Source organism: Chitinophaga sp. 10T418, assembly GCF_056394125.1.
In genome coordinates, this window is the sequence record NZ_JBFTHG010000005.1 from 634,384 (window position 1) to 692,054 (window position 57,671).

The 57,671-nt window shown below is 45.8% G+C and carries 24 protein-coding genes (2 of these 24 only partly in view); all 24 read right to left on the reverse strand.

Features of this window, described 5'->3' with window-relative positions:
• A protein-coding gene (locus AC1DCV_RS17890; RefSeq protein WP_477024427.1) for a DUF6734 family protein crosses the window boundary here: on the reverse strand, nucleotides 1-353 show its beginning. 544 nt of this gene lie to the left of the window's left edge; the window shows 353 of its 897 coding nt (coding positions 1-353); it begins with the start codon at nucleotides 351-353; the stop codon falls past the left edge of the window.
• The gene (locus AC1DCV_RS17895) at nucleotides 325-1,143 is read right to left on the reverse strand and encodes an aspartate/glutamate racemase family protein (protein ID WP_477024428.1); all 819 of its coding nucleotides are present in this window, start codon (nucleotides 1,141-1,143) and stop codon (nucleotides 325-327) included. Before AC1DCV_RS17895 ends, AC1DCV_RS17890 begins: the two co-directional genes overlap by 29 nt.
• A gap of 18 nt (nucleotides 1,144-1,161) precedes the next feature.
• Complete coding sequence (locus tag AC1DCV_RS17900) at nucleotides 1,162-2,577, reverse strand: condensation domain-containing protein (protein ID WP_477024429.1); 1,416 nt, start codon at nucleotides 2,575-2,577, stop codon at nucleotides 1,162-1,164.
• 36 nt (nucleotides 2,578-2,613) lie between these two features.
• Nucleotides 2,614-3,423, reverse strand: a complete 810-nt coding sequence (locus AC1DCV_RS17905) for a PIG-L family deacetylase (RefSeq protein ID WP_477024430.1) — start codon at nucleotides 3,421-3,423, stop codon at nucleotides 2,614-2,616.
• A 36-nt stretch (nucleotides 3,424-3,459) separates the two neighbouring features.
• Nucleotides 3,460-7,929 carry an SDR family NAD(P)-dependent oxidoreductase gene (locus AC1DCV_RS17910; RefSeq protein ID WP_477024431.1) on the reverse strand — a complete coding sequence of 1,490 codons (4,470 nt, stop codon included), beginning with the start codon at nucleotides 7,927-7,929 and terminating at the stop codon, nucleotides 3,460-3,462.
• Between the two features lie 20 nt (nucleotides 7,930-7,949).
• Nucleotides 7,950-11,312 carry a non-ribosomal peptide synthetase gene (locus AC1DCV_RS17915; protein WP_477024432.1) on the reverse strand — a complete coding sequence of 1,121 codons (3,363 nt, stop codon included), beginning with the start codon at nucleotides 11,310-11,312 and terminating at the stop codon, nucleotides 7,950-7,952.
• Between the two features lie 3 nt (nucleotides 11,313-11,315).
• Entirely contained in the window at nucleotides 11,316-14,645 is a 3,330-nt protein-coding gene (locus AC1DCV_RS17920; protein ID WP_477024433.1) for a non-ribosomal peptide synthetase, read from the reverse strand.
• A gap of 16 nt (nucleotides 14,646-14,661) precedes the next feature.
• Nucleotides 14,662-16,332 carry a B12-binding domain-containing radical SAM protein gene (locus AC1DCV_RS17925; RefSeq protein ID WP_477024434.1) on the reverse strand — a complete coding sequence of 557 codons (1,671 nt, stop codon included), beginning with the start codon at nucleotides 16,330-16,332 and terminating at the stop codon, nucleotides 14,662-14,664.
• A gap of 90 nt (nucleotides 16,333-16,422) precedes the next feature.
• Nucleotides 16,423-20,910: an SDR family NAD(P)-dependent oxidoreductase gene (locus AC1DCV_RS17930; protein ID WP_477024435.1), complete on the reverse strand. Its 4,488-nt coding sequence runs from the start codon at nucleotides 20,908-20,910 to the stop codon at nucleotides 16,423-16,425.
• A 5-nt stretch (nucleotides 20,911-20,915) separates the two neighbouring features.
• Complete coding sequence (locus AC1DCV_RS17935; RefSeq protein WP_477024436.1) at nucleotides 20,916-23,555, reverse strand: non-ribosomal peptide synthetase; 2,640 nt, start codon at nucleotides 23,553-23,555, stop codon at nucleotides 20,916-20,918.
• A 13-nt stretch (nucleotides 23,556-23,568) separates the two neighbouring features.
• Nucleotides 23,569-23,868 (reverse strand): hypothetical protein, encoded by a 300-nt coding sequence (locus AC1DCV_RS17940; protein ID WP_477024437.1) that lies wholly within the window; start codon nucleotides 23,866-23,868, stop codon nucleotides 23,569-23,571.
• A 17-nt stretch (nucleotides 23,869-23,885) separates the two neighbouring features.
• Nucleotides 23,886-24,308: a hypothetical protein gene (locus tag AC1DCV_RS17945; protein WP_477024438.1), complete on the reverse strand. Its 423-nt coding sequence runs from the start codon at nucleotides 24,306-24,308 to the stop codon at nucleotides 23,886-23,888.
• Between the two features lie 24 nt (nucleotides 24,309-24,332).
• Nucleotides 24,333-25,325: a TauD/TfdA family dioxygenase gene (locus AC1DCV_RS17950; protein WP_477024439.1), complete on the reverse strand. Its 993-nt coding sequence runs from the start codon at nucleotides 25,323-25,325 to the stop codon at nucleotides 24,333-24,335.
• 96 nt (nucleotides 25,326-25,421) lie between these two features.
• Nucleotides 25,422-26,255 carry a phytanoyl-CoA dioxygenase family protein gene (locus AC1DCV_RS17955; protein WP_477024440.1) on the reverse strand — a complete coding sequence of 278 codons (834 nt, stop codon included), beginning with the start codon at nucleotides 26,253-26,255 and terminating at the stop codon, nucleotides 25,422-25,424.
• Between the two features lie 41 nt (nucleotides 26,256-26,296).
• On the reverse strand, nucleotides 26,297-27,943 hold the full coding sequence (locus AC1DCV_RS17960; RefSeq protein WP_477024441.1) for a cyclic peptide export ABC transporter: 1,647 nt from the start codon (nucleotides 27,941-27,943) through the stop codon (nucleotides 26,297-26,299).
• Between the two features lie 46 nt (nucleotides 27,944-27,989).
• Nucleotides 27,990-31,193, reverse strand: coding sequence for an amino acid adenylation domain-containing protein (locus tag AC1DCV_RS17965; RefSeq protein ID WP_477024442.1), 3,204 nt, complete (start codon nucleotides 31,191-31,193; stop codon nucleotides 27,990-27,992).
• Nucleotides 31,194-31,293: 100 nt separating this feature from the next.
• Entirely contained in the window at nucleotides 31,294-32,247 is a 954-nt protein-coding gene (gene nadE, locus AC1DCV_RS17970) for an NAD(+) synthase (protein WP_477024443.1), read from the reverse strand.
• 33 nt (nucleotides 32,248-32,280) lie between these two features.
• A complete protein-coding gene (locus AC1DCV_RS17975; RefSeq protein ID WP_477024444.1) occupies nucleotides 32,281-35,538 on the reverse strand; it encodes a condensation domain-containing protein in 3,258 nt (1,085 codons plus the stop codon).
• A 47-nt stretch (nucleotides 35,539-35,585) separates the two neighbouring features.
• Nucleotides 35,586-37,493: an asparagine synthase (glutamine-hydrolyzing) gene (gene asnB, locus AC1DCV_RS17980; RefSeq protein ID WP_477024469.1), complete on the reverse strand. Its 1,908-nt coding sequence runs from the start codon at nucleotides 37,491-37,493 to the stop codon at nucleotides 35,586-35,588.
• Nucleotides 37,484-39,535, reverse strand: coding sequence for a MupA/Atu3671 family FMN-dependent luciferase-like monooxygenase (locus AC1DCV_RS17985; protein WP_477024445.1), 2,052 nt, complete (start codon nucleotides 39,533-39,535; stop codon nucleotides 37,484-37,486). Before AC1DCV_RS17985 ends, asnB begins: the two co-directional genes overlap by 10 nt.
• Before the next feature lie 532 nt (nucleotides 39,536-40,067).
• Complete coding sequence (locus tag AC1DCV_RS17990) at nucleotides 40,068-43,556, reverse strand: condensation domain-containing protein (protein WP_477024446.1); 3,489 nt, start codon at nucleotides 43,554-43,556, stop codon at nucleotides 40,068-40,070.
• Between the two features lie 11 nt (nucleotides 43,557-43,567).
• Nucleotides 43,568-52,198, reverse strand: coding sequence for an amino acid adenylation domain-containing protein (locus AC1DCV_RS17995; RefSeq protein WP_477024447.1), 8,631 nt, complete (start codon nucleotides 52,196-52,198; stop codon nucleotides 43,568-43,570).
• Between the two features lie 46 nt (nucleotides 52,199-52,244).
• Complete coding sequence (locus AC1DCV_RS18000) at nucleotides 52,245-55,541, reverse strand: amino acid adenylation domain-containing protein (protein WP_477024448.1); 3,297 nt, start codon at nucleotides 55,539-55,541, stop codon at nucleotides 52,245-52,247.
• Between the two features lie 39 nt (nucleotides 55,542-55,580).
• A protein-coding gene (locus AC1DCV_RS18005; protein ID WP_477024449.1) for an amino acid adenylation domain-containing protein crosses the window boundary here: on the reverse strand, nucleotides 55,581-57,671 show its final stretch. 7,590 nt of this gene lie beyond the right edge of the window; 2,091 of the gene's 9,681 nt are visible here — the last part of the coding sequence; its start codon lies off the right edge, out of view — the gene reads right to left on this strand; the stop codon is at nucleotides 55,581-55,583.

A 57,671-nucleotide genomic window follows, 5' to 3' on the forward strand; every position in this document is an offset into this window, starting at 1 on the left:
AACGGTTTCCAGATAAACACGTCACTGTCCACATGTATGAATGGCTCCTGTTGTAAACCATAGGCATATACTTTCCCCATTGTCCACAGGCCGGCATCGAATCTGTTTAGCTCATCGAGGGCTACTGTTACCTTTGTATAGGGAAGATTCAGTTTGTCGATCAGTATTTCTTTACCCCATTCGTCGGTTACCAGCTCCACACTATCATAATATTTCCGCAATTGCAGGCAGCTAAGCGCCCAGCTGTAGTAATTCAGGCTGCGATGGAGCCAGCCGCCATTAAACCGTGCATCTACCAACTGGGAGTTGGATTGCCGGGAAGGTTTAGACCAGAAACTTTGAACTATTTTCATTGAGATTAGAAGTTGATTCAGGTATTTTATTTGCTGTTTTCTCCGCGGTTGCCTCCCGGATGAGCGCCAGGGCCAGGGATTTCGAGGAATCAATAACCGGTATATTTTCCAGCTCCTCTTCCTGAAGGATCAGCGAAAGCTCTGTACATCCCAGGATGATGGCATCAACTGCCTGCCTCCTGAAAAATTGCAATGCCTTTTTCAATAATGCATTTACTTTCGGGCTGATCTTCACGGAATGAGCTTTAATGCCGAAATCGGGGTCATATATCATCCTGTGAATAACAGTATGCTGAAAGGCAGGATCCGGCATTATTGCTTCAAGACCACATTTCTGCAGCAACTCCTGGTACACGCCTGACTTATATGTGCCGTCTGTAGCCATCACCCCAATCCTTCGCGCACCCGGATAATGTTCTTCAATCCGCCTGCATACTTCAGAGATCATGTTCACAAGTTTTATGGGGCTATTCGTTTTCTGCAATTCGTCAAGTATAACATCATAAATTCTTGAGCAGTGCGCGGTATTGCAGGCTATTCCTATCACACCGGCGCCGGCCATTTCCAGCCGGTTGATGACCTTTGCTATAGTGAAAGCGGGATTTACCGGTTCATGTCCTTCCAGGAAAGATGTTCTATCTACAATATGGGAAGGAAACGACATCAGTATAGTTGACAGATGCTGCTGATCACTCAACGCTTGGGTATGGTACAGAATACGCTCAAATAAAGCCACACCAGCCTGTGGCCCCATCCCTCCTACTATTCCGATTACATTGTTTTCTTTCATGTTTCCCATGGCAGATTTTTATAGAATTTCTCTGAGCAGATGACGAAGGCAGGCCTCTTGTTCCCACATAAATTTTTCCACGATGCCCGCGGGAATAATAGCGTTGTTATACATCATTTTCAGCCGGCAGGCATCTGTATAAACATCCAGGAATACGGCCATCTCCTCGTAAACGGCCGATCCTTCTGTATCGTGGCTCACGATACCGGATCCGCCCCCGGGGCCAATGGCACGTGATGTTTCAGAAACAGTGAAGAAAACGGGTACTGCCCCGCCAAGAGGAATAGCGGATTCGTAGTCCAATATCTCAAAAGGGTATACACAATGTTTGGCCAGATGCGACAATTGCCTGTCTATATATTGCAGCCATGCAGCAGGGCTTTTATTCTCCAGTATGTCAAAATAACAAACCCCTCCGGCTGCCAGCCAGCCAATCACGCTTTTAAATACTCCATCTGTTCGCCTGTATGCGGGGATATCAAAAACAAATTTTTCCTGGCCACATAGCTTATGGAAGGCGAGAATAAAACCTGCCAGGAAAACAGAATGCAGATTGCTGTTCCGATTGTTTTTGTATTCAAATACCTGTTTGATAGTTTCCCTGGAATAATCAAAACAGATAGCACCTGCCTGATTAAAACTATATCTCCTGACCACGCTACCCAGAAAACGCCGATCGTAAAAAGGCAAGCTGAAGATCCTGCGTTTCACCTCCTGGACCTTTCTCAATTGTCGATCCTGGTATGCTTTCCATGCATGTGCATCAATAAAACGGAACCGGGGAAATGCTTCCTTCAACTGCAGCGACCAATAATGCCGGTGAGCATCGCCCAGGGCAGAGTTCAGCAGCTTCTGTTCAAATGCAACATAGGTTCTGTATTGAGGCTGTTCAGTATCCGAAAGTGCGCTTTCTCCGTACATCAGCTGCCCCCATATACGTACGGCATCCGCCTTGAATATCTGAACAGAAATGTTATCAAAAATCAGGTGATGAAATACAAAAACGATGTCAAATTTCTCCCTCCCTGTTTTGAATACAGCGATCCGTAACATCGGTCCGAATTCAAAATTGAAAGGCATATAAGACAGCAACAGCATCTTATTACCGGTAAACAATTCCTTTTCTGCAGGGCTACTGCTGGATAGATCGTAGTAGTTGAAGCCAACATGGAATTTTTCCGGATCATGTATTATTTGTTTCAGGCTGCCTCCGATCACCTGAAGGGTGGTCCTGAAAATTTCGTGGCGCTGTACCAACAAGTCTATGGTCTTCTGGAAAACATCACGATCAAAACTGTCCAGCGAAAAATCGACAATTATATTCAATGGATAATGATCTTCTCTGATCTTATACAGCATCCATTCCCGTTTTTGTACAAAACCGGTTTCCAGTATCTCCGTTTTTATTCCTGTTTCCATAAGGTGATTCAGCATTGCTTCAGATATTGAGTTATTGATATGCTGCAGTTGCTACAGAATATCCCTGCAGATGATATTTTTTCTTGACCAAATGCAGTACTGATGTGTTTCGCCAATAGTGGAATGGCCATGTAAATCCAGTACTGTCTGATGGTATACGCTGAACATACCTACTTTCCAGAACAGTTCTGTTCCGTCCAGATCCGGTGCCACGTGCTGAATATGATAATGAACAAAAGCGCGCTTTCCTGCAGTGGCATATACTTTCATCGACATCAACAACAGCGCTGTATTCAGGTGATCGTTATGATCGTCCGGATTAATGTTATTATCATACTCCGGAAAATTCAGCACAATAGGAGTATCGTCTTTCATCAGCCCTGCCTGTAGTTCCCTGTTAATGATATTGTCAAGCAGCCGGCCTATTTCAGAAAAACTGCTAAAGCAATTGAGCCCATCTACGGAATGAATTTGTCCGATACTATTCCTGCGCAATTTCGAGAGACTTTGAAAACCATACCTGGCAAAGCCTTCTCCATACGGACCGCCATCGGGTAGTCGCAGGAAATAGATACTGCAATGCGCCGCCTGTGTCCGGAAAATCTTCTTTTTATTCACCTTTATATATCCACTGAGCAGCTGCTTGCCTGTGTCATGGCTTATTCTGAATTTCAGTGAATTGACAGCCCCCGCTTCACGGGCACGCCAGTACTTTCTGCCATCTCCTGCATCTCCGGCTGTTGTATGTATAATTAATGTCCTGCAACCGGGGGCGTTGATATCATTGCTGATAAGTGGGTCCATAAACAATTGCCAGTCGTCCTGATGGGCAACGACGTATACAGCCATCCTGTTGTACATGGTGGAATGATTAACAAAAAAAAGTAGTGGTTACATTCAGCCGATGACGATCTGCTGCTTTTCAGATAAATAAGCAGAGAGCATTTCGATAGTAGGATATTGATATAAATATTTCAACGGCACTGTTATTCCGAATGCTTCATTCAACTCTGACAGCAACACCGGAGCGATCAGCGAGTTGCCCCCCAGTTCAAAGAAACTGCTGGTAGTACTGATTTTCTCCTTTTCTATACTTAACACGGTGGACCAGATTCCGGTGAGTTTTTCTTCCAGTGTTGTGGCAGGAGCGGTATACGTTTCTGTGGTCACTATCTCCGGTTCTGTGGCCACCTCCTGCCGGTATACCCACTTCTTCAGCCTTTCCTGTAAGTCAGTAGCAGATACCGCAATTCTGGACATCTCTTTTAATTTCAATACAATATTCAACGCTTCCCACAATTCACTGCTGTCGATGACGTTAGTGGTTGTGCCATCAAAATTCAGACCGTCGAGATCAACGCATACCCAGTTTAAAAGGCGTCCTTTTCTTCTGTAGGCATCGATGTAATAGTCCATGAAAATATTAGCCGGGGCATAGGCACCAAAACCAAGCCCACCTAAAACGGCAGCCAGTGAAGAGATGATGATACAGAAATCCGGATTTCTGCTTTCCATCAATTCCCTCAGTACCTGTAAACCTGTTATCTTGGGTAAAAACTGTTCATAGAAATCATTTCTCTGCAGCTCGGTGAGCGACTGCACAGCATTGCCTCCCACTAATCCGGCGGCATGAATCACGCCATTAACAGGGCCGAACCTTTTTTCCGCCCGGGTCACCGCATTGCGCATCGCAACGGCATCAGCCACATCACAGGACAGGTACAATACTTCGCCACCTTCCTGTTGCAACGCCTGCAATTGTTTTACTTTCTTCCTGATTTCTGCGTTGAAGCCATCATCATGCAATATTCCCTCCCACAATTCAGCCGGTGGTATTTCCGTTCGGCCTAACAGGATCACTTTTGCGCGCAGGTTTCTCAGCAGATACCCGGAGATGGTGACACCCAGATTCCCGAGGCCACCTGTAATCAGGTAAACACCTTCTTCCCTGAATCCTCTTCCGGGCATTTCCGGTTCCGCCATCACCGGTTCATAAATCTGTTCCCATCTTTGCCCCTGCCGCAGGCTAATCACCTTACCGGTATTTCCGGTGCATACTTCCTGATAAAGTTGCTGTACATAAGCCACATTCATCTCCTCCATGCAAATATCTATATGACCGGTTTCTATAAACGGGAACTCCTGCGCAATAATCCGCAACAACCCCAACGACATAGATTTAACGCCGGATGTTTTGTTACTGCCCAATACAGGATGCAGGTCGCTGGTCAGCACAATGATCTTCTTCCGGTCAATTCCTCTCTGCGCATGGTATTGACGGGCTATTTCCAGCAAACCGAAAAAGAAGATGTTGCCTGCAGGAATGGAAAATTCATTCACTTGTTTCCTGGTGATTCCCCAGCAATAGATGATACGATGAGGCAGCAATCCGTAATCAGATAAACTGGAGAATAACTGTCTGTATCCTTCTTCATCATTCGGATTCAGCTCATATAAATGAGAAGATTCTTCCTGGTAGCTGTCGGCCATTCGAACGTAAACAACTTCTCCTTTATCTTCTTTTATTTTTTTGATCAACCGGTGACTGATTCCGCAGGAGTCGGCAAATATCAGCGTGCATCCACTGCTTCTATGTGCGGTATTTACAGCAGGCAGCGGCAGCAATTTCCAGGTAGGCGTATAAAACCACCGGGCAATGTCCTGCTTCTTCTGCACATAACTCTTTTGCATCATTCCCGACAACACCTTAAACACATCTACATTGGCCAGATGCTCCGTTTTATCAAAAGAATAGGCAGGCAATGAGATTTTTCTGCAGTTATTATCGGGGTTCAGGGCCTCCCAGTTGAGCTCAATGCCATGCAGCCACGACTCTCCAACAGCCTGCAGCAGGTAGCTTACATCGTTTACAGCTTCCTGTGGCGTGCGTACCAGGTTAATGACCTTATGTCCTTTCTTCTTGCCGATATGCGACCGTACAAATGTACTCAGCACTTTTCCGGGCCCCACTTCTATGCATATCATATTTTTTTCTTTCAGGAGGGTATCAAGGCCGCGGGAAAACTGAACCGTATTGCGCAGGTGTTTACTCCAGTACGCTGCATCTGTAATTTCCTTATCCTTTAAAACTCTCCCGGAAAGATTTGAAATAATGGGAATAGTACTAGGCCGTAATGTGATTTTTCTTACTTCATTTTCAAATTCTTCCAGCATTTCATCCATCATGGAGGAGTGAAATGCGTGAGAAGTCCGGATGCTCCTTACAGGATGTCCCTCTTCCTTCATACAGGTGGCAAATTCACTGATCGCTTGTTCCGGTCCTGATACCACACATAATTCCGAGCTGTTCACAGCGGCGAGGGAAATGCCTTTGTGGCTTCTAAGAAATGGCTTGAGATCAGCCTCCGATAAAGAGATTCCCAACATCGCCCCCCGATCCATCTGCTGCATTAACTGTCCTCTTCTGATGACCAGCTTCAATGCTTCCGCCAGTGAAAAAACGCCTCCTATGCAGGCGGCTACATATTCACCCAGGCTATGCCCTATCATCAGATCGGGGACAATTCCCCATGACATGATCAGTCTGGCAAGTGCGTACTCTATAACGAACAAGGCTGGCTGCGTATACTGTGTATCATCTATATCGCTCACCGTGGAATCATCAGGGCATGAAAACAGGATGTGATGCAAATCCTTTTCAAGCTCACTGCTGCATATTTCAAGGCAACGCATTACTTCCGCTCTGAATATGGGCTCATCTTCGTAAAGATCCCGGCACATATCCCTGTATTGGGCGCCCTGTCCGGGAAACATAAATGCTACCGGAGACTTTAGATCCGCAGCAGTGGTATCTGTCAGCGGTTCCGTTTTGATTCCATCCAGCAGCCCCACTGCCTCCGGGATATCTTTGCATACCAGCATTTTCCGGTATCTGAAAGCAGCCCTTCCCGTTTGAAGCGTGTAGGCGGTATCCGTGAGCGATGTATCTTTATTGGTTGCCAGGAACTGCCCCAGCTTCCTGATATTTCCTTCCAGCGCGGAAGGACTTTTTGCAGAAAACGGCAATAGGCAGAAACGGCTTTTTTCCGCTTGCGCAGGCGCTGCAACCGGCGCTTCCTCTATGACCATGTGGACATTGGTTCCACCAATACCAAATGAGCTTATTCCCGCCCGTAATGGCCCTGCTTCATTACTCCATTCTTTCAGCACTGTGTTTACATAAAAAGGGCCATTATTGAAATTGATCTGTGGATTAGGTGTTTTAAAATGGAGACTGGGCGGAAGCTGTTTATGCTGTAATGATAATACTACTTTTATCAGGCCGGCTACTCCTGCCGCCACATCAAGGTGTCCGATATTTGTTTTGACGGACCCGATAGCACAATATTTTTCATCACTTTTTCCAAATACATTATTCAGGGCTTCCACCTCCACCGGATCGCCCAGCCGGGTACCGGTACCATGGGTTTCCAGGTAAGTGATTGTTTCTAAAGGTACTCGGGCCATTTTGGTGGCCATTACAATGGCTCCTACCTGTCCGTCAATTCCGGGAGCAGTATATCCCACTTTACCGGCGCCGTCATTATTGATACCTGTGCCTTTAATGACGGCCAGTATATTGTCTTTATCTTCCAATGCGCTTTTCAGTCTTTTGAGGACTACGATACCAACGCCTTCTCCACCGACCGTACCACTTGCCTCCGCATCAAAAGCACGGCAGTGGCCATCTGCAGAAAGAATCATGCCTTCGCGGTGAATATATCCCCGTTTGGAAAAGTTCCTGATGGATACGCCGCCCGCCAGCGCCATTGAACATTCGCCCAGTAATAAACTATTGCAGGCCTGGTGAACGGCTACCAGCGAAGTAGAACAGGCCGTATTGAGAAAAACGGAGGGACCGCGCAGGTTGAACTGATAAGATATTTTCGAACTGGTATATTGCACATTTGTCAGGAACTCGCTGAAGTATTGGTCAGACAGAAAACGGTTGTTGGTCAGGGTGGAATAGTTTTGCCAGTTGACATCAGAAGTGGCGCCGGCAAAAAGTGCTACCCGGCCCTTGTAATTATTGATATTGTATCCGGCATCCTCTATGGCCGCCCATACACACTGATGCAATACCCGCATCTGCGGATCCATCATGTTTGCTTCATCTGGCCGGTAATCAAAAAATGCTGCATCAAACTGCCCCTTGCTTTTCAAATATGCATTGGCCCGAACATAGTCCGGACGATCAATCAGTGTCGTGTCAATTTCTTCTTCCAGAAGTTCCTCCCGGGTAAAATGACTGATAGATTCGACGCCGTTTTTCAGGTTCTCCCAGAATGCCTGTAGATCTTCTGCACCGGGGAATTGGCCGGCCATACCGATTATGGCAATTTCATACCCCGTATATTTATTATCCATACCTGGCTGATTTTGGTATTTTATCTGCTTAATAAATTCAGAAAGTCCCCACGATCTTCAAATTCCTTTTCCATCTCCGACGTTTTTTTATCACCGTTTACAATGAAGTCTGCCATTAAAGAAATATTAGATAGCCGGAAGGTGTTTGCCACAGAGATATTAACATTCATCGCCTCATTCACCAGCCTGTTTAACTGAATTATTTTTAGTGAATGACCACCCAGATCAAAGAAGTTAGCATAGATGCTGATTTTGTCACTGTTGATATTCAGCACCCGGGACCAGATTTCTACCAGCTTTGACTGTATGTTGGTTTCAGGCTTCGCATAACTGTCTGTGATTTCTACGTCTGGTTCCGGCAGGGCTTTTTTGTCCAGCTTACCATTCGGATTCAGTGGCAGACTCTTTAAATGAACATAATATGCGGGCACCATATGCCCGGGTAGTTTGGCCGTCAGGAAGCTTCTCAGTACGGTTAATGGTATATCCTCTTCTGCTGTATAGTAGGCCGAGAGATATTCATTACCGTATTTCTTTACCGGTAATACTACCGCATCCTTCACCATAGGGTGACTTGTTAGGTTGTTGGTTATTTCGGACAGCTCAATCCGGAAGCCGCGTATCTTCACCTGATCATCATTTCTGCCGGTGAATACGATATTGCCTTCCGGTAGCCATTTTCCCAGGTCACCTGTACGATAAATCAACCGCTGCTCATCGAAAGGATTCTTTACAAACTTCTCTGCTGTCAATTGACTATTGTTCAGGTATCCATTTCCCACGCATACCCCGCCGATATAGACATCTCCTATTACTCCCACTGGCACTGGTTTCAGATCCTGGTCCAGTATATAGAGCTGTGTATTATTTAGCGCTTTCCCGATCGGGATACTTTTAGCGTTTTCGAGTTCGTAGTCAGATAGTTCATGCCAGGACACCACATCCGTGCACTCAGTGGGGCCATACGAATTAATAATGCTGGCATTATAATAGGCCGATTTACGCCAGCCGTCCAGTTCCCTGGTATGGATAGGTTCTCCGCCCAGCACAACTTTCCTGAGCGGCTGCAGATTCCGGAAGTGGGAATATTCTTCTTCTTCCAATAGCGGATAAAATGCGCTGGGTGCAAGATTTACTATTGTTACGCCTTCTCTTTTGACTGTTTCGGCAATGGCATTATACTMCAGATGCAATTTTTCAGACAGACATAAAGGCGCGCCAACCGCCAGTGGGGAGAAAATATTTTTTTGTGCCAGGTCAAAACTTACCGGCGCAAGCAACAACATAACATCTGCAGGGCTCAGGTTCAGCATATCACGATACCATTCTATCAGATTGGTAAATGAATGATGTCTGATCATAGCTCCTTTGGGGACGCCGGTAGAACCAGATGTATAGATCACATAAATCAGGTCATCGGGACCTGTTATTTTCTCCGGATTAGTATCCGGCTGTCCGGCGATAAAATTTTTCTCTGCAATGATAGAAACCAGCGGCACTCCGGTATCCCGGCCATTACTTGTCTGTAAGCCTATGATGGCCTTCAATCCGCTGTTGGTCGTTATGAGCTGTATACGTTCCTCGGGATAGTTTGGGTCGATAGGCACATAAGCCGCACCCGCTTTCAGTATCGCCAGGATACTGACAATAAGACTTTCTGTCCTGGGCAGCATCACCCCGATAAGATCGTTTGGTTTTATATCGAGTTTCTCCCTCAGATAATGCGCCAGTTTATTGACCGTGGTGTTTAATGCCTGATAGGAAATCCGGATTTCTTCACAGATAATAGCTGTATTGGTGGGTGTGCGCAATACCTGTTCCTCAAACAGGTCAATCACGGTTTTGTCTGCAGCATAACTTACTTTCGTATTGTTGAATCCATGCAGCACTTGTTCTCTTTCGGCTTCAGATAATATGTCAATATCAGCGATGTTTACAAACGGATTAGCCAATACAGCATTAATAATACGATGAAAACAAGCCATAAATTTCTCGATCGTTCCGGCTTTGAAAATGGAAGTCGCATACTCGAGGCTCAGCTTCATGGTATCCGTTTGCTCAGTTACCGTTAAGGTAAGATCAAACTTGGCAACACCAGGTTCAAAGCTGCAGGGCTGCAGGGTAAGACCCGGCATCTCCAGGTAGGCCGGTTCAAAATTATTATAGGCAAACAATACATCGAACAGCGGATTCCGGCTGGTATCTCTTTCTACTCTCAGTTGCTCCACCAGCTCTTCATAAGGATAATACTGATGTGAAAAACACTGTAGTGCACGTGTTTTCACAACAGCCAGCAATTCTTTGAAGCTAAGCGCTCCTTTCACTTCATTTCTCAGCACGAGGGTGTTGGCAAACATACCAAACATATTGGCGAGATCTGGATGCTGACGTCCGGCAGTAACCGATCCGATAACAATATCCTGTTGATTGGAGAGTTTACTGAGCAATACATTGAAGAGCGACAACATCACCATGAACATGGTGGCGCCGTCCTGTTCTGCGATGGCTCTCAATCCCTCAGTTGTTGCTGCATCTATTTCAACCGTCACGGAGCTGCCGCTATATTCCTTAATGAGCGGACGTGGAAAATCAGCAGGTAATTCAAGGCGGCCGGGCACTTCCATGAACTCATCAACCCAGTATTGTTTATGGGCGGCCATGAATTGCTGTTGTGCCGGAGATTGTTGCCACTCCGCAAAATCCTTGTATTGTAAAGGCAATGGTGCCAACACTTCCTCATTATAAATAGCCATAAAGTCCCTTATCAGTATCCCTGCCGATACCCCATCAGATGCGATATGATGCATGTCCACCACGAGCACATGTTCATCTGGCCCAACGCTGATCAATCCCGCCCTGAACAAAGGAGGTTTATGCAAATCAAAGGGTCTTATAAATTGATGTATTATTGTCTTCACGTCACCATTATCTGCATGAAATTCTTCCAGATCAAAATCCTGTGGCGGTAATACCTGCTGCATCGGCAGATCATTTACCATTTCGAAAGCGGTGCGGAATATTTCATGACGGTCCAGTAAGACAGTGAAGGCATTCTTTATCCTTGCCTTGTCCGGTTTTCCGGTCAGGGTTACTGCCTGTGGAATATTATAGGCCAGTGATGTTTTGTCGAATTCATACTGGAAGTACAGCCGCCGCTGTGCTGCGGACAGGTGATAGTATTTTTTTTCTGCTGTCCGGGGAATCGGAATATACTTATCGCCTGTAATGCCTTGCAGGAGGTGCAGCAGGGCCTCTTTATTATCTTTCAGCGCGTTCAGTAAGTCATCGGTGAGGGCATTAGCCGGGTCATAGATGTCCAGTTGTTCCCCTTGGGCCACCAGCGAAATTCCCAGTTCCTCCACTTTTCTGAGTAGTTCTTCCATTCGTTAAATACTTACTTTGTTATAGTTGTTGTTTGCTTTCTGCGATAATCTCGCTACAAGAATATTCGTTTGTAATTCTTTGATGGTAGGCTTCTCAAAGAAAGTGAGCAGCGGAATCCTGACATCAAATTCTTTTTCAATTCTGTGTAATAAGTTGTAGGTACGCAGTGAATGCCCTCCCAATACAAAGAAATTTGCGTTGACATCTATTTTGCTGCTGTCAATCCTCAGGATCTCAGACCATATCATTACCAGGCGTTCTTCTGTTTCATTCGAAGCAGCAGTGCCCTGATCTGATTCCCCGGTCTGTGGCGCCGGCAGCGCGTTTATATCTGTTTTTCCGTTGGGCGTCAGTGGTAAACTTTCCAGCCTGATAATATAGGCCGGCACCATATAGTCCGGTAATCGCTGCTGCAGATACTGCAGCAATAGCTTTTCATCGATAATGTTAAGTGCTACATAATAGGCAACAAGATATTTTTCGCCATCCTTGTTTTTGGCTATCACCACACTTTCTTTAATGTCGTCATGCCCGGTTAAACAGCTTTCGATTTCTCCTGTTTCTATCCTGTATCCGTTGATTTTTACCTGGCTATCCCTTCTCCCCACAAACTCTATATCACCACCTGGCAACCATTTTCCCAGATCTCCGGTTTTATACATCCGCTCTCCGGGGATATGTGGATTCTCCGGGAAACGCTCTTTTGTAAGAGATATGTTGTGGAGATATCCTTCAGCAAGACCAGCGCCTGCTATGAATATTTCACCGACCACTCCTTCCGGAACAGGGTGCAGATATTTGTCCAGCAGATAAATCCGCGTATTGGCAGCCGGCTTTCCTATGGGTACTGTTCTTCCAGTATCCCGATCGATATTGAAACGGTGTATCATGCAGCCCACAGTGGCTTCTGTAGGCCCATACTCATTGTATATCTCTATTGCTCCGTTGAATAACTGATGTATTTCTTTGGTCAGCTGCGTTGTCAGTTCTTCCCCTCCCACGATCAACCGTTTGATTTTACTTTTATAATCCATGTTGTGGAAAAAAGAAGATTCTTTTAACAGTTTCAGATGAGAAGGCGTCAGTTTTACTATGCCTGACTGATTATCTGACAACACCTGATCAACCGGAAAATGATGGTCGCTCTCCGGATAAATATGTATGGTGCACCCGGTAATCAAGGGTACAAAAATAGAGGTGATGGTCAGGTCGAAGGCAACGGAAGTAAACAATGGAAACGATAGTTTTTCCTGTTGCAGGTATGCGCCGGCGGCCCAGCTGATATAGTTGTTCATGGCCGCATGTTGTATGCAGACACCTTTGGGCTTACCTGTGGATCCGGATGTGTATATGACATACGCCGGGTCTGTTCCGGCAATATCAACCGCAATCGGATTTTGATGCACCTGATCTGTTATGCCTGTTGTCTTGTCTATATTTACAAGGCGGGTACCGGCGGGCAGATCGGAATAGTCTCCCTTCGTTATCAGCACTTTCAATCCTGCATCCTGTATGATGGCGTTGATCCTGTCTGCCGGATGATGTGGGTCCAGCGGTACATATACCGCTCCCGCCTTTAGTACAGCAAGTATTGCAGGGATCATCAAATCTCCACGCTCCAGCAGGATACCGGCTAAATCACCTTTTCCTAGCTGGTACTCCTGCTGCAGCCGGATGGCTATTTTATCCATTTGGTACTTCAGTGCTTCGAAGGTGGTGGTGTTACCGTTGCATACCGTTGCTATCTGATGCGGGTGTTCCAATGCCTGCCTTTCAAACTGATCAATTACCGTTTCTTTTGCCTGGTAATCCAGTGGCAGGGCATTAAATTTATTTATGTCTCCAATTTTTCCACCTGGATTGCGGAGTACAATATCCGCCAGTTTCTTATCCGGGTCCTCGGTGACGGCTATTAAGATCTGTTTATAGAAATCAGTGAAACGGTCAATTGTTTCCGGCTTAAACAATGCAGTAGAGAATTCAACTTCAAAGTTAACATGGTGCTCACTTTCGATGCTTGTAAGCATCAGGTCAAACTTGGATACCTTACTGCTATAAGGATAATACGTCAGTGTAAGACCGGGGAATTCCATTTCCGGGTTTTTAAATCCATGATGAACATACATGATGTCTATCAGTGGGTAGCTACCTGGATTACGGTCAATTTTCAGTGCATCAATCAGTTCTTCATACTGAAAGTCCTGGTGATCGATACAGGCAAGTGTATTTGTTTTCAGCTCCGCCAAAAATTGTCTGAAGCTTATTCCTCCTTCGGGCCGGTTACGCAGTGGCAGGATATTCACAAACATACCCAGGATATTTTCCATGTCTGAATGAGAACGTCCTGTTACGGGAGTGCCAACCACCACATCTTCCTGGCCGCTTAATTTGCTTAACAGCACATTATAAGCGGCCAGCAATGTCATAAACAAGGTAGCGCTTTCCGTCCTGGTGAAAGCCCGCAGTACGGCTGTCTGCCCGGGACTCAGCGAAAAATGTATTCTGTCACCCCGATAGTCTTTAATAGCCGGTCTGCTGAAATCAACCGGCAGATCAAATCCGTTGCTATTATCCGCAAATCTGTCCAGCCAGAATTTTCTTTGCTTTGCTTTGATGTGTTCCTGTTCACTATTATGCAACCATTCAGCATAATCTTTATACTGTAATACCACATCGGGCAGTTGATTGCCATGATAGAGCTGTATGAAGTCATTGAGCAGCAGCACATGTGACACACCATCCGTTACGATATGATGCGTATCCACGATGAGTATGCATTCACGGTCGCTGAGCGCTATAAGTCCTACCCTCATCAGTGGGGCAATTGCGAGGTCAAAGGGCCTCACAAATTTGCGTATAATATCGTCTGCTTCCGCTTCGGTCGCCTTGTAATGTTCTATTCGAAAATCCACTTCCTGGGATATCACCTGTACAGGATCACCGTTCATCAGGCGGAAGCTGGTACGCAGGTTTTCATGCCTGGCAATCAGCTTTTCGAATACATCCTGCAATCGTTCCACGGCTATCTCTCCTTCTATTTTATTGGTGTGTGGCAGGTTGTAAGCCAGGGAAGACTGGTACAATTCATGTAAAAAGTATTGCCTCTTCTGCGCGGGAGATGTGGCGTAGTATTCTTTAATGGCAGCAGGATAGATACGGTTATTCTGCCTGGCATTAATATACCTGATGATCTCCTGTTTGTTTTCCTTTATCAGGTCAGCAATATCGGGTGTCATTTTCTCCTTACTGAGCATCACTTTGAGCTTATCATCCGATACCTCAAATTTTGCTCCCCTGGAAATTAATTCCTGTATGATCTCACCTGTTGTCATAGCCTGTTGTTCAGCTTTAAAAGATAAAATCTACTTCTGCAGAAAGATTATCGGATTGCGTTCCGTCCGTAACACCTGAGAAGTCGTTAATGATTATTTCCTTGTTCCGGAATTCAACCAATGCAGGAACCGCATTGGCATGCAGTCTTTTCCATCTGACGTCTGCATCGTAAATTTCTTTTTCGGAATAGGGATTAGGGATACCGAGTTTATAACAATGTTCAACAAATCTGTTTACCCTGCGGTAAATTTCTTCCCGAACGGGTTCACATCCCTGCATTTCCCAGGTTTGTACCTGTAGCATTTCCGTATACTCCTCAGAGAAAATAGTTTGTCTTTTATAGGCAGACATCCATTTATCGGAATTAACCTGTCCCGTCAGATAGTAGCCGAAAGGATTAGGCTCGGCTTCCCAGATGAAATCTGCCATTTCTTCAATTACATCCAGCGTCATCTGGAAGTCCTCTTCAGTTTCGCCGGGATGACCTACGATCCAGTAGGTTGTTGTTTTTATGCCTGCAACAGCCAGTGCACGCAGCGACTCTTTGATCTGATCCACACTGATTTTTTTGTTCATGATCTCCAGCACTCCAGGCGAGCCGCTTTCAACACCAAGACGAGCCCTGTATAACCCACCCTTGCGCCAGAGAAGGGTATTTTCGATTTTGCAAACGGGAGGATCCGCTCTTAAATAACCATCAAAATAGAGGGCCGTGTTCTGCCGGATCATTTCGTGAGCCAATTGATCTATAACAGGGTTCAGGAGAGAATCACCCATCATAAAAATCTGGCTGCCATATTTTCCACTGAGCAGGGTCATATCATCCACCATCTTTTCAGCACCTTTCTTTCTGTACTTTCCCCAGTAGATCGTTTCAGAACAGAAACTACATTGAAACGGACAGCTTCTGGCAGTCCAGTAGCCGATCTGGGGATATTTATCAATGTCCAGATCACTAAAATCAGGAACCGGTATATCTGTTACCTGAAGATTCTTTCCCGGCAAATCAGCGAGTTGGTATATTTTTTTATTGACGTCCAGCATGCCCTGAAAATACCTGAGCACCAGCAGATCACCTTCACCAACAAAAAACTTGTCGATATTTTGTCCTTCTTTCGCCAGCAGTCTTTCAAAATTTGGATTGTTGATAGCCAGCTCCATAGAGAAGGTGCCACCTCCCATAATAGTTTCTATATCAGGATTTATTTTCTTGATTTCCCTGAAGCAGAACACCGAAGATGCCAGGTTACCACTGAAGACAGAAAGGCCAATGGTAGTAGGTTGATAATCGGCTATCTGCTCCGTTATAAAATTTTTTAGCTGCACAAAACACTCGTCCAGGATTGCTATCAGCTGATCAATACTGTTGTCATCAATATCACAGTAATAGTGAAGGCGGATAATCTCCTTTATCAGGCTGGAATAATGTTGCCGGTCAGTATAGTTGATGTGTGCCAGCATTTGATTTCTCATCACATCCATACCGATGTTAAAGAAATTACCCTGGTTATAGGCCGGCACCACCGATTTTATTACGGAAAAATAATCTCCGTAAATTTCCCGGAACGCAAAATCCATGTTCGCATCATGCGTACGTACGTCAAAGCCGTTTTCCTGCAACAGGGATTTCAACAGGGAAATACCCAGCGGCGGTATAGATGGAGTCCAGAAGGGCAGTGACAACAAAAGTATCCTTTTGTTAGCCGTGCAGTTTTCCGGGGCTGATAACATGCTATCATTTATCATAACAATGATTTCAAGATGGTAACTGGAAAATTAAAAGATGAACTGTTCCTGGTCGTGTAATTGTTGCCTGTGCTGTTCTACTTCTTCCTGGCTCTTAAGGTCCGCTATATGCGCCGCCAGTTGTTGTATGGAGGATAACCTGAAGAAGCTGGTTACTGATAATTCTATATTGAATTCTTTTTTGATGCGCGCAATCATTGTCAGGGCCTTCAGCGAGTCGCCTCCTATGTCGAAAAAATCGTCTCCGGCCCCGATGTCAGATTTTCCGAAAAACATTTTCCATAAGTGCATCAGTCTGACGCCGATGCTGTCTACCGTTGTATACGTATATTCGTTACCGTTACGAACGGCCGTATCCTGAATAATACTTCTGGACTCCTCTTTTCCGGCTACCTCATTTTTCATGCTGACCCAGTTTTCGATCCTTTTGCTCAGATCACTGGCGGCCACCACTATCTGCGAATGATGCCCGTTCCTCAATGCATGGCCGGTAGCGCTAATCAGCTCTCCGGTAGTAATCGCTTTTCCGGAAGGTTCATCAAAACTCAGGGCATCAAAGTCCACCGTCATCCAACCTTTCAGCCTTCCTTTGTTACGTTGTGAACGGATATAAAGATCCATGAAAGTATTGGCCGCCGCATAGGCTGAAAAACCAAGACCTCCCAATACAACAGATAGAGAAGAAATCAGCAGACAGAAATCGAGCTGCCTGTCTGCAAACACCGCCTCCAGCGCGCGTACTCCCGTAACCTTGGCTGCAAACTGTTCTTCGAAATCAGCTTTTGTCAGTTCACTTAAAGCACTGATGGATTTTCCACGGATGATACCTGCCGCATGTACAACGCCATTCACCTGCCCAAACCTGCTTTCTGCAGCACGCATCGCTGCCGAGAGTGCAGTGATATCAGCGATATCACAATCTATGTACATGACTGCTCCGGGCTCCTCCTGTAGCGCAGTGTAGCGATCCAGCATTTTCTGCTCTCCTGCATGGCGGCTTTCTCCACCTGGCAGCGGGCTACGACCCAGCAGCAGAATATTGGCATTGAACGTTTGCAGCAAATATTTTGAAATATGGAAACCAAATGCTCCCAGTCCACCTGTAACCACGTAAACCCCTTCCTGCTTGCACGGCCACCCGGCCTCACCGGGAGTTATCCGCATTTTGTCATACAGTTGTTCCCACTTCCTTCCTCCACGTAAACAAATTACTTTGCCGGTATCATTCGTGCTGATCTCGCCGAGCAGCATACCGGAATAATCACTTACTTCTTCAGTAAGACTGATATCCAGGTGGCAGGTGTGTATACCGGGATATTCCTGTCCCACTACTTTCAGCAATCCGGCCGACAGTGCCTGTATACCAGGATCTGCATCCTTTTCAAGTACATCGAATACGTTGTTTGTCAGCAACACCAATTGTTTATTCAGCGTGCTCCCCTCTGAGAAACATGTTTTTATCAATTCAATAAAACCATAGAAACATTGCGTATATCTTTCATCAGAAAAAGCATCCGTTGTATTCCCGGTAATGCTCCATCCATTGATAATCCGCTCCGGTAACAGGTTATTGCCGGACAACCATGCGAATAATTCCACGAAACTTTTTGTATCACCCGGGTTGACTTCACAGGCTGCAGGCGACAGCTCCCGAAAGGCGGTCCCTCTCTTCACCAAAACGACAGGTGCTCCCTGCTCCCGAAGCTTATCCTGCAAATTGTCAACAACACCATCATCATCCGCCAGCAATAATACCGGTCCGCTGATGGTGTAGGCTGTGAAAGGGGAAGGCTCACACAGCTTCCATACCGGTGTATAAAACCAATTGAGGAGGTCGGGATCTTTACCTGTCTTTTCTGTTACTGTTCTTTCCTGGATCATTTTATAGGCATCCACGATTACCGGGTATGCCGTTTTTTCAAACGAATAAACAGGAACCGATACTCTTTTCCGTTGTTCATCCCGGTAGAAGGCATTCCAGTCGGGGTTAATACCGTGCAACCAGCACTCTCCGATTCCTTTCAGCAGGTGTCGCTGATTATTGCCGGTATCATGTGCGTGTTTTAACAGCGGAACAACTTTATGATTTTTGGTACGAAGTGTATTTGAACGTACAAAAGTACTCAACGTGTTTCCGGGACCGACCTCAATAAAACAACAGTTGTTGTTTTCCAGCAAAATTTCCAGGCCTTGTCTGAACATCACGGTATTGCGCAGGTGGTCTACCCAGTATTTCGGATGAATCACGGTAGCCCAGTCACCAGTAAGATTTGATATAAAAGGAATCTTCCCTGCTCTTATACTCACTTTTCCTACTTCTTCTGCAAAGGCATCCAGTATTTCATCCATCATATAGGAATGAAATGCGTGCGATGTATGCAATATCCGGCTGTTGTATCCCAGGCCGTCCAGCTTTTCCCTGAAGTGCAGTATCTCCTCTTTCACTCCGGACACTACACATAAGGAAGGGCTATTGACGGCTGCAAGTGATATATGGCTATGGCCATTCATCAGTGAACGCAACTCACTTTCCGCCATAGAAATTCCCAGCATGGCGCCAGGCATTGCCTGCTGCATGAGTTCTCCTCTCCTGACTACCAGCGCAAGAGAATCTTCCAGAGAAAATACGCCGCTAACGCAGGCAGCTACATATTCTCCGATGCTGTGTCCTATCATGGCATCGGGATGTATTCCCCAGGCCATCAGCAACTGCGACAACGCATATTCCATAATGAACAATGCAGGTTGTGCGATGGCAGTATCATTTATTCCGGTATCATTTAATGAATCAGATATTAGCGCCGGCCGCAGATCTTTTCCACATTTGTCTAATACAACAGCCAGGCATTCATCTACTGCTTCTCTAAAAATGCGTTCTCCCTCATACAGGTCATTGAACATGCCGGCATACTGAGCACCCTGACCGGGGAACATAAAAATTACGGCAGGCTTGTTTTTATTTTCAACAGATATGGGGTTGGCAGGCGGATTGTCTGCTAACTGCACCAACGTATCTTCTTTGCCTGCACTGACGATCATCCGGCGGTATTCAAGGGGAGTACGGCCGCTTTGCAGCGTGTAGGCGATATCTTCCAACCGGGTGGCGCTGTCTTCTTCCAAAAAATTACTGAATCGGGTAATATTTCGTTCCAGCGCTGCACTGGTTTTTCCAGACAGCATAATCAACTGAAAGGGACGACTGTCATGCAATTTTTCTTCTACGGGAGGCTCTTCGAGAATAACATGCGCATTGGTTCCACCAATTCCGAATGAACTAACCCCTGCCCTTAAAGGGTATTTTTCATTATGCCATTCGCTGCACTGATGATTTACATAAAATGGGGTGTCCGTGAAATTTATCCTTGGATTAGGACTTTTAAAATACAGGCTCGCAGGTATTTTCCTGTATTTCATCGCCAGCACGGTTTTTATAAATCCGGCTACGCCGGCTGCCGCATCGAGGTGACCAATATTACTTTTTACAGAACCGAGCGCGCAATGTTTTTCTGCCGCGGCGCCAAAGCTTTTATTAAGTGCTTCCACTTCAATGGGGTCGCCCAGCTCCGTGCCGGTGCCATGTGCTTCAATGTAGCTGATACTTTCGGGCGGCACGCCTGCCATATTGAGTGCTTTTACAATTGCCGCGTATTGCCCTTCCACGCTGGGCGCAGCAAATGACATTTTCCTGTTACCGTCATTATTGACAGCATATCCACGGACAACGGCATATATATGATCCCTGTCTTTTATCGCATCTGTGAGTCTTTTCAGTACCACCACTCCTCCTCCTTCACCGGCAACGGTACCTGCGGCATCTGCGTCAAAGGGTCTGCAATGACCATCCGGAGAGTTAATCATTCCTTCCTGGAACAGGTATCCTCTTTTTGAAAAATTGTTTACGGTGATCCCTCCTGCCATAGCCATACTGCATTCTCTCAGCAAAAGGCTCATGCAGGCGCGCTGAATGGCCACCAAAGAAGTAGAACAGGCGGTATTTACATACACGGAAGGCCCCTGCAAATTAAACAGGTAAGATATGCGGGAACATAAATAAGTAGTATCCCGGAGCTGTGAGGCGGTAAAATCATCAACGGCACCCTCTTCATTGGCCAGAAATGTATAATTCTGCCAGTTCAGATCATTGGCGCCACCGGCAAAAAGGCCAATCTTCTCTTTATTGTTACGTACGTTATATCCTGCGTCTTCCAGGGCATTCCAGCAGAGTTCATGAAATATCCTTATCTGTGGATTCATCAGCGTTGCTTCTTCCGGCCGGTAACCAAAAAAGTCGGCATCGAAATATCCTTTGTCGCTCATAAAAGAGCTGGCCTTTACATACCTTTTATTTTTCAGGATGTCCGCGTCTTCTCCTTCTTCCAATAAATCTTCGTCACTTAAACGGCTGATGGATTCCACTCCATTCACCAGGTTATTCCAGAAATGATGCAGATCGGCAGCGCCTGGAAATCGGCCCGACATACCAATTACCGCTATTTCCATCCCAGTTTGTTTACTCATTGTATTTAGATATTATTATTCAGGAAATCAATAGTTGCTCTCATTTCCTCTACTTCTCCGGCTGCTTCGCCGCTGATGTTCCCGGCGTTGTTATTTTCTCCGTTTACAAATGCGATAAATGATTCAATGGTCGGGTAGTTCAGCATTTCGTTGACCGTTGTTTTCAGGTGAAGCTCCCTGTTGAACATACCGTTTACTCTCACCAGCTTCAGTGAATTTCCTCCCAGTTCGAAGAAACTTTTATTGGTGCTGACAGAAGATGGTTTTCTTCCCAGTACCCGCGCCCATATTTCCGCCAGCTTCTCTTCCAGCCCATTAGCAGGGCCTATCACCGGAACCTCCTTTTTAAGAGGAATCTGTTGTAATGCTTTTTTGTCTGTTTTCCCGTTTGTTGTAAGCGGCATAACGGACAAATAAATAAAATGAGCGGGAATCATATAAGCGGGAAGTAAATTTCCCAGAAAAGATTTCAACTGCGCTTCTTCTATCATATACTCCGCAACATAACAGGCTATCAGGCAGGTATCGTCTGCAACATCGCGGGTTATTACGGTGCAGTTACTGATCTGCTGATGGGTAGACAAACAAGCTTCTATTTCACCCAGCTCTATTCTGAAGCCGCGCACTTTCACCTGATGATCCGTTCTTCCGAGATAAATGATATTACCGTCGGGCATCCATTTTGCCAGATCACCGGTGCGGTACAAACGCTCGCCATATACTCCGGGATACTCCATAAACAGCTCCTGCGTCAATCCTGCGTTATTGAGATACCCTAGCGCCAGTCCATCACCGGCTATATATAGCTCTCCCGGCACACCCACTGGTACAATGTGATTATTTTTGTCAAGTATATACAACCTGGTATTGTCAATTGGCTTACCGATAGGCACCGTCTTCCCCTCATTTCTAAAATCGCATTGATAATAAGAAACGTCTACAGTAGCTTCTGTAGGGCCATAAAGGTTCACCAGGACCGTACCTGAATGTGCATGAAGCATTTTTCCAAACAACTGCACCTGTTCCGGTTTCAGCACTTCGCCGCTGGCAAATACCCGCTTTAAACTGCTCAGTTTTCCGTAGCCGTCTTCCGCCTGTTTCAGAAACAATGTGAGCATGGAAGGAACGAAGTGGATACCGGTGACTTTATGCTGGTCAATAGCCGCGATGATAGCTTCCGGATCCCTCTCTTCACCCGGAGGCAGCAAACAGAGACTGGCCCCGCAGATTGCCCACCAGAAAAGTTCCCATACAGCAACATCAAACACGATCGGCGTTTTTTGCAGCAGTACATCTGATTCATGGAGCGGATATTTTTTCTGCATCCAGCAAATCCTGTTAACCACGGAGTGATGTGCAATCATCACTCCTTTCGGATGGCCTGTTGAACCGGAAGTATAGATCACATATGCCAGCCCCTTCTCATCAGCACTTATGCGATTATATTCCGCCCGCATACTACAGATGTATTCCGTACAATTGTCAAGGCTCACTACCGGTATATTTGCCAGAGCCGGCATAAAAAATCGGTCACGGGTAATGAGCGCTTTCATACCCGAATCTCCTGCTATCGCCGCGATTCTTGCAGGAGGATAGGATGGATCTACCGGTACATAGGCTGCACCGGCTTTTAGCACACCGAAAATAACAGGTACCAGCCATTCTTCACGTTCAAGCATGATTCCCACCAGGTCACCAGCTACAATTCCCTTTTCTGTTTGCAGATATGCAGCCACCTGAGAAGAGCTACGGTCAAGCTCCCGGTAGGAAATCAGTTTATTGTTTACTCTTAACGCAGTATTATCAGGGGTATGATTAACCTGCTCCTGAAAAAGATCCATTATTGTTTTATGCCGGGGATAGCCTGCATCTGTATCATTAAACGCTTTCGCAATATAATCCCTCTCTTGTGGAGACGACAATTGAATCGCAGCCAGATTTTTTCCCTTATTGGTGACTAGTTTGTTCAGCCAGTCAAAAAAAGCCACCGCCATTTGTGCGATCCCTTCGGAATCAAATTGTGCAGCATCGCAACGAATGCTGAGCTCCAGCATATCTTTCCCGCTGAATACAAAGAGGATATCCGGATGAAACGAATCGAATGCGCCGGAGTTCTGGACTTCTTCTACCGACAATCCTATTTTGAATAACCGGCGAAATGTTTGCTGCTCCATATGCAGCGTACTTTCCACTAGACGTTGCGGATGATTGAAGTCATTTATCAGATGGTTTCTCAGGTACTTAATCTGTTCAATAAATGTACTTCCTGCCTGTTCATTCATCCTCACAGGTACAATATGATCATCTGTTCCGGAAGCCTCCTGCCGGTACACCGGGTTGAAAATAATAACGTCCGCTACAGCGGAACAGCGCTGGATAAAAAGACTCAGCGCAGCMAACAACACAATATGCTGTGCCTTACCGGAAACGGCAAATTTCTTCAGATCCTCCCATGTTTGCTGCGGCGCCTGTGTGGTGTAAACAATATAACGGCTGCATTCTTCCAGCTTCAGGATATCCCTGGAGTAGTTGCCTAAATAATCACTGCATTCAAAACCGGCCAGTCTGTTGTCCCAATATTCACGGGCAACAGCATTTTTATTTGCTTCCAGTAAATTTAAATCCAGCTTCGTTGGACTAAGCATAACAATAAAATTTTTAGCTGACCGCCGGTTGCGACGGAGAGTGGATTTTGGCGTAAACAAAATCGAGCAGCAGGCTGCCTGAGTATTCACTACAGGGCAAAGAATCATTGCGTTGTTGTTCTTCTTCTGTCAGATCCGACAACAGCAGCAACTCCTTTTGATTGTTCCTTTCCTTCAGCAACAAACAGTGAACCAATGGGGCATCCGCCCACCAGAAACCGGCATTTGTATTATTCGCGTATTTTCCAGTGTAGGTAATCAATACAGGCACATCTTTCCGCGCCATTCCCCTGTTCAGGTAATTGTTAAACACACTGGATGCGCAATGAATCAATCCTGTGCATGGGCCAAATACCAGTTTTGTGTGGGTAGAGGCGACAAGGCATTATTGTTTTCATCAAAAATCAGGATCCTGATATTATCGATTGTAAGCAGAGCCGAAAGAAATTCGAAATAGGTGTTAATCTTCATCAGCTTATTCCTGTCGGAAGTGGAATCAAGCATCACGACAAGATATTCGGCCTCTTTCAAACCCTGTGCCCTTAACCACCGATCTGCCTCCTCCCGTTCTTCCTGACTTGCATCCAGTTCCCCCATCCGGCTGTTCCTGCAATAGTCCACCAACTCTTTATAAACGGGGAACACAAATTTGCTGTGGACTTCCGGCTCCAGCATAAAATCAGACAGTGAATATATCACCGGATGAAAGCTCCCATTCAGGATGGCCTCCTGGATTAAGCCGGCTGTATTCATTATAATAATATTTCATGAAGAAGTTTATCCTACCGGATTACCCATCGCTACGAGTATTTTCCGTTCTCCCCTAAAAGACATTCTTCCGTGTGCAAAAAGCATATTATCGAGCAGCAGTACATCATCTTTTTCCCAGGGAAAAACGATCTTCGTTTTATCGTAGGCGTTACTGATTTCATGGATCACCTGGTCTTCAATTTCGCTCCCATCACCATAATAGCTAACAAATGGCAGTTCCTCATCAGGTATTACTTCACGTATATATTCATCAATAAGGGACTTGCTGTAAAAGAAAGCATGGTTAAACCATACGCTGTTTCCATTAACGGGATGTTGCTGAAATGCGGGCCTTGTCCAGGTTATCCGCAGATGGTCTTCCTTCACCCATTCATGTTGCATACCTGATCCTGTCAACACTTTTTCCAGTTCCTCTCCGGAATTTACCTGGAAAATTTCCTTCCAACCCAGTCCTGCTCCATCCATAATGTTACGTACATACTTTACCCCGAGGTGGCGGAATTTTTCAATGGTAGCAGCACTCAACAAGCCAACTACCCTGCGAACATCTGCTATAGGCGTTTCTCCACCTGCCAAAGGCGGCGTTTGTGCATAAAAACAGATTCTGTTCGGAAATACAGCAGCATAGGAAGATTCCGTATGCATCTGGATCACCTGGTCGCTGGGATGATCTGTGGAACTGTAAACGTGACCTACTATCGGATGCCGCGGCGAGGTTCTTTCCTTGTATGCTATTTCTTTATCAAAAAGTCCCGGTAAAATTTCCCGGAATCCATGCACATCTTTTACCGGGAAACCACGGAATAAAACAGACCCATACTCCGAAAGAGTGTTATCCAGGAATGTTTTGTTCTCCTTCAGCCAGTGAACAAAACTGTCAGCAGCGAGGCAATGTACGATAACAGGGTACAGACCGGGGCTTTCTGGCTTCAACACGGTGTTTCCGTTGATCAGTTCTGCCTGTTGCAGTTCTTCCGTTTTATAATCATCAGCGTTCATCGGAAATATTGATTTACAAGTTTCTTAAAAATAGATCTCCTGTAACATGCCAGGTATGCGTATGATTTATCAGCAGGTAATGATGTCTTTTATAAACTACAGCCCGTCATAAAGCGGGAGTATTTTTTCATAATTACGGTTGGCTATAAATGCAGGTCTTGGTCTTTCTACCTCAGTCAATGTATTGCTGGTACTGTTGTAGGTTACCAGGAAGGTATGCCTGTCCCAGGGCGACAGGTTATTGGAAGAAGCATGAAATACATTGCCGTGGAAGAACAACACCGAACCGGCGGGTCCCTTAGCTGACACTATTCCTTTCCGCTCCGCCCATCTCGCAATTTCATGCTGCTTCAGGGTGTATTTGAGATCTGCCGTCAACGCTGTCATATAAAAGGTGCTGGCCTTATAATTCTCAAACCATTCATTGTCGTTATCGCCATTGGGAGCGTTGTTTTCTTCGTCATTTACAGTACCTGTTTTATGAGAACCGGGGATAAGCAGCATAGGCCCGTTAAATTCATTTGTATCACTGAGATAGATCATGGCGGTCAGCACATCCGGCGTTTGCATGCCATCATCATTTTTCCAGAATGTGTAGTCCTGGTGCCATTCCCACCAATCGCCGATCATCGCCGATTTAGAATTAATTTTTGTCTGATGGGCATATACATCTGATCCGATCAGCTGACTGGATGGAATCACCATCCGTTTCAGGCAAACGATCCTTCTGAAAGTTTCGTTGGTATGATCGGGTGCAAAAAAAGAACGGACAGACCCGTTTTTCTCCAATATCCGCCGCGGGCTATCCTCTGCAATTACTTTTATCATCTCCTTGCGGATATGATCCACTTCTCCTGCATTAAACACGTTTTCCAGCAGYAGGTAACCGTTTTCGTGGTATTGTTCTATTTGCGCAACTGTCAGATGCATAAAAAGCATTTTAATTATTGAATGATCAGATATTCCCGGAGCTATATCTTTTCCGTTTTGCTATACTCAAATTCCAATATTCTGCCGTAGTCAAATTTGATTAAGCGGTCGGCATATTCATAGTATTCATCGTCGTGCGTAATGGCGATGATGGTTTTTCCCAGTGCCCTGAGCTGATGTATCAGCACTTTATAAAAGTAGGCGCGGAAGCGCGGGTCCTGCTCTGCCGCCCATTCGTCCAGGATAAGGATGTCTCTTTTCTCCATCAGCGAAAATATCAGTGCAAGGCGTTTCTGCTGGCCTTTCGAAAGACTGGCATCGATGGTGCCGTTGCTTTTAAAACGGATCAGCTGTTCCATTTCCAGCATTTGGACGAACTTCCCCAGTTCACTGTTGCTGGTACTCAGGTCAAAGTCATCATAGTTCTCGGAGAAAAGATAATTGTTGGTAAATATGGCAGATATTTCCTCCGTATAGGTAGCCAGATCCTGGCTGGTAATAATGTCATCGTTATAATAAACATGTCCCCGTACCGGTGAATACAGTCCTGTAAACAATTTCACAAAAGTGCTCTTGCCGCTGCCATTCCCTCCCGTCACAAATACGATCTCGCCCCTGTTAATAGTGAAATCCACCGGTCCCCAGTTGAAAGTTTTCTCATGTTTGGCGTCAAAGTACTCATATACCACATTGTCAAATTGAATTTTCCTGAACTCCTGCGTCGTCACAACCGTCACCTCATCATCAGTTGCCGCAGACGGATCGGGGACATCAATTTCTTTGTCAAAATCTTTCAGTCTTTTTACGGCGATAAAAGAACCGGAATAATAGGAAAAGAAGACCACCAACCGGGCAACGGGCCCCATCAGGTAGAGCACAACAATGATAAAAGAGGAAATATCGGCGGCATTCATTTTCCATATCATTGGTAAAACAAATAACACCATACCAAGTACTACATACCAGCTATAGATGCCGATCAGCTCATTGGTTAAATACCTGATGCCGGTTTTGATACTAAGCTGTTTGCTATTAAGTCTGTTCTCGCCTATACGTTCAAAAAGCTTATTACTCCGCCGCCGGCTCATTTTAATTTCCTTAAATCCTTCGAGCAGATCATGCAGGTAACGATAATGTATATTCTCCAGGTCTCTTATTTTGTTGAGATCCTTCATGATGATTTTGTTTCTCAAAACGTAAATGGCCGCCAGTACAACCATCAGCACCAATATGTTTCCGCCGCCCCAGGGAGAAATGAAGAATATATATACCAGCGAACAAATGATGATAATGGCAGAATTAAAAGCCTGCATAAATGCTTCCGGCAATCCGCTCAATGTCCGGATATCTCCTACTGCAGTGTACAGCTTTTCACTGCCCATCTGCTCAACCTTCTGATAGGAGGCCCGGCGGAGTTTATTGATCAGCAGCATTTCAAACTCAAAGAATACATTTTGTGTAAGCCGGATGATATATCCCTGAAAAACCCTTGAAATAAAAAAAGACAAGAGCACCATTCCGGCAAACAGCATCCAGTTTCTATTGCCGGCCTGCGCCTGGCCACTGCCAATACTGTGGTCGATCAGTGCAAGTATTGCAGTATACAACAGGCTATTGACGCCTCCCAGTAGTAACATAAAAAATATGAAACTCCGGGACCGCTTTTTTAAGATTTTTGACAGATCCATACAGATAGTTGATAAGAAGTGTTAAAAGCAGAATATGCTCAATTGTTTATAATAGTACCGGATCAGATATTGAAACGGCAGGTGTATCCACACCGGCTTTCAGAATATTTACCAGTGCCTCTTTAAACCAGGATACAGTTTCCGCGCGAAAAATATCTGTATTATATTCGATGTCCATCTTGAGGTACGGGCCATCTTCCCAAAAAATGAAACTGAGATCGAATTTGCTGGCTTTGATGTTCTGTGGAATCTCTTCCACCTGAAGGCCGTCCAGCCGGCTGTCTTCATTCATCAGGGATTCAAAATTATGCACCAGTATCAGTACATCGAACAAGGGTGATCTTTCAAAATCACGCTGCAACTTCAGTTCTTCTACCAGCAAATCAAAAGGATAGGACTGGTGATTAAGACTCTCCAGCACATCTTTATTTACAGACTGTAGTAAATCCAGAAAACTTTCCTCGCCGCTCACCTTTGTTCTCAGTGCCAGATTATTGGTGTACAGTCCTACCTGCTCTTCCAGCCCTGGGTGATCACGGCCGGCCACGGCAGTACCCACTACAATGTCTTCCTGTCCGGTATATTTATACAGCAATGTTTTCAGCGCCGTTGTAACCAATACGAAAAGACTTACACCATAAGTTTTGCTGAACTCCTTCAGGTTGCTCGTCAGCTGCTCATCTATATGTTGCGAGATGGTATCTCCCCTAAAAGATCTTTTTTCAGGTCGTGGAAAATCTGATGGCAGCCCGGCCGACTCCGGCAGCTTTTCAAACTTGTTCAGCCAGAAAGTACGCGAATCGCTGATGACACCATTTTTCAGCCGGGCATTCTGCCAGGCAGCGAAGTCTTTATACTGCACGTGTAAAGATTTGAGCGGGTTACTCCTGTTGGCCCGATAAGCATTATAGAGCATCAGTATTTCCCTGATCAATATGGTTACTGACCAACCATCTGAAATAATATGATGCATACTGAGCAGAAAAACATATTGCTCATCCTTCAATTGTATTAGCCGGGTTCTGAACAAAGGACCGTTTTCCAGGTCGAAAGGAATTTTCATTTCGTTGTCTGCAATGTCCTGTATCCTGATTGTTTCCTGCCTCAGGTCTTCAAATAGCAAATCATAGCTCCCGGTATCCCAGCGCCTCACCACCTGTTTTAGTTCTCCATTTGTTGTCTGGAAAACCGTTCTTAATATTTCATGTCTTTCTACTACTGTCAGCAGCGCCTTTGCAAAAGCGTCTTTGTCGAGCTGCCCCTGCAGCAGATAAGCACCAGCCATCATGAAAGCGTTGTTACCATCGCTCATCTTTTCTGCCAGCCAGTAGTTTTTTTGCAGGAACGACAATTCATAAAACGGCTGTTCTCCCAGCGGCTCTATGTTTTTACCATTACTCCTTTTTTTTCTGTCAATTTCCGCTGCGATATTCCGTATGGTTGTCAGTTTCAGGAGATCTCCCAGTCTGATCCCCGCCTGCAGGCTTCCGTTAATTCTCGTCATTACCTGGATGGCATTGAGACTGTTTCCTCCCAGACTAATAAAGCTATCAAGTACACTGATACGGTCTGCGTGAAATACATCCTTCCATATTTCATGGAGCGTTCTCTCCATATCCGTTGCCGGTGGCTCAAAGTCGGCCGCAGCGGCTGTCACCGGATCCGGCAGCGCTTTTTTATCAATCTTGCCGTTGAGTAACAGCGGCATTTCTTTCAGTGAAATAAAGTAGGCAGGAATCATAGATCCGGGAAGGTATAGTTCCAGGTATTCTTTCAATGCTGTTTCATCCAGCGTTTCCTTTCCTACATAATAACATACCAGTTTCTTTTCGCCATTCCGCATTTCCTTTACCAGCACCACTGATTGCGCAATTTTTTCAATGCTCCGCAGATGGTATTCTATCTCCTCTATCTCTACGCGGACGCCATTTATCTTCACCTGGAAATCCAATCTTCCCACCAGTTCTATATTTCCGTCAGGAAGATATCTTCCAAGGTCCCCTGTTTTATATACTATATCTGTGTATTTGTTATGCAGCGGGTTCTGTACAAAAGCATTTTCATTGAGGGAGGCATCGATATATCCTTTACTCATAAAAGGCGTCATGATATATACTTCTCCCACTACCCCGTTCTTACAAATATTCCCATTGCTGAAAACCATTTCCAGCGTGTTGCTGATAGGTTTACCAACCGGGATATTTACATTCGGCGTTTTCAGTAACTGGTTGTAATCGCTGATCCTGTAGAAGAATTTGGCAAGCGTGGTTTCAGTAGGACCATACAGGTTGATCAGTTGTACTGATGTTCCCTTCAACCGGTACCAGTTAACGGCATCGTAGCCATACAGTGGTTCTCCCGCCAGTAATATATATTTTAGTGACGGCAGACAGGAAGATGGATCAGGCAGGCTGCTCATTGTTTTTATAAGTGCTCTGAACAATGATGGAACCATATGCACCACCGTTACCGCAGCATCATTCAGCCACTTCAGTAATGCCAGGTGATCTTCCCTGTCTGCGCTATCCGGCATACATAAGGTACCTCCTGAGCAAAGCGGAAGAAATATATCCCGCAGTGAAGGATCAAATGTGACCGGTGTCAGCTGGCTCACTTTTACCTTGCTGCCGTTAATTATTTCGCTCATCTCCCAATGGATAAAGTGGGACAGGCTCACATGTTTTCCCTGTATGCCCTTTGGTACGCCGGTAGATCCTGAGGTAAAAAAGATATAGTTACCATCTTCACCGCTGTTCAGCAACGGGAGGTTTTCTTCATTATTAACGATTCCCTGGCTTATAAACACCTCATGCAGATAATCATTTTTCCATTCATACACTTTAACCGGAATATCGTTATCAGACAAGAACATCAACCATTTCACCGGTGTATTTTCTATGAGACGCTCCACCAGGGGCAGCAATTTTTCCGAGGTGATTAATACGGATGCCTTGCTTTGCTCCAGCATCTGCTGTAAACGATGCAACGGCATATGCGCATCCATAGGCATAAATACACCTCCTGATTTCAGTACACCCAGAATGCTTCTGATGTAAAGCGGGTCCGCATCCAGCAATACTGCGGTTACACCTTTAGGGTGTATGATGGTTTGTAGTACATGGCCAATTCTGTTGGCCTGTCTGTTCAACCGGTCATAGGTTTCTTTACGTCCACTATGCTCTATGGCAATCGCCTGCGGCGACAGGGCCACCTGTTGTTCAAAAACGCTGTGTACAAATTCCTTATTCATTGTTATCAATCATTAATTGGCGCCAGGGCAGGCAGATTGCATATGCCGCATATCAGGCTATGAAATGATGCGTTAATAAAATTGTATTCGCAGGCAGCGCTTACATATCTCCTATCATCACCGGATTTAAGCGCTGGTATTCCGTCAGTATTTTCTTTTGATCAATATCGTTGAATACCACCTGCACCTGACTCTCGGTAAGACCTGTGCTACCGGCTATTTCCGCTACCGGCAGCCCGTTGTTTTTGCCATACAGACATTGGTCAAGTTTCAGCAAAGGCATGGCGAAATAAAACTCTTCCTGGGTTTGCTCCAGCGAATAGGTATCGGTGGTAGAAGGCGTTGTTTGAATAATATCGGGGATGCCCAGGTATTTCGCCATTTCATATACCTGATGCTTGTACAGATGTGCTATAGGCTTCATGTCTGCCGCACCATCTCCGTTTTTCACAAAAAAACCAAGTTCATATTCCAGGCGGTTCGGTGTTCCCATTACAACGTAGTGGTGTTTGTCGGCATAAAAATATTCCAGCAGCTTACGTACCCTTTGTTTGTTGTTGGTGGCGGCTACAATAGTTCTGAGCACCTCCGCCGGCAGCACGGCTCGTGTTTCCTTTCCTTCGGGAGAAAGGACTACAATTGAAAAAATATTCCCCTGCTCTTCTCCCAGCAAACTTGAATTCACGACTTTGCACTTGTACAACTCCGAGTATTCCGGGATGATTTGTTGAATGGCTTTGTCACGCATGGTATAGCAGGGTGATGCTGCGAGCATGGCCGTGATGTCCTCCTCGATGGTGATAATATCAAGATGCTTCGCTATCAGTGTTGACAAATCGGTGGTGAGCGGAGAGGAATCGCGTTCCGGCATCTGCAGCCCCAATACATTATCTCTGCCCAGGGCCCGCACAGCGAGTGCCGCCACCACACTGCTGTCTATCCCACCGGAAATCCCCAGTACTGCTCCTGCCCTGTAAAAAGTATAAAATACCTGGTGTTCTATTTCCGCAATAATACGGTCTGCTTCCTTTCCGACATCGAATGTGTAATGCATTTTGGAGAAGTTGATTACGGGAGAAATAATTTATTAAAAAATGTTGCTGATAGGCTGCGTCCTCTCTGCAATCATAGTGCTAGTATCGTTTTCATCCAGCCGGCATTTCGGTGTGGTTGCCGCGGATTCAAGTATCTGTAACAACTCTGCTCCGATCAACGCTATGGTATCCGGCATATATAAATCAGTATTGTAAATAATGGTAAGATGGATGGCACCGTTTTCCTCCACAAAGTAGAATTCCCAGTCATGTTTGCTTACCACGTCCAGCGGAAGATAATCCACGTATAATCCTTCAAACGCCTGCTGTCCATCATTACGCCCACTTACATTCTGYAGCATCACCGCAACATCAAAAAACATGGAGCGGCTAAAATCTCTCTTCATAGAGAGATCGGCAGATAGCATGTCCAGCGAATAAAGCTGATGATTGTATACTGACAGCGTGGTCTTTTTTACTACTTCCAGCAGGTCTGTAAACAGCGAGGCTTCCGGGAAACGGACACGAACCGGCAGTGGATTGATGAATAAGCCCATGAGGTCTTCCAGGTCTTTATGGATTCTTCCTGCCATGGGAGAGCCGATCACCTGATCACGCTGCCCCGTTTTGCGGTAAATGAGCGCGCATACGGCTGAAAGCAGGACCATAAAAAGCGTGGCTTCCTGTTGTTGCGCAAGCGTTACCAATTGTGCAGCACTATTTTCACTGATCACAAAGGACAATGCTTTTGCATTCGAGGTAAACACTTCAGGACGCACGAAATCAGTTGGTAGTTTTAATGTTGGCGGTGTATCTGCAAATTGCTGCAGCCAGAATTGCCTGTTTTCTTCGCCCTTTGCAGCGTGTAATAATTTATTATGCCAGGAAGCGAAATCCCTGTACTGAATTTTCAACTCCGGCAAATCGGCTTTGTCACCGCTACGGAAAGCATTGTATAGGGCTGCTACCTCGCGCACCAGGATCTGCATAGACCATTCATCAGAAATTATATGATGCATGACAAGCAGAAAGACGTATTGATCCGGTGCTATTTGCAGTAATGTTCCACGCAGCAACCGGTCATTTTCAAGGTCAAAAGAACGGGCTGCTTCTTCATTTATCAGTGATATAATAAACGGATCATCTGCAGCATATCCCTTGTTGCTGTAGTCGTGATAACTGATATGAAAATCTGTTTGACTGGCCATATGCACCCGTTGTTTCGGCACGGCACCATCGGGTATAAAATTAGTACGTAATATTTCATGCCGGCCGATAAAAGCGTTGAAAGCCTGTTGAAGGGCATTAAGGTCAGGATGTCCGCTCAGCAGATAGGCGCCTGCCATATTATAGGCATTGCTGCCTTCTTCCAGCCGGGCAAGTGTCCACAATCTGTGCTGGCCCCGGGAGACTTCATGCAGTCCATTATTGATGGGGCCTGCGGGAATACTTTTGAACGATGCGGCTTCGGAAACAGCGATCAGGGCGGCCTGTTGTGCTATGGTAGGATGCGCGAATATGTCGCCGACTTTTAAATCTACCTGCAGATCGCTATAGATCCTTGATAAAAGCTGAATGGCCAGCAGGGAGTGTCCACCGGAAGCAAAAAAGGAAGCCGTTCTGCTGATACGCTTTAGTCCGAGGATCGATTTCCAGATGGCAGCAATCTTAATCTCTGTCTCTCCTTCCGGCGCCACATATTCAACCGACTCAATAATTGCTTCGGGCAAGGGCAGGGATCTTCTGTCTATTTTTCCATTCAGGTTCAGCGGAAATTCTTCCAGCCAGATAAAATGTGCAGGAATGGCATAATCGGCCAGTGAATTGCGGAGAAAATCCCGCAGCATTTCACCAGTGGTCTGCCGGCCTGTATAGTAGGCAATCAGCATTTGCAGATCATCTGTAGTCTTGTGAAATTTAACTACTACCTGCTCCATACCATCCAGTTGCATCATCGCTTGTTCCACTTCATTCAATTCCAACCGGATACCATTTATCTTCACCTGATTATCGAGACGCCCCAGTATTTCAATATTTCTGCCCGGAAGATATCGTCCCATATCTCCTGTTCTGAATACAATATCTTCCCTGTCCGGCAACAGTGGGTTCTGTACAAACACAGTTCCGGTAAGGGCTTCATTCTTATAATATCCTTTTGTTGCAAATGGTGTCTTTATATATACCTCGCCAATCTCTCCTATGCGGCACAAGGCGCCGTCGTTGATGATCGCCACAAGCGTATTATCTATTGGCACTCCCACATGTACGGGCTGTGATGCCTCCGCTGAAATTTCCCGGATACGGTGAAAGGTTTTCACCAGAGTGGTTTCAGTAGCTCCATACAAATTCACAATTTCCGCGCTCATACCGGCGGCCTTTCTCCAATCGCTGATATCTTTTGAATACAACACTTCTCCTGCCAGCAAAATATACTTCAGCCGGGGAAGGAGCGTACTGTTATAGGTCCCGGCCTGCAATGTTTTAATGATCACCCTGAACAATGACGGCACACAGTGCACCAGGCTAACACCATGCTCGTCCAGCCACCGGATCAGTAACGGAATATTATTCCTGGTTGTTTCTGATGGGATACATAAAGTGCCGCCTGCACATAACGCAGCGAAAATATCTCTCAGCGAGGCATCGAAGGTGATTTTTGTAAGCTGACTGATTTTATGTGCTTCGTTAAGACTGAATTCCCTGATCTCCCATTGAATAAAATGACTAAGACTGATATGACAGCCCAGGATTGGTTTTGCTTCTCCTGAGGAGCCGGAAGTATAGAATATGTAGTTGGCATCTTCCGGCGAACCTTCATAACTGAATGGCGTATATGCACCAATATTCACGTCCACAGGTGGCTGACCGGGTGCTATCCATTGTATAGAAGCATCCGAAGTCATGTCGCCGGGAATAATAATACCAGGCATCTTTACATCCCACTCACGGATGAAATGCAGCACTTCGTCCAACCAGGGGCGATGAATGATCAGTATTTCCGGGGCTGAAACGGAGAATATCTGCTGCAGCCTTTTCGCCGGAAATTGCATATCTATCGGCAGGTATATGGCCCCTGTCCTGAATATCCCCAGCAGTGATGCCACGAGTTCTACAGAGGAGGGCAGTATAACACCGATAATGGCTTCTTTTTTAACGCCTGCTCCGGCCAGAAAACCAGCCAACCGGCCAGATACTGTTTCCAGATCTGCATAAATAATCTGCCGGCCCTCTTCTTCTACCGCAATAGCGGAAGGCGATGCGCTGGCGATCATTGAAAATACCCGGTGAACAAATTGTTTATCAACAGTCATTTCAGAGTAAGTTTATTTCGATTGGGAGCTTTATTTTTTTAGTGGATTTAATAGTCTGGCATATTGAATACATCCAGAAAAATATTGAATGTAAGTACCACTATCAGCAAATCGGACTCATAAGGAAGATTGAGTCTGAAACCAGGTTTTCCGTAGATTTTCTTCAGTCTTTCCACTACATCGGCATCAAAATATCCTTGTCTTTTTATTCTTTCATACGACAGCATGTCCTGTATCCATTCGATATTACCCTGCAGCAGTTGCGGACTTCCCGGCGCCACAAAGCCAAATTTCTGCCTGTCAATGATGGCTTCCGGCAGGTACTTACCGGCCATTCTCTTCAAAATATATTTTTCTACCAGGTCCTTCATCTTAACATCCGGAGGGATCGTTCTTACAAAGTCTACCACGTTGATATCCAGGAAAGGATATCTTCCTTCTACTGAATTTGCATAGGCCACGCGGTCGCAGTGATCTGCAATCAGGTGGTCAGATAACCGCAGCTTCAGATCCAGGTAAGATCTCTTATGAAAAACATGCCTGTTGGCAATTCGGGTTTTGTCGATGACGGTTTTCGTCAGACAATCAAAATCAGCATATGCGGTATTTACACGCTGACTGTACAGCATTTGTTTGGATTCTTTCAGCTCATGCTGATTCAGTTCGTAAAAAAAATCCGGTTCTCCGTATAATTCCTGCCTTATCTGCTCTTCCAGCAACTCTTCCAGCCCCTTCACCTCTCCCCCGTTGATTCTTTGTTTATCAAATCTGTATCCGACGTATCCGCCGAAAAACTCGTCGGCGCCTTCGCCGGAGAGAATTACTTTTATGCCATTCCGGTTCACTGACTTCGATAATTGCAGGGAGCAGGTATTATAGGTTTCCTTCAGCGGACTTTCCGCAAAAAATACCGCCTCTCTCAACCCCTTCTCTATATCCATATAATTAAAAGGGATTTCATGATGAACAGAATTTAAACGTTCACTCATCATCCGTTGAAACCTTCTTTCATCAATCTGTTTATCCGATAACTCCGGGAACATAATCGAAAAAGAGTGATAGGAAATATCAGGATTGATTTTTTTCATGATGGCCCCGATAAGAGAAGAATCCAGACCGCCGCTGAGATAGAACCCCACCGGAACATCCGCCTGCAGGCGAAGTCTTACTGACTGAAACAATAACTCTTCGAGCTGCTCCACATAATGCTGCTCCGAATGGCTTTCATAGGGGTGTGCTTCTTCAGGATAATCAAGGTCCCAGTATTTTTTAACCTGTATTGCCTCATTCCTGATATGGAGAGAATGTCCCGGTGGCAGGCATTCAATACCTTTGAACATGGTAACAGGACTTACCATACCGGGAAATGAAAATACCTGATCCAGCCCGGTAAGGTTTACTTGTTTAACTGCCAGCGGATGCGCCAGGATGGCTTTTATTTCAGAGCCAAATATCAGTGTGTTGTTGAAAATGCCATAAAACAATGGACAGATACCAAACTGATCTCTTACAAGAAAAAGGCTGTTGTCCCGTTTGTCGAATATGGCGAAGGCAAACTGCCCATTCAGTTTATGGAGAAATTCCCTTTTATACTCCGCATACAGATGTACGATAACTTCTACGTCACAAAGGGTGGTGAATCGATAACCCTTTTGCTGCAATTCAGTCCGTAATTCCCTGTAGTTGAATATTTCGCCATTGCAGATCAGCACCACCGTTCCATCTTCACTGTAAAATGGCTGCTTTCCGTTAGCCACGTCTATGATACTCAGTCTGCGCATACCGAATCCAAACCTGTCATCTGTAACGATAACCGCATCATCGGGTCCGCGATGAGCCAGCGCATCTGTCATGCCTTGCAACACGTTCCGTTCCACCTGACGGGGCGATCCAATATTGTATACTCCTGTTATTCCGCAMATAGTTGCTTTAGTATAGCTGTTATTTAAAAAGATTTATCAATGGGCGCATTAAAATCTTCGAGCACATCTGCTTCCTTCATTTCCGGTATGGCAACGTCAATCACGTCAAACAAACTGTTTACATCGTGTTCATTAAAACGAAGTATATGTTGCCTGTGATCATATTCCTGGTCTGCTGATAGCGCATCGTGGCTGCTGTCTGTCAGTATTTTCCGTAACCTGCTGAGGAACAGGGCCGCATCGTTGTTGCTTTTCAGCGATGCCAGCTTTTCACCGGAACAGCGCATCAGGGTAACATTATATTTCCTGATCAACGTTGTATCATATAGTTTTCTCAACTCGTTCAGATAGGGAAGCGCTGCCAGAATTTCCTTGTCAGGGAGGCCAAAATCAATGAGACAAGCAATTTCATCGACTCCATATCCTTTTAATTTCCTGATAAGATGATGTGTTTTTTCAGGCGTCCCCAGTAAAGCAGCTTTCTCAAAAAAACGTTCAAATGCAAATTCCACCAACTGTTCCAGCAGTTCTGCCGGCATTTCTTCTTCAACGGTACCATATCTGCCAACGACATCCTTTTTCTCCCTGTTCTGTACATTACTGCCTGACATGGCTTCTATCAGGTGAACCGAAGACCGGATATAATCCATCAGGAATGGTTTTACTTTTTCTTTTACCGCATCATTATCAGCACCAAGAAATGTATGCGCCATTACTGACACGATACGGGATGCGGGATCAAAGCCATTCATTTCAAGAGAATCCCGGTATGCCCTGATCTTTCCTATCAGTTCATCCGTATCCTGCCAAAGCAGGTGTGTAAGGATATTGGCACCAATCTTCCCGGCATCCACAAAGGATTCTGTTTTTCCTGATACCGTCATCCAAACGGGCAGCTCAGCCTGTACCGGCTTGGGAAAAATTTCAATCTCCACAGGTGTTTTCAATCCATTTAACATGGCACGATGCTCACCTTTCCAGAAGCTTTTCACTTCGGCTATCTGTTCCAGCATGTATTCATGCCGCTTATCATATCTGTCTGGAAAAAAAACAAAGTCGTTGCACTGCCATCCTGAAGCAAAAGAAACAGCCGCTCTTCCGTTTGATAAATTGTCGACCACAGACCAGTCTTCTGCTATTCTAACTGCATGATGCAGCGGAGACACGATACTCCCCGAGCGCAGTTGAATACGGCTGGTAACCATTGCCAGCGCAGCGCTTAAAACAGAGGGATTCGGGAAAAGTCCGCCGAACTGGTTAAAATGTCTTTCAGGCGTCCATACACAACTGAAGTCATGCTCATCTGCAAATTTTACGGAGTCTATCAGCAATTTGTATTTATTTCTTTCCGCAACACCTTCGTTATGACTGCCGAAATAAAACAGACCAAACTGCATCCCGAAGCTGACGGCGGTCGGTACCCACTGATCCATCGGACTTTTATCTGCCGAAGCATGTAATACCACCGTGATGCCATTGTACCAGGCCCACAGCACTTCTGGTATCCGGGTATATAATTCTTCTTCAAAAATCAACAATACATCACTTGGCTTTACCTCGTAAAGCTCATCGTACTGATGAAAGATTTTCTCCAGTAAGTCGGCCGAAATTTCTTTCCTCCTTAAACTGCCGTCTGTGGCGGCATGGCAGAGCATCAACGGCAGATCACTCCACTTCGTTCTGCCGGAAGTATCATTTTCCTCAGCGGTTTCCGGCAAACTATCTACACAATACAGCTTATGTGCGGCACTGCATTTATATGCCAGATGAGTTTCCACTATACAAAACGCAGGATCAAGCATATCAAACAGCTGATTGATCTGCTGTTCAGTATATCCGGGAGGAACCGGTATAGGGGTACAGTTGCCCGATATAACCGCATGGACCATAACGATGGCCAGCAGCGGATCTTCTGCGAGAACAGCTATACGGCTTCCAGGCGCAGGTTTACAGGCATCAGAAAATTGCCGGAACAACTGCTGACTGGCACTCCGGCATCTGTCAAATGTAATATGATCATCTCCGGCGCAAAGGAAGGTACTGCGCAAATGCTGACTGAATGTATCTTTTAACACAGCGGACTATTTAAATGAATGATCTGTATCATTTACTGAAAATATAATTGCCTTGTCTGCCTTCATTGTTATATCGGAACTCAGAAGGGAAAAAATGCGACTTTTCGGGGAAGCCCTCCCAGCAGTCTGCGTATGTATTCATTGAAGCGGCCGAACGCGGCACACTTTCCTGCAAACCGGCAGCATCAAAACTGGACTCCCTGATGACTGCTTCAAAAGTGCTGGTGTATATGGAAGAAACTAGTGCAAAAAAATTCATGTCTTATCATCAAACGGTATCTCCTTTTTAGCACAGTCCAAAGTGGTATATATAACGCTGATAAAATTCCGGGCATCTGCAATTGTTTCATTGATCACCAATACAGCTGGACAGGTCATCCGGGCTAAGGTTAAATTGACGGAGATAGGCGGGCAGTATTTTCATTTCCTTCATACTAACCGTAAACAGTTGCTCACTTGCAAACACCCTCAGATCCTTTTTTTCTATTGTCTCTAAGTTCTTTACTTTATTTATAAAGGAATCAATGTTTGTTCACAATCCGGCGTTGATAAGATTTTCAAAAGCTATTTCCTCTTCGCTGCGGCTCATCTGAATAGAAGCCACCGTTTGTGCGCCGTTAGTGGTCAAAGCGTTCATGATTAACAGTAAATCATTAAACAGGCGGTCGATGGTTTCCGGCAGAAACAGGTCCGTATTATACTCCATCAGCAATTGCAATGTTTCTTCCGTTTCCTTGAATATGAAAGTCAGGTCGAATTTGGCGGGGCCGCCCGGCAGTGTATATTCTTCTACCCGGATATCTCCTGCAATGGTATCATCCACGCCATTCCTGCTTATATTCTGCAGCAACAGAAAAGTATCGAAAAGGGGTAACCTGCCAGCGTTAGCCGGTATTTTCAGGTCGGCCACCAGGTCATCTATCGGGTAAAGCTGGTATTGCTGGGCATCCCAGAAATTTTCCTTTATGTTGTCCAGCAAATCTGTGAAGCTATCGGTACTTTCAAAGGTTGTCCGGAGCGCCAGGGTGTTCAGGTACAAACCAACCTGGTTTTCGAAATCCTCGTTTACTCTTCCCGCCACATCAGTACCGATAGTAATATCCCGCTGGCCGGAATATTTATACAACAATACCACCACACAACCCAGCAGCGATACAAACAAGCTGGCCGACTTTTCCTGTGCCACTCTGCGTAGTGCTGCAGTTAATTCACCATTGATAGCAAAAGCCGATGTATTACCCTGGAAAGTGCGGATCGCAGGTCTCGGGAAATCCGTTGGCATATTCAATTGCAGGCGTTCACCATCAAACACTTTCAACCAGTATGCCCGCATCTGCTGCAAACTATCGCCGGATAATTTCCGTTGCAGCCAGGCTGCATAGTCTTTGTACTGCGTGTGCAGCGGTGGAAGAGGATTCCGGTACTTGTTACTGAAAGCATTGTAAAGTTGTAGCAATTCATTTTTAATAATTTCTACAGACCAGCCATCCGCGATGATATGATGAACTGCAATCGTGTAAATAAATTCATCCGGGTTTATCCGCAGCAATCTGACGCTGAACGGCGGACGTTCTCCGATATCAAATGCAGTTCTGTGGTTACCATTCAGAATGGCAATAACTTCCGCTGTTTTACCCGGATCGGCAGTAAGGTCATTATATACGGCATCACAGGAAGCAGGATCAAAAGGCTGTATCACCTGTTGTACGCCGGCACCGGACTTCACAAAGATGGTACGCAATATCTCATGCCTTTCTATCAGTGCATGTACAGATTTGATAAAAGCAGCTGTATCAAGCTTTCCCCTGATGAAATAAACACCGTAAATGATAAAGGCGGTCTGGTCTTTTTGAATCTGATCCAGCATCCACATTCTTTTCTGGGCAGGCGACAGTTCGTATGCTGGTAATATGCCGGTGGGGGTAAGTTCTTCCCATTTCTCCCTGCCCGCACGCTGCATTTCATCCACCTGTTTTCTGATAGTAGGATTATCAAATATCTTTTTTACGCTGAAGCTTACGTCAAATTCCCGGCGGATACGGGATATCACCCTTACGGCATCCAGGGAATGTGCGCCTAGTTCAAACAGATTTTCATCAACGGGGATATCTTTACGTCCGGTGACTTCCTGCCATAGTTCCTTCAATCTGGCTTCTGCTCTGTTAGCCGGAATTTTCTGCGCGCCGGATTTCTTCTCGCTGACATAGGATGGATCGGGCAATTTTTCTCTGTCTGTTTTACCATCGGGCGTGCGGGGGAATTCTTCTATCTGCAACAGGGACGCGGGCACCATATATCCGGGAAGCGATTGTGTAAGATATTGCAGCAGGTGTTCCCTGTTTAATTCATTTCCCGCCACATAGTAGGCAACTATCTGCATTTCACCATTGATGGTCATAGCGTATACCTCCGCCTTGCCGATACCGGGGTAGGTGGTGATTAGCTGACGTATCTCTTCCGGATATACGTAACGACCTCTGATCTTTACCTCTGACCCATCCGGACCAAGATATACAACAGATCCATCCCGCAGGGTTTTTCCCCAATCACCGGTCAGACTGTATGCTCCTGCCCGATCCGTTTCTCCGATAGCTATTTTCCCTACTATTCCCGGCGGCAGTATATTGTTTTGATCATCGAGTATATATACAGCCGTAGCTGCAGGGGGCTTGTTATGTTCCTTTTTGGCAGTAAGTGTCAGATCGCTGATGCTGCAGTCGGGATCACCCACTATTTGCTCTATGATGCTGATAAAAGAACTGCCGGCCTGGCGGATTTCTTCCGGGTCATATACCAGCCGGTTGAACTGGAGTACAACTTTTAAAGCATCGCCGGGATGTATGATAACATTCAGGTCATAGTTTGTTTGTTCAAATACTTCCTCTTCCCCTATCTGAACAGCTATCTCCGCAAGCTTATCTTCTCCCTGGCTATCAGTTGTCGGGAAGTTTTCAAAAACCATAATGTGGTCAACCAATTCCTGCTTCATGACACTGGCAGCCTGAATATCAGCCAGCGAGAAATAGTGATGTGGTTCGCTTTCAAATGACCTTTCCTGAACACGGCTCAGCAGAGCAGAGAAGCGCTCGTTGTGGGAATATTGTATACGCACCGGAACTGTATTGATAAAAAGCCCGATCATTTTTTCAATACCGGGGATGCCTGCGGGTCTGCCAGATACCACACTACCAAATACCACATCATTGCAACGACTGTGTTTAGATAACAGTATGGCCCATATGGCCTGGCACACGGTATACACTGTCAGACGGCTGGCTGCTGCTACAGCAGTAAGCCGCTGCGTTGTTCCCTGATCAAGTGCACATGTAATTTCTTCTCTTTCATAAACGGTTTCACTTCCACCTCCCTGGTACCTGCGTGGTAAGGAAGCAGGAGAATCGAATCCCTGCAGGTATTCATTCCAGTATTGTCCGGAGCGTACGCTGTCCTGTTCCTGCAACCAGGAAATATATCTGCTGAAAGGTACGGGCGTGTCCAATACATATGGCCGGTTATGCAGGAAAGCGTCGTATATCTCATAAAATTCTCCGATGATGATGTTGGTACACCAGCCATCCATTAAAATATGATGATGACTCCAGATAAACTCATATTCCGATACGTCTGTTTTAAGCAATGATACCCGCATAAGCGGCCCCTTTACCAGGTCAAATCCCATCTCCCGGTCGGTACGTTTATAATCAGCTATTGCCTCTGGTAAACGTGATGCCTCCTCACCGGATAAATCAACATAAGTAAATCCGATTTCACGCTCCCGGAGAATTACCTGCAGTGGCCGGGGTTGGTTCTCATAGATGAAAGCGGCCCGCAACACATCATGCCGGCGTGAAAGCTCCTGTACACTTTTCTGTACTACTGCTACATCAAGACTAACCCTGAGGCGATATGACTTCTGCTTGAAGTAAGTGGCTGTTGTTCCATGCAGCAGTGCATGAAAAAGCATCCCCTGCTGCATAGGTGTCAGTGAGTAAATATCCTGGATGTTGTTTTTCGCGGTCATGGCCGGCTGTTTTAATTGAAAAGCTCATTAATGGTATCCAGCGTTTCCATTGACAACCCTTTGTAGGTAAGGTCGCTGGGCGTCAATTCGGTCTCTGTTCTGCCGGTACAATAGACCACCATCTGTTGCAGACAGCTTTGGTAAGTAGTCATGAATAATTTCATAGTAGCTGATTCATATCGTTGCTGAGGATAGATGACTGTCATCTGTAGTTCGTTGGTAACTACAATCCCGGTAATTTCAAGTTCAAAATCCCTTTCATCATCCGGATCACTGAGGAAACCTTCATCACCTTCCACCCTGAAAAAGGAGTTATCCAGGTCAGTGGCAAACTGCCCCAGGTAATTGAAACATATTTGTGGCTGCTGTGTAAAACATATATCGCTTTTATTCGCCGGGGCGGTAAGGTACCTGAGTACGCCGTATCCCATTCCTTTGTCAGGAACAGCTCTCATCTGTTCCTTTACAGCCTTGATAATATGCCCCATCTCCAGCCCCGAGTCAACGGCAATCAACAGCGGATACAGGCTGGTAAACCATCCCACGCTTCTTGATATATCCACATCTTCCCATTGGTGTTCACGGCCATGTGATTCCATTGCCAGCAATACTTCCGTATGGCCAAATACTTTTGCCATGGCGATAACAAGTGATGTCACGAGGATTTCAGTGATCTCTGTATTGAATGCTTTGTTGGCTTGTGTAAGTAGCTGTTGCGTTTCGCCCGCGCTTAAACTGAAAGAAAGACGGGTTGCCGTTCTCCCGGTATTTATTCCTGATGGGTGATCAGCCGCGAAGGCGGAAATGGTACTTTCTTCCTGCGAACGCCAGAATGCCTTCTGTTCCAGCAGTTTCCTGCTGTTGCTGTATTCCTGTAATTTTTCGGCCCAGTGTTTATAGGAATCTGTCTTTGCAGGAAGCGTCAATACAGCTCCTGTTTTATACTGTTGATACAAGCTGTTTATATCTTCAAATAAGATGCGCCAGGAGATGCCATCGATCACCAGGTGATGTATCACGATTACCAGTACGCTGCGCGATGTCAACAGGAACAGTCCCGGTTTCATCAGCGGTCCGTTTTCCATATCTATGCCTGCCTGCAACTGTTCAATGCTTTCCTGCAACTGTTCTTCCGGGTTAACCACGGAACGCAGATCCTGAAAATGCATGTCCAGTGGCATACTGACAAGGTTATTGAATGAAGTCACCCCGGTTTCATTCACCGAAAAAACCAGCCGGAGTGCATCGTGATGCTCCTGTATTTTTGAGAAGATGGCTTTCATCATCTCCACATCCGCCCCCATATCCAGTTGCAGTACCACCGCCTGATTATAGTGATGCCGCTGTTTTCTCGGCAGCTCAAAAAACCAATGCTGCACAGGCGTAAGAAGTACTTTTCCCGTTACTGGGGCATTGTCGGCCACCCTGGTAGTTTTCTTCAGTATAGTGGCGAGATCACTGATATAAGGATACTGGAGAATATTGCGCAGCTCCAGTTTATAACCAGCTACCTGCAGGCGTGAAAGAATCTGTATAGCTTTGATCGAGTCCCCTCCCATTTCAAAGAAATCATCGTAGATGCCGATTTCCTCCCTGTTAAAAACTGTTTTCCAGATACCTGCCAGCAGGATCTCTTTATCGTTACGGGGCTCCTGATGCCCTCTATTATCCTGTTTACCTGTACGTAGTGCCGCCAATGCTTTCCGATCGGTTTTTCCGTTAGGCGTCAGGGGTAGTTTATTTGTTGCGGTAAACTGTGCCGGCACCATATAACCAGGCAGTTTATCCAGCAAAAAAGAACGCAGTTCATCGGTAGCTGTGCCGTCCTTCATTACGCAGTAAGCGCTGATAAAGGGACTGCCGTCGGTTCCTTTTTCCAGGATAACGGCATTTTCAGTTACAGCCGGATGTTTCAGCAATACCTTTTCTATTTCACCCAGCTCAATACGATATCCTCTTAATTTAATCTGGTTATCGGTACGGCCAATGATCTCCAGGTTACCGTTCTGCCATCTTCCGATATCTCCTGTGCGATACAGCAGCCCGGGTGAAAGTTTCCGGAACGGATCCGGAACAAACCGCTCCCGGGTCAGCTCTTCCCTGTAAAGATATCCTGCCGCCACGCCTTCGCCTCCTATATATATTTCTCCTGGAATACCTTCCGGTACAAGGTTCATGTGTTTATCCAGCACATAAATGAGCGTATTGGCTACCGGCCGGCCGGCATTAACCGGTTCGTGCGGAGTAAGCCGGGCAACCGTTGACCAGATCGTTGTTTCCGTAGGTCCGTATACGTTATACACCGTTGCATTTGTGCCGGCGTGCAGGTCACGCAACAGTTCTTCCGGCAAGGCCTCGCCACCGGCAATTATTTTCTTCAGCGATTGTAGAAATAACCTGGAATTATTATCCGCCCACAGATTTTTCAATAAAGAAGGAGTGGTCTGAAGCACCGTGATGGCGGGTTTATTGGTATTCTGACTACCTCCGCTATAGTTGTCCTTAAAGATGCTAAGCGTTTTTAATCCCTCCATTATTTTATCATGCGCTACTCCAAAATCTACCAGGCAGGCTATTTCTGTCACGCCTACCGCAGCAAGCTGCTGTACAATGCTGTCGCAGGAATCGGGTGTACCCAGCAATGCAGCGGTTTGCCAATAACGGTCAAATGCCAGTTGCGCTACTTCTTTCCACCATTCACTGGTTTCTTCTTTACTTTCCTGATCCCTGTTAAGGGTGGCGGTAATACGTTGCCGGAGATCAGCATTGGATAACAGGTATTCTTTGAAAGGCGCTTCCACCTCACGTCTTACCTGTTCCATATCTTCTCCCAGGAAGGTATGCAGCATGATAGAAATACGGGCTTTTTCCACGGAATGCCCATTGTCTGCCAACGCCTGTTTATAGAGACGGATATTCTTGTCCAGCTCCTCCAGGTCCTGTCCGAGAAAATGCGTAAGAATATTGGCGCCAATTTCCCCTGCACGTTTGAAGGTATCAGCACTTCCCGAACTTGTTAACCAGACTGGTATATCTGCCTGGACAGGAGCGGGGAATATTTTTATGGCAATCTCTTTACCCATCCCGTTTTTCCTGTGAAGCAGCCCTCCCTTCCAAAGTGTCTTAAACGCTTCGATCTGCGTGTACATCTGCGCTTTCCGGTCCGCAAACGCTTCAGGATTAAACACAAAATCATCTGCATGCCAGCCGTAGGTCATAGACAGAGATACCCTTCCTCCGGATATATTATCTACTACTGCCCATTCTTCAGCAGCACGCACCACATCATGCAAAGGCAGCACAAGACTTCCTGCGCGGATATTCAGGTGATGCGTTCTTGCTGCAATAGCCGCGCTGATCACAGCAGGGTTTGGAAAGATTCCTCCAAACTGGTGGAAATGTCTTTCAGGCGTCCATACTGCTTCAAAGCCGTTGTTATCGGCAAACTCCACCGCATCAAACAATAACCGGTATTTATCTTCTGCCTGTTCCTGGTAACTGGCAAAGAAGAAAAGACTAAATTCCATCCGGATTTTATCACTGCGCTTCAGGAAAATATTGAAGTCCTCCACCTGACGTATCTCCTTTTTTATCACAATGCCGGTTCCCCTGCACAGTGTCCAGAAAAGTTCCAGTATGGATATATCAAAAGAAATAGACGTTATAGCCAGCAATGTATCACCAGCATCCAGTCCCAGTGATGCATCCATGGCCGTGAAAAAATTCATAAGATTGAAATGCCGGACCATCACACCTTTGGGCGTTCCGGTGGAACCCGAAGTATAAATCACATAGGCTGTATCATCCGGCGCCGCACCTCCTGAAATATTAGCCGTATCAAATGATTGTAATTGTCCATCAATATTTTCAGGTGAGATAACAACCGCCTCAATGCCTGACAGCAGCGGTCCCCGGTCCGTCAGCAACAAAGCACAACGACTGTCTTCCAGTATAAACCGGATCCTGTCTGCTGGATATTCCGGATCTACCGGTACCCAGGCAGCGCCGGCCTTCACAATGCCCAACACACCGGTTATCATCAGTACTGACCGATCTGTCATCAATGCCACCAGACCACCTTTGCCTATTCCTTTCTGTTGAAGCAAACGGGCAATACGGTTCGACTGTTTATTTATTTGTTCATAGGTAAATGTTTCCGCTCCGTCCCATACAGCTACTTTATCGGAACAGGCGGCAGCCATTTTTTCAAAAAGTTCTTTTATAGTGATGTCCCGCGGATATGCTACCTCCGTCTTATTCAATACTTCAATCAATCTCCGCTGCTCCTCTTCACCCATGTATGAAATACGATGGATGGATATGCTGTCATTCTCAATACCAGCCTTCATCAGCGCCACAAAATGACGGGAAAGTCTTTCTATATAAGCGTCGCTGAAAAGATCGCGGCTGAATTCAATATTTGCCTGCAATTCTCCCGCATATTCATAACAATAAAATGCAAGATCATACTTGTTACTCCGGCTGCTCAGTGTAAAGGGCTGTATTACGGCGTTGCCCAGGCCGGACAGCTCACTGTTTTCAATAGACGTATTGTCAAAAGACAGCAGGATATCGAACAGCGGCGATCTGCTGATATCGCGGTCAGGATTAAGCTGATTCACCAGCATATCAAAAGGATACGCCTGGTGCGCGAAGGCCGACAAAGTGGTTTCCCTTGTTTTCTCGAGCAGCTGCGCATAGTCGTCATTTTCACTGATACGTGTACGGAGCGCCAGCAAATTCAGGTAGAATCCCACCTGGCCGGCAAGCTCATCTTGCTCTCTTCCGGCAACAGGTACGCCTATTACAAAGTCGTTCTGCCCGGTATATCTGTATAGCAAGGCATCGAGCGTTGTCAGCAACACCATAAACACTGTTGCGCTCTTTTTCTCAGCATATGCTTTCAATTGCGCGGTAGTCGCTGCATCTATCACCAAATGAAAAGCGCCTCCCTTACCCGACCTCACCGCCGGACGCGGATAGCTGGCTGGCATATCCAATACAGGCAAATCATCAGCGAACTGCTCCAGCCAATATGCTTTATGCACAGCGTGACTTTCCCGTTGTAACTGTTGATGTTGCCATGCAGCGTAATCTTTGTATTGAATAGATAAAGGCTGCCAGGGAATCTCCCGGTTATCTACCAGGCATTCATAGCATTCCCTGACTTCATTCATCAATATCCGTAGAGACCATCCGTCCGAAATAATATGATGCATGGTACAGGCAAACAAGTGCTCGTTGTCTGACAAACGCGCCATACGCACCCTCAGCAGTGGGCCGGTCGATAAATTAAAAGGCGTTATTGCGCTACCTTCTATCCATCGTCTTACCGGTGAATTTTCATCGCCCGGGTTTTCTTCTCCCTCAAATGCGATGTATTCCCAATCCATCCGGTCTTCGGAGAAGGGATGAATAACCTGCACCGGTTCATCCTTATCTGTGGAAAAGGTGGTACGCAAACTATCATGCCTGGAAATGATTTCCGCGAAAGTTCGTTTTAATATTTCCGGTTGCAGCGCTCCATGGATAGTATAGGCCACCGTCATGTTATAGGCGCCGGTCTGTCCATCCAGCTGATCCAGCACCCATAACCGCTTCTGGGCAGGAGAAAGCGGATATACATCGCTTTTCTCCACGGCAACTATAGGTTGATAGCCGCTTTTCCCAAGTGTAGATATGTATGCCGACAACTCCCGGATAGTTGGATTACTCAGGTATTCCCTCAATGACATTTTCACATGTAATTCCTTATATATCCTGGATATAATCCGGATAGCCCTGATGGAATGCCCTCCAAGTTCAAAAAAGTTATCGTTGATACTGATCCTCTTTGCTTCCATTACTTCCTGCCACATCTTTGTAAGCTGCCATTCCAGCAATGTATGTGGAGGCTGATACAACGATTGACGGCTGTAGTATGTTGCCGGATCAGGCAATGCGCTATAGTCTACCTTACCATTACTTGTAAGCGGAAACGCTTCCAGCCGGACATAGTAGCCCGGAATCATATACACCGGGAGATAACGCTTCAGAAAGGAGATAATATCCCCATCATCCGGTACAGCAGGGCCTGCATAGTAAGCCGTTAGACGGGAGCGATCAGCGCCCGTAGCCACCACTGTTACCTGTTTGATTCCCTCAAAACGCAGCAACACTTCTTCGATTTCAGCGGGTTCAATACGATGTCCCCGGATTTTCAGTTGCCGGTCGATACGACCTATATAGTCAATGTCCCCCGTTTCCAGCCACCTGCCTGCATCTCCCGTTTTATACAAACGTGTGCCGGGCCGGAAAGGATTCTCTCTGAATTTTCCATTGTCTGCATCCGTCGCATTCAAATATCCATGCGCAAGTACCTCTCCTCCGATACAGATCTCCCCTGTTACGCCTACAGGCAGCAGTTGCATAGATTCATCCACTATGTATATATCAGCATTCACAATAGGATGTCCGATTGTTATCTTCTCATCTGCTGATTTTATTTCCTTTACAATACAACCTACCGTAGCCTCCGTAGGTCCGTACTCATTAAATATGCGGATTTGCGGATTCAGTTTTCTAAGCAGCCCAACCTGCTCCCCGGTAAGTGCTTCCCCTCCTACAATGGCCAACGCTACCTCCGTTGACAGGATACCACAGCTGCTCAACATGCTGATATGTGAGGGCGTTAACTTCACCGTATGAATACCTGACCCGGGGCGGAATATAGTAGTCAGCGCATCCGATATTTCCGCTGCTTCAACAATTACAACAGCACTGCCACGCAATAGTGGTGAAAAAATACTGGTCAGCGTCAGGTCAAACGATAAGGACGTGAAAAATGCAAATGGCTGACCGGCTGCATTCTCAAAGTAGTACCGGTTAGCCCAGTTCACATAGTTGGAGAAACTGCGTACGCCGACCTTAACACCTTTGGGCTTGCCCGTTGTGCCCGAAGTATAAATTATATAAGCAACATCATCATCACTATACGCCTGGCCAACAGCATCCACCGGTGATTGCTTTATCAATGCCCATTGATCCGGCAGTGATATCCCACGGAGATGTGCTATATCAAAATGAATGAACAATGAAGCGTCTGTTGCCAGCCACACAACCGCGCCACTATCTTCCACAATATATTTCACCCTGTCGGCCGGATAATTAAATTCCAATGGAATAAATGCCGCCCTTGCCTTTAGTATGCCGAGTATGCCGATAACAGTCCATTCCGATCTACCCATTAACAATCCTACATGATCTCCGGGAAGGACTCCCTGTTCGTGAATAAGATAATATGCCAGTTGATCCGACATTTCATGCATCTCCCTGTAGCTGAGCACTCCATCGTTAAATATCAGTGCCGGTTCATCAGCGTAACGTTCCACCTGCTCACGCAGCATAGGTACAAGGGTTTCTATTGGCTCCTGCTGCACTGCAAAGTTGAGCTTTTCCATCATCAGCGCATGTTCTTCGCCGGAGAGGATACTGACGAGGCCAACTGCCTGATCGGGATCTGCCAATACATTACTGACAAATGCCAGCAACTGATTGCGGAGGATGGTTACTGCTGCGGATGTAATATGGTTTTCATCAAAATACCAGTTGATATACAACCCTTTTTCATATGCCTGTGCAAATGCTTTTACAACAAAATTTTCATTCTTAACCAACAGCTGCCCGATCTCAAAATTAACCTCCTGTGTTTTTATTTTTTCACGGCAGTCGAGATATTCATAGCCTGCGTAATAGGCCGGCCTGTCTTCGTTTGCAGTAATCACCGGATCAAATGCTTCCTTCCACGTGAGTATGTTTTCATACCGCTCTCTTAAAGCGGCGAGCAATGCTGTAAACGTTGCGCCTTCTGCCACCGGAAGATAAAAAGGCAATGTCCTCGACATATTTCCGATACCAGACTGCAGGGGCGCATAATCCCGCTCATTTATCACATACCCGAAATGAATTGCGCCACGGGTATACCGGTGAAGTAACCCGGCAAAACAAGCAGCTAAAAATGACGCTGTATTACATCCATACCGTTCGCAAAAATGCAGGATCTGTTCGTTCAATCCTTCGTCCACAGCCGATTCCATCACCTGTATATTCGGTGCTGCTGCGGATGTTCTACCGTAGGGAAATATTTCGGAAGAAAACAAAGCAGCATCGTGTTCTTTCCAGAACGCGCTTCCCTCCTCTTCCGGCATGTCCAATAGTTCCTGCTGCCACGTGGCAAATTGCCCGTATTGCAGGGCGATATCGCTTACCTCTTCATCTGCGTATAGGCGTGCCAGTTCTGAAACGATATTCCGGAGGGAAATGCTGTCTGTTGCCAGCAGCGGAAGATGAAGGGTCAGTTGGTACTGTTGGGCAGATTCCTCCCGCAGTTCCGCCTGTAATACCTGCATATGTTGCAGATAACCCGGTTGGAAGGGTTCTACTACCTGGATAGGATAGGCGTTGTTATCCTGAACACGGTACACGGTGCGCAGTATTTCATGTCGTTCCACCAGTTTATCCAGGCACCGCATGAGTTTTGCAGTATCAAGCGGGCCTTCAATGCTGACGGTACACTGTCCATAATAATCGCCACCGCTGCGCATAAGCTGGAAGGACCGCTTTTGCTGCGGAGACAACGCATAAGTTTGATTAGATTGCTCCATATTGATCTCTGAAGTATTTATCGCGCTATGGTTTGTTACAGCGTGATCATGATTTCATTAAACGCTGCAGATTGCGTAAGCGGACATGTTCCCTCGCCGTTTCCTGTCCATTTAATTTATGCGAGGTATGGGAGGTGGCTACATCTCCCATTTGCTGATGGGGACGCCGTAATATATTGTTCAGGACAAAGATCAGGTCTTCCGCCAGCGAAGCCACGGTAGATTCTCTGAATATATCCTTGTTGTATTCAAAGTAGCATTCAAGATGTTGCTGCAATAGCACTGCCTTTAAGCAAATATCACTTTTCACCGATCGATGGCCGGTATCCAGTTCCGACAACTGTGTACCATCTTCCAGTTGAAGCGATGCAACATCAAACAGCGAATCAATATTGTAAAAATGGAATCCTACATCGAAAAGTGGATTGCGGCTGCGGTCCACCGGAACATTGATGTCGGTTACAATACTATCAAAAGGATACAGTTGCCGCACATATGCTTCCTTCGCAACATGCTTCACTGTTGACAACAACTGTTCAAAGGTGTTTTCGTTGTTAAACCTGACCAGCAGCGGAAGCGTGTTGACGAAAAAGCCAACCATATCCTCCCATTCCCTTTTCTCCCTTCCGGCCACGGTAATACCCACTACTATTTCCTGCTGCCCGGTACGGATATAAAGAAGCATATAGAATGCAGCAAGCAATATATCAGAAACCGTTGCTTCGTACTGCAAACTCATTTCCCGGAGTTGTGCCACCATATCCTGATCAACGGCAAACGCATACATCGCAGCATTAAATGTTTGTTTCGAAGGGCGGGGGAAATCTGCAGGTAGCTGCAGCGGCGCCACCGGCTTGCTGAACTGATCTTTCCAGTACCTGCTGTACCCTTCCTGGTGCTGCGAAAGATGTTCACTCAGCCAGGCAACATAGTCCCTGTATTGCAGCGTAGTCAAAGGCAACAGCGGGTCTGTTTTCTTTAAGCCCGCATTATATAATGATATTATTTCTTTAAACATGATCTCCATCGACCAGCCATCACATACAATATGATGCATAATAAAAGACAGCACATGTTCATCATTGCCGGTACGGTAAAGGCTAAACCGGAGCAACGGTCCCGTTTTCAGGTCGAAAGGCACCGCGCTTTCTTCCAGTAATATTTTCGTCAGCGCTGCCTCCGGATTATCAGATGATCTTAGCTCTATCGCATCCAGACGGAAGTTAAAATATGCTGCCGGCTTTATTTCCTGTTTCAGTTCTCCGTCAACAAAGGCAAAAGTGGTACGGGCACTTTCATGCCTGTTGATCACTTCCAATAATGCGTTGTGTAGTATACTGGTGTTGAGTGGTCCCTTTAGCCGGTAGGCCACCGGAATATTGTATACATCGCCTGCTTCCTGCTGTTGATGTTGCAGCCATAATCTGAGCTGCCCGTTTGATACATCATAGTATTGTTGTTCCCCGGTTCTGGCAACTGTCGCTGCATTTTCTTCCGACAATGTTAGTATTAATTCCGCCTGTTGCTGAATAGTAGGATGACTAAAAATATCCGTAATTTTCAGCGCTGCACCCAATTCAACGGAGATGCGGGAAGCCAGTTGAACAGCCCGCAGCGAGTGGCCTCCTACCTGGAAAAAAGAAATGTCCCTGCTCATCTTGTTCATCCCCAGTATGCCGGTCCATATTTTTTCAAGCGCTACTTCGGTATCGTTAACAGGTGCCTTAAACTCCAGGTCGTTCATCAAAAACCCTTTATTGAGGGTTAACGAACGCCGGTCTATTTTCCCATTGGAAGTAAGTGGAAATTCCTTCATCTGAATAAGATATCCAGGGAGAATATTCCTGTTCAGCAATGTTTCAAGATGGGCTCTCAATTCGTCTCTGCCAACGTTTGCGCCGGTATAGTAACAGATGATCTCCTGTTGATTATCACTGTTCTTATGTGCTTTAACGACTGCTTGCTCAATACCCTCTTTTTTTAATACGGCCTGCTCTATTTCACTTAACTCTACTCTTACCCCGTTTACCTTTATCATATCATCAAGGCGCCCAAGTACTTCTATCCGTTTATCTTTCAGGTAGCGTCCCTGATCTCCGGTCTTATACACAATATCCTCTCTGTCCGCCACCAGCGGATTCTGAACAAACACCTGCTTTGTCAGTGATTCATTACCGTAATAGCCTTTTGATACAAATGGTGTTTTAATGTAGATTTCTCCGATTTCCCCCGGCCGGCAGATGTTTTTCCCGTTTAATATTACGACAGAAGTATTGTCAATAGGTTTGCCCACAGGTAATATAGTGGCGGTGTCACCACTTACTTCCCCTATCCGTTCAAACACTTTTATCAGCGTTGTTTCCGTAGCACCGTACAGGTTAACCAACGCCGTGTTTTCTCCCGCCAGCCCTCGCCACTGCAATACATCACGTGCATAAAGCACCTCACCTGCCAGCAAAATGTATTTAAGATCCGGGAAATCATACCCTATACCACTGGTTTTCTGCATTTCCTTTGTAATCGCTCTGAACAGGGAAGGAACACAATGTATCAGGCTTATTTTTTCAGATCTGATCCACTGAATCAGTTCATGTAGTTGCTGCCTTGTTGCTTCCGGCGGAATACAAAGCATTCCTCCCGAACAAAGCGGCGTGAGTATATCCCTCAGGGAAGCATCGAAGGTGATCTGCGTAAKCTGGCTCACCCTGTGGCTGCTGTCGATACCAAATTCCTTTATTTCCCAATGAATGAAATGACTCAGGCTTTCCTGTTTTCMGAGTATGGCTTTAGGATGACCCGATGACCCGGATGTATAGAATATATAGTTACCGTCTTCTCCGCTGGAAATCAGTTCAGGATTATCGGTACGCAGCATTCCTGTATCAATCACCATCTGGTGATATTCCTCGTTCCGGCGATGCTGTACTGTAAATCCATACGATTCATCCATCACCACCAGGTAGTCCACCCAGGCGCCTATCCTGTTCTGCAGCTCGTATACGCGTTTCTCGGCTTCCTGCTGAACGATCAGCACCGGCGGAAAAGAGCTATCAAATATCTGCCTGAATCTTACATCAGAAAAGTCGTTGGATAACGGAAGATATATAACGCCTGCCTTGAAAACTGCCAGCATAGACATTACCTGTTCGATACCAGGATCCATCAGTACACCGGTAATTTTATCTCCGTGCCAGGAAATACTTCTCAAGAAATGAGCGAGCCTGTTGGCAGCTATGTTCAACTCCCCATAAGTTATTTCGCTGGTACCTTTTCGGATACCAATATTATCAGGATATGTTTTGGCTCTTTCTTCGAAAACCGTATGTATTATTTTTTTGTCCATAGGTCGATGATTAAAAATAATAAGACAGCAGGCGCACCGCTATTGCATGAAAGCCCTCGCATCCACATCTGCGTCTGCATCAGCATGAAAACGGATATCAGACAACAGCACCTGGTCATTGCTGATCAATTGAGAGATCAGTTGGAACAGGTCTTCTTTCATTTCAATGATGGTTTCTTTTTTAAACAGGTCTGTATTGTACTCTATTACAATCGTTACCATTCCGTTTTTAAATACAAATCTGAACAGCAGATCAAATACGGCGGCAATTGTTTGTGGAGCTATTACTTCAACAGGGAATTTCGCCAATTGTAACAGGTCATTGTCTGCTTCCTCCATGACTACCATTACGTCGAACAACGGAGAGCGGCTGGGATTTCTTTCCAATCCAAGGTCGGCCACCAGCTTAACAAAAGGATATCCCTGGTGTACAAATGCTTCCAGCATCGCTTCCCTCATACTCAATAAAATATTTTTCAGGCTGTCGTTTCTGCTGCATCTTGTCCTGATGGCCAGTTTGTTTACATAATAACCTACCTGCTCCTCCAGATCGTAATGATCCCTGCCTGCCACCGGGGTTCCCAGCACAATATCTTCCTGCCCTGTGTACCGCATCAGCAAAGCATTTACAACACCCGACAACGTCATAAATACAGAACTTCTTATCCGGCGTCCTATGTTGACCAATGCCAGGGTATGAGCAGCATCCAGGTGCAGCATTTCCATGCTACCGGAAAAACTTTTCACTGCAGGACGGGGAAAGTCAGTGAGTAATTCCAGCACCGGCACATCCTCACCAAACTGATCGAGCCAGTAATCGCCGCTTTTATTCCAGGCACCGGCAGCAAACAGTTTGTTCTGCCATCCGGCATAATCTTTATAATGTATCCTTAACGGCGGTAAAGTGTACCCATCATCCTGCGTAATGGCATCATATGCGGTGACCATATCTTTGAACAACACGGCTGTTGACCATTGATCAGAGATAATATGATGAATTGTAAAGATGAAAACGAAGGAATCATCCACTGTCTGCAGCAGCCGCGCGCTCAGCAGCGGCCCTTTCTCCAGATCAAACGCCTGCAGCTGTTCCTTCATGATCAACGTTTCCAGATCCTGTACTACATTGTCACGTGTTCTCCAGTCTTCCGGATGCAAGGCAATGCCACTTTCAGCATATGAGTGTACCTTTTGCCATGGCTTATCATCCTTCGTAAAAAAGGTAGTTCTCAATATTTCATGTCGTTTCACCACCTCAATAAATGCGCGGCAGAACAACTCCGGATTAAAGTCTCTCCCGAATCTGTAAGCAGATGACATATTATGCGCGGAAGTCAGATTCTTTTCATACCGGTCCAATATCCAGAAATCCTGTTGTGCAAAAGACAGTTCATACGCATCTGCAACCGGTGCGGCTGGAATAACAGGGCTGTTTTCCTCCGGCAGGTGCGCAATATGCTGTTCCAGCTTACGGATAGTGGGATAGGCAAATACTGACCGTAAGTCCGGTTTTTTATTCAGCCTGTAATGTATTCTGGTAACAACAGCTGTTGCATTCAGCGAATGTCCGCCAAGGTCAAAAAAGTTGTCATCAGGATGCACGGGGCCACAACGAAGCACTTCATCCCAGATCATCGCCAGCTTCTGTTGCTGCCTGCTAACCGGTTCATTGTTTATAACAGCCACCACTGATGCACTTTCCTGTTCCTGGATTAATAACGCAGTGTCCACCTTTCCATTTGGCGTAAGAGGGAAAGTGTCGAGACATACCAGCCTCGAAGGCAGCATATAATCCGGCAGGTAAACGGCGAGATAATTTTTCAACGCCGCAGCATTATACTCTTCACCCCCACGGAATTCCTGCTTTAATATGTAAAAAGCCAACAGCACATATTCCCCCTGACTGTTTTTGTCCGTCAGTACAATCGCTTCTTTTACTGCTTCATGTTTTAACAGTAATATTTCTGTCTCAGCCGGCTCAATACGGTGGCCTCTGATCTTTATCTGTTTATCTTTTCTGCCCGTGAAGATGATATTGCCGTCATCCAACCAGTAACCAATATCCCCCGAACGATATACCGGTATTTCCCGGCCATGAATAGGTATGTTAACAAATCTTTCTTTGGTCAT

Coding starts and splice junctions, on each gene's coding strand:
- AC1DCV_RS17910 (WP_477024431.1), bottom strand. CDS start 7,929: ATGGATAATAAATATACGGGGTATGAAATTGCCATAATCGGTATGGCC.
- AC1DCV_RS17950 (WP_477024439.1), bottom strand. CDS start 25,325: ATGAACGCTGATGATTATAAAACGGAAGAACTGCAACAGGCAGAACTG.
- nadE (WP_477024443.1), bottom strand. CDS start 32,247: ATGCATTACACATTCGATGTCGGAAAGGAAGCAGACCGTATTATTGCG.
- AC1DCV_RS17965 (WP_477024442.1), bottom strand. CDS start 31,193: ATGAATAAGGAATTTGTACACAGCGTTTTTGAACAACAGGTGGCCCTG.
- AC1DCV_RS17930 (WP_477024435.1), bottom strand. CDS start 20,910: ATGAGTAAACAAACTGGGATGGAAATAGCGGTAATTGGTATGTCGGGC.
- AC1DCV_RS17920 (WP_477024433.1), bottom strand. CDS start 14,645: ATGACAACAGGTGAGATCATACAGGAATTAATTTCCAGGGGAGCAAAA.
- AC1DCV_RS17995 (WP_477024447.1), bottom strand. CDS start 52,198: ATGGAGCAATCTAATCAAACTTATGCGTTGTCTCCGCAGCAAAAGCGG.
- AC1DCV_RS17945 (WP_477024438.1), bottom strand. CDS start 24,308: ATGAATACAGCCGGCTTAATCCAGGAGGCCATCCTGAATGGGAGCTTT.
- AC1DCV_RS17960 (WP_477024441.1), bottom strand. CDS start 27,943: ATGGATCTGTCAAAAATCTTAAAAAAGCGGTCCCGGAGTTTCATATTT.
- AC1DCV_RS17900 (WP_477024429.1), bottom strand. CDS start 2,577: ATGCTGAATCACCTTATGGAAACAGGAATAAAAACGGAGATACTGGAA.
- AC1DCV_RS17895 (WP_477024428.1), bottom strand. CDS start 1,143: ATGAAAGAAAACAATGTAATCGGAATAGTAGGAGGGATGGGGCCACAG.
- AC1DCV_RS17990 (WP_477024446.1), bottom strand. CDS start 43,556: ATGACCGCGAAAAACAACATCCAGGATATTTACTCACTGACACCTATG.
- AC1DCV_RS17905 (WP_477024430.1), bottom strand. CDS start 3,423: ATGTACAACAGGATGGCTGTATACGTCGTTGCCCATCAGGACGACTGG.